The 57,671-nt window shown below is 37.1% G+C and carries 54 protein-coding genes and 1 riboswitch (1 of these 55 running past the window's edge); of the genes, 33 read left to right on the top strand and 21 right to left on the bottom strand.

From position 1 onward, the window contains the following. From EZ456_RS16925 to trxA, 5 genes are all read left to right on the top strand, one after another. Positions 1-2,135 carry the 3' portion of a putative LPS assembly protein LptD gene (locus EZ456_RS16925; RefSeq protein WP_225876561.1) on the top strand. Its footprint begins 433 nt before the window's first position, so only the last 2,135 of its 2,568 coding nucleotides appear in the window; its start codon lies off the left edge, out of view; its stop codon occupies positions 2,133-2,135. 4 nt (positions 2,136-2,139) lie between these two features. Continuing rightward, positions 2,140-3,384, top strand: a complete 1,245-nt coding sequence (locus EZ456_RS16920; RefSeq protein ID WP_131532149.1) for a competence/damage-inducible protein A — start codon at positions 2,140-2,142, stop codon at positions 3,382-3,384. Between the two features lie 56 nt (positions 3,385-3,440). Further along, positions 3,441-4,793: a dihydrolipoamide acetyltransferase family protein gene (locus EZ456_RS16915; RefSeq protein WP_131532147.1), complete on the top strand. Its 1,353-nt coding sequence runs from the start codon at positions 3,441-3,443 to the stop codon at positions 4,791-4,793. A 73-nt stretch (positions 4,794-4,866) separates the two neighbouring features. Further along, entirely contained in the window at positions 4,867-5,481 is a 615-nt protein-coding gene (locus tag EZ456_RS16910; protein ID WP_131532145.1) for a hypothetical protein, read from the top strand. A 173-nt stretch (positions 5,482-5,654) separates the two neighbouring features. Then, on the top strand, positions 5,655-5,951 hold the full coding sequence (gene trxA, locus EZ456_RS16905) for a thioredoxin (protein WP_131532143.1): 297 nt from the start codon (positions 5,655-5,657) through the stop codon (positions 5,949-5,951). On the opposite strand, the gene pdeM is transcribed toward trxA, so the two are convergent. The 4 genes from pdeM to EZ456_RS16885 form a co-directional block, all read right to left on the bottom strand. Then, positions 5,948-6,586: a ligase-associated DNA damage response endonuclease PdeM gene (gene pdeM / locus EZ456_RS16900; RefSeq protein WP_131532141.1), complete on the bottom strand. Its 639-nt coding sequence runs from the start codon at positions 6,584-6,586 to the stop codon at positions 5,948-5,950. The two genes, trxA and pdeM, sit on opposite strands and share 4 nt — an antisense overlap. Before the next feature lie 73 nt (positions 6,587-6,659). Beyond that, positions 6,660-9,137: a ligase-associated DNA damage response DEXH box helicase gene (locus tag EZ456_RS16895; protein WP_131532139.1), complete on the bottom strand. Its 2,478-nt coding sequence runs from the start codon at positions 9,135-9,137 to the stop codon at positions 6,660-6,662. 232 nt (positions 9,138-9,369) lie between these two features. Beyond that, positions 9,370-10,959, bottom strand: coding sequence for an ATP-dependent DNA ligase (locus EZ456_RS16890; protein WP_131532137.1), 1,590 nt, complete (start codon positions 10,957-10,959; stop codon positions 9,370-9,372). Between the two features lie 2 nt (positions 10,960-10,961). After that, positions 10,962-11,990, bottom strand: coding sequence for a ligase-associated DNA damage response exonuclease (locus tag EZ456_RS16885; protein WP_131532135.1), 1,029 nt, complete (start codon positions 11,988-11,990; stop codon positions 10,962-10,964). 155 nt (positions 11,991-12,145) lie between these two features. Here EZ456_RS16885 and EZ456_RS16880 point away from each other — a divergent pair, with 155 nt between their 5' ends. Together EZ456_RS16880 and EZ456_RS16875 are read left to right on the top strand one after the other, a co-directional pair. Further along, positions 12,146-12,757 carry a SatD family protein gene (locus EZ456_RS16880; RefSeq protein WP_131532133.1) on the top strand — a complete coding sequence of 204 codons (612 nt, stop codon included), beginning with the start codon at positions 12,146-12,148 and terminating at the stop codon, positions 12,755-12,757. Further along, positions 12,757-13,467, top strand: coding sequence for a DUF3307 domain-containing protein (locus EZ456_RS16875; RefSeq protein ID WP_131532131.1), 711 nt, complete (start codon positions 12,757-12,759; stop codon positions 13,465-13,467). The genes EZ456_RS16880 and EZ456_RS16875 overlap by 1 nt, the downstream gene beginning before the upstream one ends. A 32-nt stretch (positions 13,468-13,499) precedes the next feature. Here EZ456_RS16875 and EZ456_RS16870 read toward each other — a convergent pair whose 3' ends face one another. The 6 genes from EZ456_RS16870 to EZ456_RS16845 all read right to left on the bottom strand — a co-directional run bounded on the left by EZ456_RS16870 (position 13,500) and on the right by EZ456_RS16845 (position 21,818). Further along, positions 13,500-15,665: a S9 family peptidase gene (locus tag EZ456_RS16870; protein WP_131532129.1), complete on the bottom strand. Its 2,166-nt coding sequence runs from the start codon at positions 15,663-15,665 to the stop codon at positions 13,500-13,502. 98 nt (positions 15,666-15,763) lie between these two features. Continuing rightward, on the bottom strand, positions 15,764-16,411 hold the full coding sequence (locus EZ456_RS16865; protein WP_131532127.1) for a DUF4412 domain-containing protein: 648 nt from the start codon (positions 16,409-16,411) through the stop codon (positions 15,764-15,766). A 23-nt stretch (positions 16,412-16,434) separates the two neighbouring features. Continuing rightward, the gene (locus EZ456_RS16860; protein WP_131532125.1) at positions 16,435-17,211 is read right to left on the bottom strand and encodes an enoyl-CoA hydratase/isomerase family protein; all 777 of its coding nucleotides are present in this window, start codon (positions 17,209-17,211) and stop codon (positions 16,435-16,437) included. Between the two features lies 1 nt (position 17,212). Further along, a complete protein-coding gene (locus tag EZ456_RS16855; protein WP_131532123.1) occupies positions 17,213-19,300 on the bottom strand; it encodes a ComEC/Rec2 family competence protein in 2,088 nt (695 codons plus the stop codon). Positions 19,301-19,303: 3 nt separating this feature from the next. Continuing rightward, positions 19,304-21,328 carry a helix-hairpin-helix domain-containing protein gene (locus EZ456_RS16850; RefSeq protein WP_131532121.1) on the bottom strand — a complete coding sequence of 675 codons (2,025 nt, stop codon included), beginning with the start codon at positions 21,326-21,328 and terminating at the stop codon, positions 19,304-19,306. 154 nt (positions 21,329-21,482) lie between these two features. Next, entirely contained in the window at positions 21,483-21,818 is a 336-nt protein-coding gene (locus EZ456_RS16845; protein WP_029274329.1) for a MerR family transcriptional regulator, read from the bottom strand. A gap of 116 nt (positions 21,819-21,934) precedes the next feature. Between EZ456_RS16845 and alaS the strand changes: the two genes are divergently transcribed. Next, entirely contained in the window at positions 21,935-24,553 is a 2,619-nt protein-coding gene (gene alaS / locus EZ456_RS16840) for an alanine--tRNA ligase (protein ID WP_131532119.1), read from the top strand. 98 nt (positions 24,554-24,651) lie between these two features. On the opposite strand, the gene EZ456_RS16835 is transcribed toward alaS, so the two are convergent. From EZ456_RS16835 to EZ456_RS16825, 3 genes are all read right to left on the bottom strand, one after another. Continuing rightward, a complete protein-coding gene (locus EZ456_RS16835; RefSeq protein ID WP_131532118.1) occupies positions 24,652-25,152 on the bottom strand; it encodes a hypothetical protein in 501 nt (166 codons plus the stop codon). A gap of 116 nt (positions 25,153-25,268) precedes the next feature. Further along, positions 25,269-25,781, bottom strand: coding sequence for a hypothetical protein (locus EZ456_RS16830; protein WP_131532116.1), 513 nt, complete (start codon positions 25,779-25,781; stop codon positions 25,269-25,271). Between the two features lie 109 nt (positions 25,782-25,890). Continuing rightward, a complete protein-coding gene (locus EZ456_RS16825; protein ID WP_131532114.1) occupies positions 25,891-26,496 on the bottom strand; it encodes a hypothetical protein in 606 nt (201 codons plus the stop codon). Positions 26,497-26,855: 359 nt separating this feature from the next. On the opposite strand from EZ456_RS16825, the gene EZ456_RS16820 reads away from it, so the two are divergent. From EZ456_RS16820 to EZ456_RS16795, 6 genes are all read left to right on the top strand, one after another. Beyond that, on the top strand, positions 26,856-28,004 hold the full coding sequence (locus EZ456_RS16820) for an ATP-binding protein (RefSeq protein ID WP_225876560.1): 1,149 nt from the start codon (positions 26,856-26,858) through the stop codon (positions 28,002-28,004). A 200-nt stretch (positions 28,005-28,204) separates the two neighbouring features. Next, entirely contained in the window at positions 28,205-29,668 is a 1,464-nt protein-coding gene (gene gatB / locus EZ456_RS16815; protein ID WP_131532110.1) for an Asp-tRNA(Asn)/Glu-tRNA(Gln) amidotransferase subunit GatB, read from the top strand. Beyond that, positions 29,668-30,780 carry a TlpA disulfide reductase family protein gene (locus tag EZ456_RS16810; protein WP_131532109.1) on the top strand — a complete coding sequence of 371 codons (1,113 nt, stop codon included), beginning with the start codon at positions 29,668-29,670 and terminating at the stop codon, positions 30,778-30,780. Before gatB ends, EZ456_RS16810 begins: the two co-directional genes overlap by 1 nt. A 103-nt stretch (positions 30,781-30,883) precedes the next feature. Then, positions 30,884-31,573: a response regulator transcription factor gene (locus EZ456_RS16805; protein ID WP_131532107.1), complete on the top strand. Its 690-nt coding sequence runs from the start codon at positions 30,884-30,886 to the stop codon at positions 31,571-31,573. 338 nt (positions 31,574-31,911) lie between these two features. Beyond that, complete coding sequence (locus tag EZ456_RS16800) at positions 31,912-32,634, top strand: RluA family pseudouridine synthase (protein WP_029274339.1); 723 nt, start codon at positions 31,912-31,914, stop codon at positions 32,632-32,634. A gap of 74 nt (positions 32,635-32,708) precedes the next feature. After that, positions 32,709-34,499 (top strand): chloride channel protein, encoded by a 1,791-nt coding sequence (locus tag EZ456_RS16795; protein WP_131532105.1) that lies wholly within the window; start codon positions 32,709-32,711, stop codon positions 34,497-34,499. A 165-nt stretch (positions 34,500-34,664) separates the two neighbouring features. On the opposite strand, the gene EZ456_RS16790 is transcribed toward EZ456_RS16795, so the two are convergent. Continuing rightward, positions 34,665-36,068, bottom strand: a complete 1,404-nt coding sequence (locus EZ456_RS16790; RefSeq protein ID WP_131532103.1) for a sigma-54-dependent transcriptional regulator — start codon at positions 36,066-36,068, stop codon at positions 34,665-34,667. A 106-nt stretch (positions 36,069-36,174) separates the two neighbouring features. Continuing rightward, positions 36,175-37,422, bottom strand: coding sequence for a serine hydrolase (locus EZ456_RS16785; RefSeq protein WP_131532101.1), 1,248 nt, complete (start codon positions 37,420-37,422; stop codon positions 36,175-36,177). An 83-nt stretch (positions 37,423-37,505) separates the two neighbouring features. After that, positions 37,506-37,700, top strand: a riboswitch (cobalamin riboswitch). Positions 37,701-37,797: 97 nt separating this feature from the next. Between EZ456_RS16785 and EZ456_RS16780 the strand changes: the two genes are divergently transcribed. From EZ456_RS16780 to EZ456_RS16750, 7 genes are all read left to right on the top strand, one after another. Then, a complete protein-coding gene (locus tag EZ456_RS16780) occupies positions 37,798-39,666 on the top strand; it encodes a TonB-dependent receptor plug domain-containing protein (RefSeq protein WP_131532099.1) in 1,869 nt (622 codons plus the stop codon). Between the two features lie 39 nt (positions 39,667-39,705). After that, the gene (locus EZ456_RS16775) at positions 39,706-40,296 is read left to right on the top strand and encodes a DUF6580 family putative transport protein (RefSeq protein ID WP_131532097.1); all 591 of its coding nucleotides are present in this window, start codon (positions 39,706-39,708) and stop codon (positions 40,294-40,296) included. Between the two features lie 131 nt (positions 40,297-40,427). After that, on the top strand, positions 40,428-41,369 hold the full coding sequence (locus EZ456_RS16770; RefSeq protein ID WP_131532095.1) for an ABC transporter substrate-binding protein: 942 nt from the start codon (positions 40,428-40,430) through the stop codon (positions 41,367-41,369). A 27-nt stretch (positions 41,370-41,396) separates the two neighbouring features. Continuing rightward, positions 41,397-42,083 carry an SIR2 family NAD-dependent protein deacylase gene (locus EZ456_RS16765; RefSeq protein ID WP_131532093.1) on the top strand — a complete coding sequence of 229 codons (687 nt, stop codon included), beginning with the start codon at positions 41,397-41,399 and terminating at the stop codon, positions 42,081-42,083. Next, entirely contained in the window at positions 42,073-42,798 is a 726-nt protein-coding gene (locus tag EZ456_RS16760; RefSeq protein WP_131532091.1) for a Dph6-related ATP pyrophosphatase, read from the top strand. Before EZ456_RS16765 ends, EZ456_RS16760 begins: the two co-directional genes overlap by 11 nt. 131 nt (positions 42,799-42,929) lie before the next feature. Further along, the gene (locus EZ456_RS16755; protein WP_131532089.1) at positions 42,930-43,424 is read left to right on the top strand and encodes a YMGG-like glycine zipper-containing protein; all 495 of its coding nucleotides are present in this window, start codon (positions 42,930-42,932) and stop codon (positions 43,422-43,424) included. Between the two features lie 95 nt (positions 43,425-43,519). Next, complete coding sequence (locus EZ456_RS16750) at positions 43,520-43,858, top strand: Dabb family protein (protein WP_131532087.1); 339 nt, start codon at positions 43,520-43,522, stop codon at positions 43,856-43,858. Positions 43,859-44,484: 626 nt separating this feature from the next. Here the strand turns inward: EZ456_RS16750 and EZ456_RS16745 are convergent. Beyond that, positions 44,485-44,736 carry a hypothetical protein gene (locus EZ456_RS16745; protein WP_131532085.1) on the bottom strand — a complete coding sequence of 84 codons (252 nt, stop codon included), beginning with the start codon at positions 44,734-44,736 and terminating at the stop codon, positions 44,485-44,487. Positions 44,737-44,752: 16 nt separating this feature from the next. Next, positions 44,753-45,442 carry a DUF3291 domain-containing protein gene (locus EZ456_RS16740; RefSeq protein ID WP_131532083.1) on the bottom strand — a complete coding sequence of 230 codons (690 nt, stop codon included), beginning with the start codon at positions 45,440-45,442 and terminating at the stop codon, positions 44,753-44,755. A 131-nt stretch (positions 45,443-45,573) separates the two neighbouring features. Here EZ456_RS16740 and EZ456_RS16735 point away from each other — a divergent pair, with 131 nt between their 5' ends. The 8 genes from EZ456_RS16735 to EZ456_RS16700 all read left to right on the top strand — a co-directional run bounded on the left by EZ456_RS16735 (position 45,574) and on the right by EZ456_RS16700 (position 51,865). Then, on the top strand, positions 45,574-46,053 hold the full coding sequence (locus EZ456_RS16735) for a GAF domain-containing protein (RefSeq protein ID WP_131532081.1): 480 nt from the start codon (positions 45,574-45,576) through the stop codon (positions 46,051-46,053). A 14-nt stretch (positions 46,054-46,067) separates the two neighbouring features. Further along, a complete protein-coding gene (locus EZ456_RS16730) occupies positions 46,068-46,673 on the top strand; it encodes a DNA-3-methyladenine glycosylase (RefSeq protein WP_131532079.1) in 606 nt (201 codons plus the stop codon). A gap of 53 nt (positions 46,674-46,726) precedes the next feature. Continuing rightward, positions 46,727-47,215, top strand: a complete 489-nt coding sequence (locus EZ456_RS16725) for a pyridoxamine 5'-phosphate oxidase family protein (protein WP_131532077.1) — start codon at positions 46,727-46,729, stop codon at positions 47,213-47,215. Positions 47,216-47,280: 65 nt separating this feature from the next. Continuing rightward, positions 47,281-48,570 carry a kynureninase gene (gene kynU, locus EZ456_RS16720; protein WP_131532075.1) on the top strand — a complete coding sequence of 430 codons (1,290 nt, stop codon included), beginning with the start codon at positions 47,281-47,283 and terminating at the stop codon, positions 48,568-48,570. Between the two features lie 34 nt (positions 48,571-48,604). After that, on the top strand, positions 48,605-49,465 hold the full coding sequence (locus tag EZ456_RS16715; RefSeq protein ID WP_131532073.1) for a bestrophin family protein: 861 nt from the start codon (positions 48,605-48,607) through the stop codon (positions 49,463-49,465). Next, positions 49,465-50,367, top strand: coding sequence for a histone deacetylase family protein (locus EZ456_RS16710; protein ID WP_131532071.1), 903 nt, complete (start codon positions 49,465-49,467; stop codon positions 50,365-50,367). Before EZ456_RS16715 ends, EZ456_RS16710 begins: the two co-directional genes overlap by 1 nt. A 41-nt stretch (positions 50,368-50,408) precedes the next feature. Further along, entirely contained in the window at positions 50,409-51,092 is a 684-nt protein-coding gene (locus EZ456_RS16705) for a pseudouridine synthase (RefSeq protein WP_131532069.1), read from the top strand. Between the two features lie 38 nt (positions 51,093-51,130). After that, positions 51,131-51,865 (top strand): hypothetical protein, encoded by a 735-nt coding sequence (locus EZ456_RS16700; RefSeq protein ID WP_131532067.1) that lies wholly within the window; start codon positions 51,131-51,133, stop codon positions 51,863-51,865. 411 nt (positions 51,866-52,276) lie between these two features. Here the strand turns inward: EZ456_RS16700 and EZ456_RS16695 are convergent, their stop codons facing one another. From EZ456_RS16695 to EZ456_RS16685, 3 genes are all read right to left on the bottom strand, one after another. Beyond that, complete coding sequence (locus EZ456_RS16695) at positions 52,277-53,641, bottom strand: MATE family efflux transporter (RefSeq protein WP_131532065.1); 1,365 nt, start codon at positions 53,639-53,641, stop codon at positions 52,277-52,279. Between the two features lie 760 nt (positions 53,642-54,401). Then, on the bottom strand, positions 54,402-55,031 hold the full coding sequence (locus EZ456_RS16690) for an AlbA family DNA-binding domain-containing protein (RefSeq protein ID WP_131532063.1): 630 nt from the start codon (positions 55,029-55,031) through the stop codon (positions 54,402-54,404). Between the two features lie 11 nt (positions 55,032-55,042). Continuing rightward, positions 55,043-55,528: a DUF4442 domain-containing protein gene (locus EZ456_RS16685; RefSeq protein ID WP_131532061.1), complete on the bottom strand. Its 486-nt coding sequence runs from the start codon at positions 55,526-55,528 to the stop codon at positions 55,043-55,045. Between the two features lie 80 nt (positions 55,529-55,608). On the opposite strand from EZ456_RS16685, the gene EZ456_RS16680 reads away from it, so the two are divergent. From EZ456_RS16680 to EZ456_RS16665, 4 genes are all read left to right on the top strand, one after another. Next, positions 55,609-55,794 (top strand): hypothetical protein, encoded by a 186-nt coding sequence (locus tag EZ456_RS16680; RefSeq protein WP_225876559.1) that lies wholly within the window; start codon positions 55,609-55,611, stop codon positions 55,792-55,794. Positions 55,795-55,991: 197 nt separating this feature from the next. Then, on the top strand, positions 55,992-56,213 hold the full coding sequence (locus EZ456_RS16675) for a coproporphyrinogen III oxidase (RefSeq protein ID WP_131532059.1): 222 nt from the start codon (positions 55,992-55,994) through the stop codon (positions 56,211-56,213). A gap of 68 nt (positions 56,214-56,281) precedes the next feature. Further along, complete coding sequence (locus EZ456_RS16670) at positions 56,282-56,794, top strand: helix-turn-helix domain-containing protein (protein WP_131532057.1); 513 nt, start codon at positions 56,282-56,284, stop codon at positions 56,792-56,794. Positions 56,795-56,805: 11 nt separating this feature from the next. Further along, positions 56,806-57,378, top strand: a complete 573-nt coding sequence (locus EZ456_RS16665) for an IS3 family transposase (RefSeq protein ID WP_262712003.1) — start codon at positions 56,806-56,808, stop codon at positions 57,376-57,378. A 42-nt stretch (positions 57,379-57,420) separates the two neighbouring features. Here EZ456_RS16665 and EZ456_RS16660 read toward each other — a convergent pair. Continuing rightward, the coding region (locus tag EZ456_RS16660) for an integrase core domain-containing protein (RefSeq protein WP_131532053.1) at positions 57,421-57,671 on the bottom strand (251 nt) is incomplete at its 5' end.

The raw sequence follows: 57,671 nt of genomic DNA, 5'->3' as shown, positions 1-57,671 counted from the left end.
TTAAAAATGTAATGTACAGTACCTGTAATCTTCCACACCCGCATTTTGGATTAATGATTTCTAAAGGTGTGGTAACAGAGAAACAGATTATTACTGGTCCGGTTTATATGATTATCGAAGATATCCCCACTTTTCTGGGGCTGCCATTTGCATTTTTTCCAAAACCAAATAAACGAACATCAGGTGTAATCCTTCCTACACCAGGCGAAGATGCGACGAGAGGTTTTTTTCTGCAAAACGGTGGTTATTACCTCGGATTAAACGATTATTGGGATGCCAAATTAATGGGCTCGATCTACACCAATGGTTCATATGAAACTAGTGTTTTAAGCAATTATACCAAGCGATATAAATACAATGGCAACATTAACCTAGCTTACTCTAGTTTTAAAGACGGACTAGAGGGCACTGAAGCATTTGCAAACCCCACAAAAAACTTTAGCATCAATTGGAGCCATAGTCAAAATGCCAATGCCAATCCTGGTACCACATTTAGTGCCAGTGTAAGATTGGTATCAACAGGGAAAAGGGGATACTATAAAAATACTGCAGCAGGTACTACTTACGACATTAACACCATCGCAACCAACTCAACCAGTAGTAGTATCAGTTATGCGAAGGCTTATTCGAACGGTATGAACTTCTCTCTGGCTGCATCAAGTGATCAGACTTTAAGTACAAGAGCAATATCGTTAAGGTTGCCTGAAATGACATTCAACGTACCTACATTTAACCCCTTTAGTCCTAAAAATGCAGTTGGCGAACAAAAATGGTATCAAAAACTTACCGTAGGTTATAGCTTACAAGGAACAAACCGAATTGATACTTTTGATAGTTTGTTGTTTCAAAATGATGGTTTAAAGCGATTAAGAAGTGGATTTTCGCACAGTATTCCAGTAAATATGTCTTTCACAGCCTTAAAATATTTAAACTTTAGTTTGGGTGGTACCTATAATGAGGTTTGGAATTTCCAAAGCGTAAATAGAAGATATACACAGTTTGCAGATAACACTTATACTTTTAGAGAGGATACCCTCAGTGGTTTTAAAAGAGCGGGCAGTTACAGTTTATCAACTAGCATGTCTACTAAAATTTATGGCAGAAGAGATTTTAATCCAGCTGGCAAAATTCAGGCATTACGTCATGTAATGACACCAAATGTTTCCTTTTCTTATTCTCCTGATTTTACCAAAGCTGGAGCTGGACCTTTTGAACCAGCCACATACAAGGGTAACCCAATTTTAGTTAACGGAGTACCTTTAAAATATTCCATTTTTGACGGGATGGCACAGCCGGGCTCCTTTGGAGGCCCCAATGCATCCATTGGTTTCGGCTTGGATAATACCGTCGAACTGAAGGTCCGAAATAAAAACGATACAACCGGAACAGGCTCAAAGAAAATCCCAATTATTCAAGGTTTAAGTTTTAGCGGTTCTTATAATTTCTTAGCTCCATCCTACAAATTATCTACAATAGGTTTTAGTGGCCGATCGCAGTTTACCGATAAATTAGGCATAAACTACAACGGAACATTAGATCCATATGCGTTAAAAGACACAACAGTTAATGGTCAAACCATTAAAATAAGAGAGGACCGATTATTCTTCCAAAAGAATAAATTCCTACCACGTTTAACCAACTTTGGTTTCTCATTCGATTACAGTTTAAACCCAGAGGCGTTAAAACGTAAAAACGAAGCCAACGATAAATTAGGGGAGGCTGCCAATAAAAAAGGCATGACCGATATACAGTCGGAACAATTGGCGGCTATAAGCCGTGATCCTAATGCCTTCGTGGATTTCAACATTCCATGGAATTTCTCGTTCTCGTATAGTTTCCAATATTCGAATGACGGAAACAACAATACAATTTCGAATACACTAAACTTTAATGGCGATGTTAACTTAACGCCAAAATGGAAAGTTACATTTAACTCAGGTTACGATTTTAAGAACAATGGCTTAACCCCAATGAATTTAGCTATTTACCGCGATTTACATTGCTGGGATATGAGTGTAAACTGGGTTCCATACGGTGCTTACAAAAGTTATTCTGTTACCATAAAAGTTAAGGCATCGATATTGCAGGATTTGAAATTGAGCAAAAGACAAGGTTTTTACAGCACATACCAATAAATTTATGCTAGCCGAAATTATTACCATTGGTGATGAGATTCTCATTGGCCAAATCATTGATACCAATTCTGCCTGGATGGCTAAACAGTTAAATTTAATTGGTGTTTCCGTTAAGCAAATTACTTCCGTTTCTGATGATGAGCAACATATTATTGAAGCACTCGAACTTGCCGAAAAACGTGCAGATATTATTTTAATTACTGGTGGCTTAGGTCCGACCAAAGATGATATTACCAAGAAAACTTTGGCGAAGTATTTTAATATGGGCTTTCGTAATGATCCCGGTGCACTGGAGATGGTTCGTCAGATTTTCGAAAAATACAAACGCCCATTATTAGACATCAATATTCAGCAGGCCGATGTTCCCGATGGCTGCGAAGTAATTGTAAACAAAAACGGTACAGCTCCGTGTATGTGGTTTGAGCAGAATAATAAGATTTTTGTTTCTATGCCGGGGGTACCTTATGAGATGATGTACCTGATGGATGACGAAATTCTACCAAGGATTACAAGTAGATTTAAGCTGCCGTTTATTGTTCATAAAACCATTCTTACTGCAAATATAGGCGAATCATTTCTGGCCAAAGAGATTGAGGAAATAGAAGATAGCTTACCGGCGCATATCAAATTGGCTTACCTGCCAAAATTAGGACAAGTACGTTTGCGCTTGTCGGCTAAAGGTGATAATGAAACAGCATTAAACAAAGAGGTTGAGGTTTATGCCAAACAGATTATTTCAAAAGTAAATAAGTTTGTGGTAACTGATGAAGATATTCCATTGGAAAAAGCGATTCTGAACCTAATGAAAAGTAATGGCTTGACCTTATCAACGGCAGAAAGCTGTACTGGTGGTTACATTGCACACTTGATTACGCAGCATCCAGGTTCTTCTTCCGTTTATTGGGGCGGGGCAGTAGCATATGCCTACGAACTTAAAGAATCTATCCTTGGTGTAAAAGAAAGTACATTAAACACCTTTGGAGCTGTGAGCGAACAAACTGTAACAGAAATGGCCGAAGGCGCAATTAAACATTTTAAAACAGATTATGCTATTGCGGTTAGTGGCATAGCGGGTCCAGATGGTGGAACAGAAGACAAACCAGTTGGTACGGTATGGATTGCAATTTCTTCAAAACACAAAACTGTAGCTAAGGTGTTTAATTTCAGCAACAAACGCATTCAAAACATCGAACGTTCTGCAGCATCGGCACTAGCCATGCTATTAAATCTACTTAAAGAAACAGTTTAGAAAGAATAAAAACTGTATTTTTGTGGCGTTACCAATATAAAATACTGTAATTTAATATGGCTCAATACGAACTATTGTTACCAAAAATGGGTGAAAGTGTTGCGGAAGCAACGGTGATTAAATGGGTAAAACAACCAGGCGATTCTATTGATTTAGATGATACCATTCTGGAAATCGCTACTGATAAGGTAGATTCTGAAGTTCCTTCTCCGGTTGCCGGTAAATTGGTAAAACAGTTATTTGCGGCAGATGAAGTTGCCCAGGTTGGCGATGTAATTGCCATTATTGAAACTGAAGGTGGAGAGTCCCAAAAAACTGAAGCTCCGATTGTAGAAAAGCCAATAGCAGAAGAAAAAACTGAAACCATTCCTGGAATTGCACAACTACCATCAGAAAATACTGCCATAGCCACAGATTTTAGCTCATCTGAGCGCTTTTATTCCCCGCTGGTTAAAAGTATTGCTGCCCAGGAAAATATTTCATTGGCTGAGCTAGACGCAATTAAAGGCTCTGGTGCCGATGGGCGATTAAATAAAGATGATCTATTAAATTATATTGCCAATAAAACTGATGCAGCGCCAATTGCAACTAAAACAGTTATTATAACACCGCTTATTCCGCCAACAAGCCAACCGACTGAAAATAAAGCCACTTCATCGGCACCAGCTGTAAATAAAGCATCAACAACCAGTGTTAGTGGTGGAGATGAAATTATCGAAATGGATAGAATGCGTAAACTGATTGCCGACCATATGGTAATGAGTAAAACAACTTCACCGCATGTAACTTCGTTTGTTGAAGCCGATGTAACCAACATGGTTTTATGGCGCAATAAAGTAAAAAACAGTTTCGAAAAACGTGAAAATGAAAAAATAACGTTTACCCCAATATTCGTTGAAGCGGTTGCCAAAGCGATAAAAGATTTCCCGATGATCAATGTTTCAGTTAATGGCACGCAGATTATCAAAAAACGCGATATCAATATTGGCATGGCTGCCGCCTTGCCAAGTGGAAACCTAATTGTTCCTGTAATTAGAAATGCCGATCAATTAAATTTGGTTGGTTTAACAAAAGCAGTTAACGATTTAGCCACAAGAGCGAGAAATTCCAAATTAAAGCCTGATGAAACGCAAGGTGGAACTTTTACATTAACCAATGTAGGTAGTTTCGGAAATGTAATGGGTACGCCAATTATTAACCAACCTCAGGTGGCCATTTTAGCAGTTGGCGCCATTAAAAAGAAACCTGCAGTGCTGGAAACCGAACATGGTGATGTAATTGCGATCAGGCACATGATGTTTTTATCTTTATCGTACGACCACAGAGTTGTAGATGGCTCTTTAGGGGGAATGTTTGTACGCAGAGTTGCAGATTATTTAGAAAGCTGGGATCTGAACAGAGAAATTTAGTCAGTTTACAATTAACAGTTTTCAGTGGGCATAATGCCAGCAATTAAACAATTTATCAGTTTAAGAATTAAGAATGTTAGCTTCAAATTTAAAATCTATAGTTTCAGACAACGTATTGCATGCTAAATGGTTAAATACACTATCTTATATGGAGAATGCAGGTGCAAAGAAGATTTCAGCTTCCGAGCATAAAGAAAATGTAAACCTGATTATTCTTAAACACGCAGCAGAAGAACACCGTCATGCTTATTATTTAAAAAAGCAGATTTCGAAGATCGACGAAGCGCTTTGTAAAACTTATACAAATGCCGAATTGTTATCTCCAAACCATACAAAGTACTATTTGCATGCTTTAGATATCGCGGTTTGCCGTTATTTAAAAGCTGTATTTAATCTTTCTGGTTACGATTTAAAATTCGCTGCCTATTTATTTGTTACTTACGCTATCGAAGTTCGTGCAGATGAACTGTATCCAATTTATCAAGCCGTTTTAGATGAAGCAAAAAGCAAGGTAAACGTAAAATCGATTATTCTGGAAGAAGAAGGTCACCTGGAAGAAATGATGAATCAATTGGTCAGTTTTTCTGATGATTGGGAAAATCATGCTGCCGAAGTCATAAAAATCGAAAAAGCCTTATTTGAAGATTGGGTTACTGCCTTGGCTGCAGAGCTGCCGATAAGTGCTTAAACTCAGATATTCGTCATTGCGAGAAGGCTTTTTCAGCCGACGAAGCAATCTTATTAATAAAAGTTCTAACAACTGCTGTATGAAGATTGCTTCGTCGTTCCTCCTCGCAAATGACGAATTTTCATTTAAAAACCAATCCAGTTTACTTTTGTTTCTAAATAAAAACAAATATCATGGCTAAATTTTCAGAATTAATTAACGGCGATAAACCTGTTCTTGTAGATTTTTTTGCCGAGTGGTGTGGTCCCTGTAAAATGATGAAGCCAATTTTAGAACAATTAAAATCACAAGTTGGAGATTCGGTTTCAATTATCAAAGTAGATATCGATAAGAATCAACCAGCCGCTTCTTCGTTCAATGTTCAGAGCGTTCCCACCTTAATTCTTTTCAAAAACGGAAAACAGGTGTGGAGGCAAAGTGGTGTTTTACAGGCATCCCAACTGAAACAGATAATTGATACCCACGCTTAAACTTCTACCACACTTTTAGGTGTTACCGCAAAAATACGTTCACTTGCTTTGGGGTAAATGTTATAAAGCCCAGTAAATAAGCTAAAAGCTGGTAAAACGGCATATTCCTTCCCAAAATAAAAACATGGAAATTTTAAACGCTGCTTGGCTTTACCAACAATGGTAACTCCAGGATGGATATGTCCACTGATTGGGTATAGTTCTTCTTCGGTGCAATTTGGCGCGTCGTGGATAAAACAAAAAGGGCCTAAGCAATAACTGGGTTCATGTATTTCGATATTCATTGCAGCATAATTCGCATTCGAAAGCCTGTCGTGATTCCCTTTTACCAATAGAAAATTAAGCTCCTGGTATTGTTTTCTCCATGCAGAAAATTCATCAATATCGGTATTCAAACCATGATGAAACATGTCGCCATTGATCAATAATGTTTTAGGATTATACTGCTTAATTAATAAGCTTAAGCGTTGCAGATCTGTTTGAGCAATGGTAGCAGGTACTTGCAATCCCGCCTGACGGAAGTGTGCAGATTTACCCAAATGTAAATCGCTTATGGCCAAAAGCTGGTATTTGGGTAAAAATAAAGCCCTTTCTTTGTCTAAAATCAGTTCTTCACCTCGGCTCGTAATAGTCATTTATTTCGCTTTATTGTCATCCTGAACCTGTCGAAGGATCTTTTAAATTCCGACAGATCCAAGAAAGATTCATCTATTTAATTTTCTCTGATTCGGCCTTCATCCTGGCAATGCGCTGTTCCAATTCTTCCGAACTCATATTCTCGCGCAAGCTATCCACTTTAATAGGAAAAGAGAGCGGAGTAAAACTTTTAGGATTCGTTATAATAATTGCTCCATTTTGAATCCGCTCTAAAGCTGCTGCCAATCTTGGCTCTTCCAGTTGCTGGTAAAAAACCTCATCATATGCCTGGCGCAAAAGTAAATTATGTTTATCATAATCGCTAAAAACATTAAAAAACAAACCAGCAGATGACTGGAGGTGCTTATTGGCCACATATTTACCTGGGTAACCCTGAAAAACTAGTCCAGAAATGCAGGCAATATCTCTAAATTTCCGTCTTGCCATTTCAGTTGAATTGATGCTCAGCGTAATGTCTTCAGTTAAATTTACAGGCGAAAAAACCTCATAGGCAATCGATTCGTCCATAGGAATCTCCGTTTCACTCAAAAGTTCAAAACCATAATCGTTCATGGCAATAGAAAAACTGATTGGCAACAATTTACTTAAACGATAGGCTACCAGGGCGGCCAAAACCTCATGTACCAAACGCCCTTCAAATGGATAGGCAAAGAGATGAAAACCTTCTTTATTATTAATGAGTTCGATCAATAATTCGTCGTTTTTGGGTACATGAGAACGTTTTTCCTGAAGTAAAAACAAAGGATACACTGCATCTAATTCTTCATCCTGATGCGTTTTATCCAATGCTTCATTATATTTTTTTCGTAAAACTGATCCTAAATTGGACGATAAAGGTAATCGCCCACCGTTCCAACTAGGAGAGATTGCATTTTTCTGTTTACTAACCCTCACCACAACCGTCATGTCTTTTACCTGGATAAATTCTAAAACCCTTCCTGCTAAACGAAAATTATCGCCAGCTTTTAAACGGGTAACAAAATATTCTTCAACCATGCCAATGTAACCGCCAGAAATGAATTTAACTTTCAGCATCGCATCACTTACAATTGTTCCAATATGTAACCTGTGCCGCATGGCTAATTGCCTGCTCTTCACTTTCCAAAGCCCATCTTCATCTTTAATCACCTTTTTAAATTCAGTATAAGCACTTAAACTATCGCCTCCAGAGGTAATGAACTGCATTACCCAAGTCCATTCTTCGGGTAGGATAAGTTTAAAAGCATGGGTATTTTTAATTTCTTCGTAAATAATTTTATCATCAAATCCGTCGCCTATTGCCAGTGTAACCAAATACTGAACCAGGGTATCAAATACCATAATAAAAGGCTCACGGCTCTCTATATTGTTTGTTTTGGCAGCTTCTTTAATTGCTGCCGCTTCCACCAGTTCTAACGCATGGGTAGGTAAAAAATATATTTTAGAAGTTTCGTGAGGGGAGTGGCCAGAGCGCCCTGCCCTTTGTAAAAACCTGGCAACACCTTTTGGCGACCCTACCTGAACAACGGTGTCAACAGGTTTAAAATCTACGCCCAAATCTAACGATGAGGTGGCAATAACTGCTTTGAGTTGTCCGGTATGCAAGGCATCTTCAATCCAGTTACGGAGTTCGAAATCTATTGATCCATGGTGTATGGCAATCCGACCGGCCAGTTCGGGTTCGATATTCAACAAGTGCTGGTACCACATTTCCGATTGCCCACGGGTATTGATGAAGATTAAAGTAGTTTTACTTTTCTCGATGATCGGTAAAAGTTTATAGGCAAGTTTTAAGCCCAAATGGCCCGCCCAGGGCAATGTTTCGATATCATCAGGCAAAATTGATTTGATTATGATTTTCTTCTCTAGATCAGCCTTAACGATGATCCGTTTTGCTTCCAAATTTGGCTCTAATACATCTAAAGCCTCGTCAATATTTCCAATAGTAGCCGAAATTCCCCAAATTCTTAAAAACTGGTTTTTCTCTAACTTTTGCAACCCTTTAATCCGCGATACAGCCAGTTCCACCAAAACGCCACGTTTACTACCTAAAAGTTCATGCCATTCATCAGCAACAATACACTTAAGATTTCTGAATAAGGTTGAAGAGCCTTTTTGCGCCAGTAACAGGTGCAGGCTTTCTGGGGTAATCAATAAAATTTCGGGCATCGATTTTTTCTGCTGCAATTTCTCTGCCTGAGAAGTATCGCCATTACGTACACCAACGTGCCAATCCAATTCCAGCTCCAATAAAGTTTCGCGCATGGCTCTTGCAATATCCTTGGCTAAGGATCGGAGCGGAGTAATCCAGATTAACTGTAACCGGTCTTTCGCTTTTTTATTGTTGGTCTCGGTAGCATTTAAAGCCTCAATTACTACGGCTAGAAATAAAGAAAATGTTTTTCCGAAGCCTGTAGGTGCATTTACCAAACCGCTGTAACCATTCAAATAATACTGCCAGGCATCTTCCTGAAATTGAAAAGGCTTGCGTTTATTGGTCTTTAACCATGCTTTTATCCTTTTATAACCTCTGGTCTTGGTTTGGTCCATGCTTAAATATCCTTACTTTTTAATTTTTATAATTGTTTTTTGAAAAGCGAGAACAGTAATGCTTCGGTTAAAGCAGTCCCGCCATTCGCTTTACCTTTTTTGTAATCATTCTTGTAACAAGGATCCAACGCTAACAAAAAAGGGTATCGCTGCTGTCGGGTTTAAAATAGTAAGGCAAACCTAAGCAGGCTAAACCTCGCAGGTTTTGAAAACCTGCGAGGTTTGGGATAGCTTATAAAGTCGACTGCAACAATTGCCTCAAATCTTCTAAAGTATTAATTTCATCAGCTTTTTTATCTTTTCTCCAGCGCAATATACGTGGAAAACGCAAAGCTAAACCTGCTTTATGCCGTTTACTTTCAGCAATTCCTTCAAATGCAATTTCGAAAACCAGTTCGGGTTTTACCGTACGTACTGGCCCAAATTTCTCAATTGCATTTCGGGTTACAAAGCTATTTACTTCTTTAATTTCTTTATCTGTTAAACCCGAATAGGCTTTTGCAATTGTTACTAAGTTTTCTCCATCACGAACAGCAAAGGTGTAATCGGTAAAGAAATTAGCCCTTCTACCGCTTCCTTTTTGCGCATAGATCATTACCGCATCAACGGTATATGGATTAATTTTCCATTTCCACCAGTCGCCCCGTTTTCTTCCACTGTGATAATGAGAGCTTAACTTTTTAAGCATAATTCCTTCGCTGTTAATTGAACGCGAGGTTTGCCTCAACTCGGCTAATTCTTCCCACGAGCTGCAATTAATTACCGGAGATATCATCACCGGACTTTCAGCTAAACCACCAATCAACGCCTCGAGTATTTTTCGTCTTATACTTAAAGGTTCTTCCCTGAAATCTTTTGCCTCATATTCTAAAATATCATAAACAAAAAATCCAATAGGTGCATCTTCCAATTGTTTTTTATTAATTGTTTTGCGGTTTAAACGTTGTTGCAACGTACTAAATGATAAAACCTGCTTATTCTGTACTGCCAAGATCTCGCCATCTAAAACCACACCATCAGGTAAAACATCGATCATAAAGTGCAGTTCGGGGAACTGTTCTGTAACCAGTTCTTCGCCACGGCTCCAGATAAAGAGTTCTCCATTCCGTTTTACAATCTGCCCGCGAATGCCGTCCCATTTCCATTCGGCCTGCCATTCAGAAATATTACCTAATTTCTCTGGTTCTTGCTCTAAGGCATAGGCAAGACAAAAGGGGTAAGGCCAGGAGTTATCGGTATTCACATGTATACCATTTATCAGTTCGTGAAAGGTAATTTCATAAGGATTCCATTTCCCCATAATGCTATGCATAATCTGGGCACTATCTAAACTGCTCTGTTTAGCCAGCGCATTCACCAGCATTTTATTGGAAACACCAATCCTAAAATTTCCAGAGATCAATTTGTTAAAAATAAAACGTTCCTGTGTTTCAAGTTTATTCCATGCGCTCAGAATAAATTCTTTTTTGGTTTCGTCATCTTTACCTTCCAGATCATGCAAATCTTCAACCCATTTATGCAATTGAAAATCTGAGGTGTTTTCGGCAGGCGGCAATAACAGGGCGATGGTTTCGCTTAAATCGCCAACATTGGCATAACTTTCGGCAAATAACCATTCTGGTGTTTCGGTAATGTTTATAGCCCAGTATTTAAGCAGGGCTGATTTAATTGGCCTTTTAGGTTTTTTACCTGTAAACAATGCGATAACCCACACCTTATCTTTATCATCAGCATGGTTAAAATAATTAACCAAGGCCGCAATTTTATCGTTGGTTTTATTGCTCAGTTCGAGCTGTTGGATTAATTGAGCAAAACGTTTCATCGTTATTTATTTTCGTTTTGATCAACTAAATCTACCTTGTTTTCTTCATCATCTTCTTGCCCAAATTTGGTTAGCACTTCAGCAGCTTCTATGCCTTCATCATTTAAAAACCGACTAAAAGCTGCCGTAAAACCATGGGTAACATAAACTTTTTCTGCACCGGTTGCGGTAATGGCCTCCATTAAACCGGGCCAATCGGCATGGTCACTAAGTGCAAAGCCAGCATCGGCACTTTGCCACCGTCGGTGTGCCCGCACCTGCATCCAACCAGAACAAATACCTGTTACAGGGTGAGCTAAATTTTTGATCCAGCGACTATCCCTCATGGCAGGCGGCACAATTACAATACCTTTCTGTAGTTCATCTTTAGTGGTTTCAGGAGTAATTCTAATGGTTTTGGGAAGCTTTACACCTGCGTCAATAATCACTTCATTCAGGTTAGCAATACTGTTATGTACATAAATAGGAATATCACCAGCCAAATTTTTAATTAAACGTTGTGCTTTGCCCAAGCTATAGGCAATTAATACACTTGTTTTTTGCTGCATAATATTATCGCTTACCCAACTCTTGATGCCATTAAAAACAACTTCCTGCTTTTGCCATTTGTAAACTGGCAAGCCAAAAGTACTTTCAGAAACAAAAGAATGACACTTTACAGGCTCAAAGGGTGCAGTAATGCCATCGTCTTCAATTTTATAATCACCAGAGATAACACAAATTTCACCTTTATAAGCTAAACGTACCTGGGCAGATCCGATAATATGTCCGGCAGGAAAAAATGAAATATTCACTCCATTACGGATGATGCTTTCTCCATATTCTAATGTTTCTACGTTCAAATCTTCGCTGATCCTGCGTTTTATGATAGGTTTGGTTAAGGTATGGCAGAGATAGTATTTATTTCCAAAACGCACATGATCGCTATGCCCATGTGTTGTAACTGCATAATCTACAGGCCACCAAGGGTCTATATAAAAATCGCCCTGCTTACAGTAAATTCCTCTTTTGGTAAATTCTATTAGTGCCATAGCTACTAAACAATAAATTTATTGATTAGTTTTAGATCAATATCGGCTAAATACCCGATAATTTAAAATATCGGCTAAATACCCGATAAATAGAAATATCGGCTAATTACCCGATATTAGTTTTGAAATATGAATAATAAGTTCGATATTGTAGTATGATTTGCATTATAACAGGTGATATTGTAGGCTCAAGGAAGATTAAAGATAGCTGGTTATTAAGCTTAAAAACCGCTTTAAAAATAGTTTCCGATCAGAATAGTAAGTGGGAGATTTATCGTGGGGATAGTTTTCAGGTAGAAGTTGAGCCAGAAAAAGCCATCAGGGCTGCTGCTTATTTAAAAGCATGTATCAGGGTAAATAAACCTGCAGATGTAAGGATGGGCATTGGAATTGGAGATATCAAGAACAAACGGAAAAAACTTTCAGAATCCAGTGGAGATGCTTTTGTAAATTCAGGAGCAGCTTTTGACAGTTTAAAGCAGGCTAAGGTTAATTTAGCCATTAAAACTGATTCCGCTGATTTTGATGAGGAAATTAATGTCTTAATAAAGCTTTCGCTAATATCAATGGATAGCTGGGGAGTTGTAGCTGCCGAAATGGTAAAGCTTGCCTTAGAGAACAATAACCTGTTGCAAAGCGAACTGGCTGCTATTTCAGGCCGAACGCAATCATCTGTAAGCGAAGCATTGAAGCGTGCACATTATACCGAAATTATGGAAATGGACAGGCTTTACCGTAAAAAATTGAACCAACTGATTTTAAAATAATGGATATTTATTTAATCAAGCTTATTCTTGTCCATTTAATTGGAGATTTCTTTTTACAACCAAACGCTTGGGTAAAAGATAAAGAAAGGAAGAAATTAAGATCAATAAAGCTCTATTTTCATGTGGCCATCCATATAGCTTTAATATTCCTTATTTTCTTGAATTTTGGCGTTTGGAAGGCAGCACTATCAATAGGAGTGCTTCATTTTGTTATTGATGCTTTAAAATCGATTTTTCAGACCAAAAAAAATACACGGATACTATTTTTTGTTGATCAGGTTTTACATTTCACTTCGATAGTAGTAGTATGGCACTTTTTTTACAAAGGAAGTTTAAATATCAGTTTTTTTAATGAAACCAAAACCTGGATTTTAATAGCAGGGGCTTTATTTCTAACCATGCCTACATCAATTGTGATGCGGGTAATTATTGCCAAATGGCTTCCTGATAACCAACCAGACAGCCCACAGTCGCTACAAAATGCAGGCAAGTATATCGGGATACTGGAAAGAGTACTAATTTTCTTGTTTATCTTAACCAATCATTTCGAAGCGGTTGGCTTTTTACTTGCAGCCAAATCCATATTTCGGTTCGGCGATTTAAAAGAAGCACACGATCTTAAATTAACTGAATATGTCCTGATCGGAACTTTGTTAAGCTTTGGAATAGCCATTGTAACCGCTATGCTTATTCAAATGCTTATTGCATAAAAAAGCAGCCCGAAAGCTGCTTTTAAATTTTTCTATCTTGCTCCGGGAGGGCAGTTTTCTTTTAAAAACTTAGTATAAGTTAAAGATAAATGTTTGCCAGTTCCTTCGCCCTCAGAGATACTGTGGGTACGATTTGGATAACTCATCAATTGAAAAACCTTCCCGTTTTTGATTAACTCATTAATCAGCATTTCGGCATTTTGATAATGCACATTATCGTCGCCAGTACCGTGAATATACAATAAATTACCTTTTAAGTTTTTGGCGTAAGTAATTGGAGAGCCTTTAATATAAGCCTCTTTACTTGGAAAAGGAGTGCCCATATAACGTTCCTGATAAATATTATCGTAGGTTAATTGATTACCAACCGCTGCAATTGCGATACCCGTTTTATAAATTTCAGGATATTGGAACATCAGGTTTAAGGTAGAAGAACCGCCTCCGCTCCAGCCCCAAACAGCCACACGGTCTTTATCCATATAAGCATAGGTAGCCAGTAGTTTTTTAGCGGCCATAGCTTGATCGCGGATATTGATCACACCAATATTTTTATAAATGCTTTTGCGCCATGCGCTCCCTTTTGGTACAGGTGCACCTCTATTATCCATTGAAATATAGATATAACCATCTTTAGCCATATCGGTATATAAGAAATTTCTTCCAGCACCATATGTATCTGATGCAGTAGCCGAAGCAGGCTCACCATAAACATAAAATACTACCGGGTATTTCTTATCTGGATTAAAGTTATCAGGCTTTTTCATCCAGCCATCCATTTCAATTCCATCTTCAGTAGTTACTTTAAAAAACTCAACTTTGTTTTTAGTTAACGCCTGCTTAGCTAATTGTGTAGTAATACTTCCGTCCATTGTAAATGGATTCCCTGTAGTAAAGTTCATCCACTCTGTAATTGCCATAACAAGCGAACTGTTATACGAATGGCGTGCAAAAGCAGCATTCGGAGAAATATCGTAATTATGTGTTCCTGGTAAAACAGAAGGCGTAACCTGTTCTAATTTACCTTTGCCATCTAACTTGGTTTTAAAAAGATATTTTTGAGTAGCATTGGTTGGTGATGCCAGAAAATAAACCATGTTATTTTTTACATCGATCAATTTTACATCAATCACATCATAGCTGCCTTTTGTAACCAATGTTTCTTTTTTTCCATCCAAACTGATTCTATACAGGTGATTCCAGCCATCTTTATCAGATACGATTGTAAACTCTTTATTATCATTTAACCATTTCCACTCATCCTGTGCATCAATCCAGGCCTTAGCTTTTTCGGTATAAACTGCTTTTGCCGATCCAGTACCTGCATTACAGATAAATACTTTACTTTCATTTTGCTCACGGTTAAGTTGTTGTAAAATAATATCATTACTGTTAGGTACCCACTGCATCCTTGGGATATAATGTTGGATATTATCGCCAGGAACAGCTAACCAGTTTGTTTTAGCTGTTGCAATATCAACCACGCCAACTTTACAGGCAGATGGATTTTCGCCAACCTTTGGATATTCTACAGGAATGGTATATGGATAAATAGAATCGGTATTGTTGATCATCAAAAAGTTTTTGATCTTCGTAGCATCAATTTGCCAATAAGCAATAGATTTACCATCCGGACTCCATCTAAAACCATCACGGCAATCAAATTCTTCCTCATAAACCCAATCGAAAGTACCGTTAATCATTCGTTCTGTACCATCAGTGGTTAAGGCCTTTGCCGCAGTTCCATCAATATTTTCTACATATAAATTGTGTTTGCTTACATAAGCAACCTTGTTGCCATCGGGCGATAATTTAGCGAACATTAAAGATGAAGCTGGTCTATCTCTTCCAATTTGAGTAATCTTATTGGAAGCTAAATCTGCTAACCAATAATCTCCACGTGTTTCGTAACGCCAAACTTTTTTACTGTTTGTATAAATCAATGCCTTAGTACCATCGTCGGATAACTGAAAACTTTTAACTGCAATTGCATCATCTTTGCCTGCAGGTGTTAATAATCCCCTTGATATAACGGTTTTACGATCGTTTTTAGGAAGTGTTATGGAAACGATTTCTCCACCAACAATCTGATAATAGGAGTTACCGTCTTTTGCCCAATTGATACTTTGAGCTTTTGCATCAATTAGCGCACATAATGCTATGCAAGCAATTGATAATCTTAATAATAATCTTTTAATCATATATAGTTTTTGGACATAAAAAAAGCTTTTCAACTTTCGGGCTAATTTAAATAAAAAGCCTGCAGTTAAAAAGCTGTAAATTATCTGGAATTGGTTAATTATTCACCACCACCTTGCATTGCTTTCAATTCATCCATCGTTACTATTTCGTAACCCGTAGGAATTTCAGTGTTAATGGCACCTACTTTGGCTTCAGATAGAGATTTTAGAACTAGATCTGAATTTACGCCATTAATTACTGCAGAATATTTCACAGGAAGCGCACCCAAACCTTTAAAGAAACCACCATTAGTGATTGCAGCAATATCAACATCTTTTGTTGCCCATAATTCATGCGCTCCACCTTTGTCATCTTTATAGGTATATTTTTCAGCACTAAATCCAGCAATTGTCTGTTTTTCTCCGGTTGCTTTATAGTCAGAATATTTTGGCAATAAAGCTTCTTGTGCTTCTGTTTCTGCTTTACTCACCTTTACCGCAAACTGTTTTTGAGCTACTGGAACATCAATTAATAATAATCCGGTTTTATCTGCCGTGTTCGAAATGATGTTAACCATGGCAGGGCCATTTTCAATTTCTATTTTGGTTAAGCTACCATTAAATTTAGTTTTAATGTCGGTTGTTGTACCATTAGCAGTTACTGCAAATACCAAAGTACCTTCAGCAATTTTCTTTTGTGCATGGGCAATTATAGCAGTACTTACTAAGATTAAAGCTACAACACTAGTTTTGATTGATTTGAACATGTTTTTATTTCAGTTTTAGTTATTTACCAATTAATTTTTTCTTTTTTCAAAAACGAAGAAATCCCTTTTTTAAAATCTTCACTTTCTCTTACTCGGGCATTGATCTGAACTGCAATCTCCAAACTCTTTTCTAAGTGTGGATTAACAGTTTGAGTAATCAACTGTTTAGTAATCATTAATGAATTACCCGAACTCTCCGTACACAAACTTAATGCAAATTCTCTTACTTTTTGATGAATATCGGATGAATTTGTTACAAAATTTATCAAATTATATTTCAATGCCTGCTCAGCAGAAAAGATTTTTCCAGTTAGTAAAATTTCCTTGGCGATGGATTCGCTGACCTTTTGTTTTAAAAAACAAGAAACAATAGCAGGTACAAAACCAATTTTTACTTCGGTATAACCAAAATTACTTTCAGGGGTAGCAAAAACAATATCACATATCGTTGCCAAACCACAGCCACCAGCAATGGCATGACCTTCTACCTGTGCAATAACCACTTTTGGCAAATAATAAACGGTTGTAAAGAGTTTTTTTAAATGATTAGAATCAGCCACATTTTCTTCAAATGTATTGTACTGTAATTGCTGAAGATATGCTAAGTCGGCACCAGCACTAAAAGTATTGCCATTTGCATTCAATATTACCACTTTTACCAGGTCATCTTCTGATGCTTTTATAAATGCATAAGTTAATTCAGCGATAAGTTGAGGGTTTAGCGCATTTCTTTTTTCGGGCCTATTGATAGTTATTGTTGCTATTCTTTCAGCAACCTGATATAAAACCAGATTTTCCATATTATTGGGTTAGTTGCACCAAATATGCTTTATTTTTCTTTAAAATATGTACATCAATATTATTATTCTCCATATGCTTCTTTAAGATCTGAATTTTATAATCCTTATTAGAAGCATCGATTATTGCATTTTTATATTTTATATCAACGCCTATTTCGGCTAAATTAAATTTAGTATTTCCACTAAACCAGATACTAAAAAAAGTGGCATTTCCATTTATTTTTTTATAATTCAGATTTTCATCAATCAACAGTATCTTATAATAAAAAAAGGCAATTTGGTTGTTCTTTAATACGAACTGCCCTAAAACGGTATCTTTCTTAAAATTGATAAAATATATCTTGTCTACCTGTAATTGGGTTAATGCCGGCTCAATAGAAAAGTTATAGTTTTTATCTTCAACACTTAAATCCGAAACCAAAACAGCTTCCTTTCCATGAATGAAAGCAGCCGCATAGTTTTTTCTTAGGGAAAAGAAAATGATTTTCCTTTGGTGGAAGGTTCTTAGATCATCATGCACAACTAAAAGTTGATAACAAACAAATAGAAATAAAGAAGAGAACAGAAGTGGTTTATTAAATTTTGCCAATGCATAAATAAACAATCCCAGCGACAGACTCAATAACACAAATTCGGGCAAATTAATCCATACTGATGAAAAGCTAGCATACGGCAAACTGGCAATCCATTTTAATACAGCATTTGTGAAATTTATTATCCATTCGAAAACAGGTGCTAAAAACCCGAATGATGGAACTAGCACCGCAATCCCTAAATACATCATGAGTATTAATGGGATAGTGATGAAAAGATTCGCAAAAAGGAAGTAAAGTGGGAATTGATGAAAATAATAAATACTTAGAGGAAAGGTGACTACTTGTGCAGCTAAAGACATAGCTGTGAAACGCCATAACTTATCTATCCAATTATTTTCAGTGTAAAGGAGATTGTAAATTTTGGGCTGAAGATAAATTAGTCCAAATACAGCCAGGTAGGAGAGTTGAAAACCAACATCCCAAATTAAAAATGGATTGTAAATTAGCTGACAAAATGCTGAAAAGGCCAGAACATTATAACTGTTGGTTTTCTTCGATAAAACTTTAGCTGTTATTAAAATGGTGATCATTATTGCCGAACGAACGACAGAAGGGGATAATCCTGTTAACAAAGCATATCCCCAAATTAAAGTACAGATTAACAACAGTTTCACAATCCTTAGCGCCCGATTCTTGTTCAAAAAGAAGAACAGAAAATCTAAAACAACATAAATAATGACCACATGTGCTCCTGATACAGATAAAGCATGAATGGTTCCGGTTTTGGAATACGCCGATAAAGTTTCTTTACTTAAATCAGCGCGGTAACCTAAAATAAGGGTAGAGGCCACAGCAAAAGCCTCGTCATTTTTAATCAAGCTTCGGTATTTTGCTACTTGTTGTTCTCTTAAGTTTAACGCCATCTTTATAACGGGATTACCAACGTTATTTTTGTTTTTAACGATATGATCCTGATCTATAAAAGCCTGATGATAAATATTCTGACTACCCAGCCAGGCTTTAAAATCAAATTCCGCAGGATTATATGGAGGCTCTACTTCGGTATATCTAACCGAGATTATAATTTCGTCACCATACTTTAGTTTGATTGGTTTTATGCTATCTAATTTTACGGCAAGAAGCATCTGCCCCGATAAACTGATCTGCTTATCTTTTTGATATCCAGACACTACCTGTACTTTAAAACGCATTACGTTGCTACTTTGCTGAGGTTCATTATTCACCCAAACTTTTAAATAGTTACACCCCGTTTTTGCAAAGTAATTTTGGTTTAAACTTTCGTTATGGAGCAAGCAAAGCAAACCACCAAGGCTGAAAAAAAGTATAAAAATTAAAATACCAACAGCTCCTTTGTAACGATATACATTTAATCTTTTATAAGTAATATTTAGGAATAAAATGCTCAGTAAAATAACGAATAGCACTACAGTCAACAATTGAATATATCCTCTTGTTGGAAAGAAATAAAGAACACAGATGCCTAAAAGAAAAGGAAACAGGATCCTGACGAAAACATATTCGGCCTTAAACATTGTTTAAAATTGATAGCGTACCTGAACTTTAACTTCCGATTTTTTATTGCCCTTAATTTCATCCAGGTAAGTACCTACTGTTTCTACATCCTTGTAAATAAACAACCCATATCGAACCCAAACATTTAATTTTTTGACTACATTGTATTTCAGATTGAAATAAGTCCTAAAACCTCTTCCATTATACATTCCAAAAGCAAAACTGTATAAAACATCATCTTCATAAGCATAAATCCTACTGTTATAACTCGGGGTATTGAAATAGGCAAATCTTACATTTCCAGTTAGCTTTGCGAACATTGGCGAATAGTCTACATCCTGATAAACGAGATAACCAAATTCCCTATTAGCACCGCCTTTTTTATATTGAGAAATCTCTAGGCGGTTTTGGAAACGCCAATTTTTATTCAGTTGCCAGCTTGCCTCTGCCCGATAACCCTCTCTCTTTACATTATCTAAAAACTTTATAGGCACATTCAAATCGGTGTTTTGTTGTTTATGTTCAGTTTTAAATCGAACTAAAACTTTAAAGGTTTTGCTTGGTGTATAAACGGCCTGAGCTAAAACCTCGTAACCTTTTGATGGCTCATCAACACGGTATTTTAACCACGGGAACCGAAAATAATCGCCATAGAAAGAAAAGGCCCAGTGTTTATTTGGGTTAACATTTAAACCAGCATACAATCCTTTTTCATTTACGGCTTCGCTCGATTCGGATACTGCTTGATTAAAGAAACTATGATAATCTTTAGCATAATCACGATAGGTTAAAGCTGCAGAAACTGTTGGCGACAAACTAATGAGGACACCGTTAATATAGGCAATGCCACCACCTAAACCTTTGGCAACCTCGCCATAGACGTACATATTTTTATATGTATAATTATAAAATAAACCCAAATTGGTTAACGCTGTGCCTGTGAAACTATATCGATCGTAAGCTGCAGTTTGTGTAATAAAACGGTTCTTATAATTAGTATGATAAGCAATTGCACCAACAGCAAATTCGTTTTTAGTATATTGAACTGTAGCACCAAACACGCTTTGCGCTAAAACACCTCGATTCTTAATCTCAGTAGGCGTTCTATGCAATCCGGTTTGATTAATGGTGGACTGAATTAAATTTCCTTCTGAATCTAACTTTTGGCTAGCATCTAGATTGCGGAACGAAACAAAAGGAGTGATGTCTATATTTTTAAACAAATTAATTGTTGCAGCGCCTCCTCTAAAAAAAGAATATTCGTTAGTGGAATTATAAGGCCTTAAACCTAAATCTTTTTTAGCTACGCTGGTTACATCAGGGCCTTTGCCAAAAGAAAAACCCGACCATAATGTTAAGCCCTGCCCAAACTGTAGTGTATAATCACCAGCTACCAACTTTTTTAGCTTACCCAATTTGAATAGCGCGATATTGCCTGAATAAAAATCGAAAGGCTTGCCTATAAATTTTTCACCAGCATCTTTATCTAAAGTTATGGCTGCAGATAGAATTGAGCTATATTGATATCGGTAACGCATCTGAAATCTTTCCGGCGAACCTAAATACCGGCTCCCAGGCAAATCGGTATAACCTTTTTGTTTTTCTAAAGTTTGCGCAAAACGCATCATCAAATCATTTTCACCAGCATAAATGATGTTTTTAAAACTCAGCTGTTGATATTCAGCGATATTGGTCAACGTTACAAATGGGAGGAGGCTTTGGATAGTTTTAATATCAAAACCATCAATGCTTTGTAATTCCAGTACATCCGCAAGCTGACCATTTTCCTTTATATGTGTAAAGAAATTACCAATCTGTAGAGGGGATAGGAAAACCAAAGTCTTTAATTCTTCAACCGAAGTACGATTCAGATTAATTGGATGTTTACGGTATTTCTCTAATACATCAACCAACTCGGTCATATCGTAATCATCAGGGAGGTTTTCAGCCATGCTCTCCAAAATATCGCGGATATCTGCCTCTTGTGTATTTTGGGCAAGTAAAGAATAGGGGAAAAAGACAAGCAACAATGCATACCATATTTTCATAAGCAGGGGGTTAAACCGTTAATAAAAAATAGGGTGATTGTTGTTTTTGTGATACTAATATAGAAAAATAATTAAAAACCTACAAAAAATGCACTTTTTTAATTACAAACTAGTAATGAGATGAAAATAGACAGTTATAAAGGAAATAAAATACTTAGAGTTCTTCTGCCAGATTTACCAAAAAACCTTTTAGCTTTTCTAATGAATCTATAATCTTTTGATTTTCTCTAACACCTGTTTTATTATTCTTCAAATAGTCTTTAGCACCTTTTAATGTAAATCCTTTTTCATCAACAAGATTGAAGATAATCTTTAGGTTTTCGATGTCTTCGGGTGTGAAAAGACGGTTGCCTTTTTTATTTTTCTTGGGCTGCAGGATATCGAATTCTTTCTCGTAAAATCGGATCTGTGATGCGTTAACATTAAACATTTCAGTCACTTCGCCCATGGTATAATACATTTTATTAATGTCTCTTTCTTTATACGGCATATTTTGTGCTTGATTATGAGTGTCTTATATCGATTAATTAAAGTATTCAAATGTAGCTCGATTTTTCCTTAATAACGCAATAAAATTTTAATTTTGTTCCCTCCAATAATATTGAAATGACAGCAAAAGAGATTAGACAGGCATTCCTTAGTTTTTTTGAATCGAAACAACATCATGTTGTTCCTTCCGCACCGATTGTGGTTAAAAACGACCCCACTTTAATGTTTACCAATGCGGGTATGAACCAATTTAAAGATTTGTTTTTAGGAGAAGCGGCCATAAAATATTCTCGTGTTGCTGATACACAACGTTGTTTACGTGTTTCGGGCAAACATAACGACCTGGAAGAAGTAGGTATTGATACCTACCACCATACCATGTTTGAAATGTTGGGTAATTGGAGTTTTGGCGATTATTTCAAAAAAGAAGCTATTGCCTGGAGTTGGGAATTATTGACTGAAGTTTACAAAATCCCAAAAGAAAAATTATACGTTACCTATTTCGAAGGTGATGAGAAAGAAGGCTTAGAAAAAGATCAGGAAGCTTATGATCTTTGGAAACAATATGTAGATGAAAGCCATATTTTACCTGGAAATAAAAAAGATAATTTCTGGGAAATGGGCGATACAGGGCCATGCGGACCATGTTCTGAAATCCATGTAGATTGCCGTACAGATGAAGAAAAAGCTTTAGTTGATGGCGCTACCTTGGTAAATGCCGACCATCCTCAGGTGATCGAGATCTGGAACAATGTATTTATGCAGTTTAACCGTTTAAAAGACGGTTCATTGCAAAGTTTACCAGCTAAACACGTTGATACCGGAATGGGCTTTGAGCGTTTGGTACGTGTTTTACAGGAAAAAACCTCTAACTACGATACCGATGTTTTCCAACCAATGATTCAGTTTATTGCGGAGAAATCCGGCATTCAATATGGTGCTGATGAAAAAACAGACATTGCTATGCGGGTAATGGCTGATCATATTCGCGCCATTTCGTTTGTAATTGCCGATGGTCAATTGCCATCAAACAACAAAGCAGGCTACGTGATCCGCAGGATTTTACGCCGGGCTGTACGTTATGCTTATACTTTTCTAAACTTCAAAGAGCCATTTTTAAACCAATTGGTTCCTTTATTGGCTGAGCAATTTAAAGGTGTATTTGATGAACTGATTTCGCAACAGGATTTCGTTCAGAAAGTGGTGCTGGAAGAAGAAGTTTCTTTCCTGAGGACTTTATCAACAGGAATCCAACGTTTCGAAAAATATCAGGCTTCAAATAATGTTGTAGAAGGTGGTTTCGCCTTCGAATTATCTGATACATTTGGTTTCCCGATCGATTTAACGGAATTAATGGCCCGAGAAAAAGGTTGGAGCGTTGACCTGGTTGGATACGAGCAGTCTTTGAAAAAACAAAAAGACGATAGTCGTGCCGCAACAGCAATTGACACAAGCGATTGGATTGTAGTAAATACAGAAGAGCAGAGCGAATTTGTAGGTTACGATGATCTTGAAATCGAAACAGAAATTTTAAAATACCGTAAAGTAAAAGCGAAAGGTAAAGAACAGTACCAGATTGTTTTACGTCAAACACCTTTTTATGCCGAAAGTGGTGGTCAGGTAGGAGATACCGGTCGTTTAGAAGACCACAGCCGCCAGTTTTGGGTAGACATTACCGATACTAAAAAAGAAAATGGCTTAACCGTTCATTTTACCGATATCTTACCAGATAATTTAGAAGGTAAATTTTGGGGCGTTGTAGATGAAGATAAACGTGTTTTAACTGAAGATAACCACTCTGCCACACACTTACTGCATGCGGCATTAAAACAAGTTTTAGGCAAACATGTTAACCAGAAAGGCTCGTTGGTGAATGCAGACTACTTACGTTTCGATTTTTCTCACTTTGCTAAAGTAACCGATGAAGAATTAGCGCAGATTGAGGTAATTGTGAACCAGAAAATCCGCCAGAACATTAAGTTAAAGGAACAACGTAACGTTCCTTATCAAGATGCCATTGAAAGTGGGGTAACAGCTTTATTTGGCGAAAAATATGGCGATTTTGTCCGGATGATAACTTTTGATGATCATTTCTCTAAAGAACTTTGTGGGGGTACACACGTAAAAGCTACTGGGCAGATCGGTTCTTTCAAAATCGTTTCTGAAAGTGCTGTTGCCGCTGGTGTTCGCCGTATCGAGGCCATTACTGCTGATAAAGCTGAGCAATATTTCTTAGACCAAAGAAAAGAGCTTGGTCATTTAAAAGCATTACTAAACGGAAGTAAAGACCTATCGTCGTCTGTTCAGGCCTTATTGGATGAAAATGCAAAACTGAAAAAGGAAATCGAGAAGTCGACAATAGAACGTGTGAACACCTTAAAACATGAAATTGTTCACCATGTAAGAGGAATCAACGGCATTAACCTAATTGCTAAACACATCGATCTGCAAAGTGCCGATGCGGTTAAAAACCTAGCATTCTCTTTGAAAGATATGGTTGATAACCTGTTTCTAGTTTTTACTACAGAAATTGATGGTAAACCAGGAATAACCGTAATGCTTTCTGATCACCTGGTGAAAAAGGGATTGAATGCTTCTAACATTGTTCGCGAGCTGGGTAAAGAAATCCAAGGCGGTGGTGGTGGACAACCTTTTTATGCTACGGCAGGTGGTAAAAACCCATCAGGCTTAAAAGTGGTTCTTGAAAAAGCGGAAAGTTTTATTCCTCATCACTAATTAAAATAATAAAATAGAACCTGAATAAATCCGATATCTATCGGATAAAGATGACGCTATGTAAAACAAAAAAGAGGCCTTAAAGCCTCTTTTTTGTTTTAATGTCTACTATGTTTTTCTCTATGTCCTCTAGAGAATAAACTCGAATTTACGCTTCTATCGTGGTGCCTATTATCTACGCGGTAAGACCTATAATTGTTTCTAGGTGAGCTGTATCTAACTCTGTTACCACCATAAGATGAGCGGTAATAATTATTATGACGTGAATAACTTACCCTGTGGGAATTATGATTACGGTATGGACTATTTCCATAAACTACCACTTTTCTTCCATGATGCAAATCGTAACCTCTATATCGTGCTGGTAAGTACCTCGATCTTGTCCACCTGTTTCCATTTAAATAAACAAACTGCCTTTGAGGAACATAATAATAAGATTGAACTTCTGGGAGATAGTAATAATTAACGTTTTGGTAACCTGCCGGAACCCAAGCTGGTTGAGCACCAATATTTACATTAATACTTACCTGAGCGTTAGATTGATTAGATGTTAAAGCCACGATACCTAAAATCGCGGAGATGATAAATAACTTTTTCATAATAATCTATTATTTGTGTGTACTTCAACAATTCAAACGCTGTGCCAAAACTTCTATTGTAACAGATATATAAAAAAAGGAGCTTCGAAGCTCCTTTTAAAATTCGTTAGTATATTTTAATGCTTCCCTTTACCATTTCCATGGTCTTTTCCTTTATTCTGTTTTTCATTATTCTGTTTTCCATAAATCTTTTTAGCCTGTCCTGGAGGCATACCATGCGGATGACCTTTTACTACATAATATTTACGATCACGGCTATCTCTAATTACGAACTGACCTTTATTGCCTTTATATTTGGCATATTTTACCTTATCGTTTTTGAAATTCAAATAAGGTTTGGGCGAATTAATTACCACTTTGTAGCCATTATATAAATTGTAATTGCCGTATCTTGAAGGTAACGAATTGGCAAAAACCCATTCATTTCCATTTAAATAAACAAACTGTTTCTGTGGAACAGAATAATAACTTTCTACGTCAGGAAGATAATAATAATCAACATGATCATAACCTGTTGGTCCCCAAAGTGGTTGCGAACCGATATTGATATTCACATTTAACTGTGCTTTCGCGGGGATACTGAACAATGAAACCATCACCATTACAGCCATTAAAAATAATCTTTTCATAATCAATTCATTTAGTGTTTACGCTTTATAGCCAAACCATGTGCCAGAATTAAGCAAACAATAAAGGAGCCTCTTTCAAAACTCCTTTATTTATAGCTAAATATTAATATTAATGGCGCTCGTTACCACGGCCTTGACTGTTATTTCTTTCCGGACGGTTATTGCCGCCTCTATTATCATTTTCGCGGACATTGTTGCGGGCAGTTCTTGAATTTTGATTTACCCTTACAACCGTTTTTTCTTTATGTACAGGACGGTTATTATTATTAATCACTACAGTTTTGTTTCCATTATAGTTTGGATGTCCTTTTACAACATAGTATTTGGTATCACGACTATCTCTAATAATGGTTTGTCGGCCACCGTAATTTTTATATTTACTGTATCTGGTTACATAGATATTGTCTCTTAAATACGGTCTTGGCTCATTAATTACCACTTTATAGGCGCGGTATAAATCAAAGTTCCTGTATTGGGCAGGCAAACTGTTTACCCAAACCCAACGTCCGCCATTCGAGTAAATATATTGTGCAGAAGGCACATGATAATAGGCATCTATATCAGGAAAATAGTAATAATCTACATGATTGTATCCTGTTGGACCCCAAACTGGCTGTGAACCAATATTGATGTTTAAGCTAACCTGTGCTTTTGCATTGTTTATGCTGAATAATGAAACCATCAGAACTGCAGCAAATAAAATTAACTTTTTCATAATGTTTTTTAATTAAAGGTTTCTTGTGTGTGTTTGCTGAGATAGACAAACCCAACGAGCTCTGGTTTAATCAGAGTCATCCCATTTAACATTCTTTAACGATTGCATAGGCTATTGAGTAATTTTACTCATTTTATTGAGTAAATTATAAAATACTACGTAATTAACTTATTTACAACATGTTATTTAATAATTTTTAATGTTAAAATCATTAAATAATACTATAATAATTATAATTATTAGTTAGAATTTTGGCAATCATTTTGAATTACTAAGAGTATTGATTAATTTTACTCAATTTATTGAGTAAATTGTAAAACATGTTCCAAAGATCTTACTTACAGAAACTTGTACAGGTTATGAATGAACCAAAAAGGTTTATTCAGGTGCTTGTTGGCCCTAGACAAATAGGTAAAACTACATTGATCAGTCAATTGGTCAAAGAAATTGATATACCTTATACATTCGAATCTGCAGATGCTGTTGCTGCCTCTGATAGAACATGGATAGAGCTAATATGGTATAATACCAGAGAGCTATTAAAAGAACCCGGGGTTGATGAATATCTTCTTGTGATTGATGAAATTCAGAAAATTGATAACTGGAGTGAAATTGTGAAGCGCCTCTGGGATGAGGACATTAGAAATGGGGTAAACTTAAAAGTAGTTTTGCTGGGCTCATCAAGACTGTTAATTCAACAGGGGCTAACAGAGTCATTGGCTGGAAGATTCGAATTAACTTATTTAGGGCATTGGAGCTTTGCTGAAATGGAAAGTGCTTTTGGCTTTACTGCCGAACAATACGTTTGGTTTGGCGGATACCCTGGCTCTGCAGATCTAATCAAGGATGAAGAACGGTGGAAAAACTATGTTTCAAATGCCTTAATCGAAACCAGTATTTCGAAAGATATTTTAATGCTAACCCGTGTTGATAAACCTGCCTTAATGAAACGCCTGTTTGAATTGGGCTGCTTATATTCCAGTCAAATCTTATCTTTCACCAAAATATTAGGTCAACTCTCTGATGCAGGCAATACCACAACATTGTCGCATTATTTACAATTATTAGATACAGCTGGTTTACTTGGTGGTATTGAAAAGTTTGCGGCTGATGTGATCCGTAAACGTTCATCAAGTCCAAAGTTTCAGGTACATAACAATGCACTGGTAAGCGCTCAAAGAAACGAGTTTTTTGAAGAAATAAAAAAACAACCAGCAGAATGGGGGAGAATGGTCGAATCATCAATAGGTGCACACTTATTAAATTCTTCATTTGTTGAGGGTTACAAAGTATTTTATTGGCGGCACAGAAACGACGAAATAGATTTCATTTTAGAGAAACGAGGCAAAATAATAGGGATAGAAGTTAAAAGTACCGGACAGATTACAGGCACTTCGGGAATGGATGCTTTTAGCAAAATGTATAAGCCCGATAAAATACTTTTAGTTGGAGCAGGAGGATTGCCTTGGCAAGAGTTTCTAAAAATTTCTCCATCAAGCCTTTTTTAAAAATATATAATCAGCTACGGAAACACAGATTTATATGGAATTAAATAATCTTCCATGATTTTAGTGTTTCTGTAGCAAAAAATCACACCAAGATTGTAGTAATAAAGTTTAGTTAATAACTATATTTGAACATTAAATTTAATAATAGATAAACTTAAATCCGTGTTTATCTGTATTCATCTGTGGTTAATAAAAAATAAATGCCTTTACAAGAAACAAGCCCCAAAACTGCTTTCGAACTCGTTTCAGGACTAGAAATTCACGTTCAGTTAAATACAAACACTAAAATATTTTCTGCTGATAGTGCATCTTTCGGGGCTTTACCCAATCAAAATATATCTACGGTTTCGTTGGCATTGCCTGGAGCTTTACCGAAGTTAAACAAAGAAGTTGTAGCAAAAGCTATCCGGATTGGCTTGGCTTTAAACTGTACCATTAACCAGATCAACCATTTCGACCGCAAAAACTATTTCTACGCAGACTTGCCAAAAGGATACCAGATTACGCAGGATAACCAACCGATCTGTGTAAATGGTTTTCTGGAACTTCAACTGGCTGATGGCTCTACGAAGAAAATCGGAATCAATCGTATTCACCTGGAAGAAGACGCTGGAAAAAGCATCCATGATCAGGACGACAACTATTCGTTAGTTGATTTGAACCGTGCAGGTGTGCCTTTAATCGAGATTGTGACTGAACCCGATATCCGCAGTTCGGAAGAAGCTTCTGTTTTATTAAGTGAAATCAGGAAGCTGGTGAGGCATTTAAATGTAAGCGATGGCAATATGGAAGAGGGTAGCTTGCGTTGCGATGCCAATATTTCTATTCGCCCACAGGGCACTACCGAATTCGGAACACGTTGCGAGGTAAAGAACCTAAACTCCATGCGTAACGTACGTAGAGCAATGGAGTTCGAATTTGGCCGCCAGGTAGAAGTGATTAATAATGGAGGAAGAATTATCCAGAGCACATTAAATTTTGATGCCGATAAAGGTACTACTTCACCGATGCGTACCAAAGAAGAGGCTAATGATTACCGTTATTTTTCAGATCCTGATTTACAACCAATTCATATTTCTGATGCATGGCTAGCAGAGATCAAATCGTTAATGCCTGCACTTCCTAATGAAATATCAAAGCAAATGATTTCAGAATTTGGGATCAGCAAAGCAGATGCAACGCTTTTTGCCGAAGATTTAGACCTGTTAAACTACTTTAACCAGGCTCAATCAGCTGTTCACAACAAAAAAAGCTTAATTAATTGGTTAATTGGTCCGATCAGAGCTGTTTTAAATGAAAAAGGGATCGCGATCAACGATTTCAAAGTTAAACCGGCGCAACTGGCAGAAGCTATTAACCTGGTTGATGATAAAAAAATCACACAACAAATTGCTATTCAACAATTACTACCAGCTGTTGAACTAGAAGAAAATGCAAAAGTTACTGATTTGGCACAATCATTAAACTTACTGATCTCTGAAAACGGAGACGAATTAAGTAGTTTTATTGATGAAGTGTTAAATAAATATCCGCAACAGGTAGAAGCGTACAAGAAAGGCAAAAAAGGCGTTTTGGGTTTGTTTGTTGGCGAAGTAATGAAACTAGCCAAAGGAAAAGCCGATGCCAAAAAATTAAATGAATTAATACTTGAAAAACTGAAATAATGAGACTAAAACAATTGAGCCTGATCATACTGATCGCGATTGCCTTCACAGCATGTAAACCCAAAGATAGCTTTACGATTGACGGAACTTTCAAAAATCCAGGAACGGAGAAGAAAGTATTTTTATATGGTATGCAAAATAGCAATATGGTTGCAATCGATTCAACTAACCTATCGGAAAAAGGTGAATTTAAATTCATCCGTAAAACGCCATCGGTTGATTTCTTTAGGGTATCAGCAGGTAACCATGAGTTTATGTTAATTGCAAAAAATGGCGATGACATTAAATTAGAAGCTGATTTGGCCGATAAAACAATGGCTTATAAAATTTCAGGTGCAAATGAAGTAGAAAAATTATCAGAGCTGAATACCATTAGAAACAATTTCGCCAAGCAGGTAGAAAAACTACAGGCCGATTTCGAAGCGAAAGTAGCAACACAACCTCAAAATAGGGCAGCTGTGTTAGAATCGATGAAGCCCCAGTACGAATCGTACATTAATCAATTAAATACGCAGATCATAAAATTTGCTAAAGACAATAAAGGTACGCTCGCCAGTTTCTATGCCATGAATACTTTAAGTCCACAGGAATTTGAAGCAGAACTGGTACAATTTGCTGATGAAGTTAAAGAAGAAATTAAAGGCAATGCTACGGTTGATACTTTTGTAAAACAAATGGCACTTTTAAAAGCGGTTCAGGTGGGGCAGATTGCGCCAGCATTTACCATCAATACAGCTGATGACAAACCTGTAAGTTTATCAGACTATAAAGGAAAATACGTACTGATCGATTTTTGGGCATCGTGGTGCCAGCCTTGCCGCCAGGAGAATCCGAACGTTGTTAAGGTGTACAATAAATATAAAAATAAGAACTTCGATATCATCGGCATTTCGCTAGATACCGACAAAGCAGCATGGTTAGGTGCAGTGAAAGCAGACGGATTAACCTGGACACACGTTTCGGAATTAAAAGACTTTAACGGTGCAACGGTAAAAAAATACCAGGTGCAGGCTATCCCAACTTCTTACCTGGTTGACCCTTCTGGAAAAATAGTGGCTAAAAACCTGCGTGGCAACGAATTAGAGGCATTTTTAGCCAAAACGTTACTTTAAAACAAATTCCATGTTAAACTAATTTAAGTAATTAACAATTTCTTAACTTAGGCTTAACTAAATATTGCATCATAGACACTACTTTCGTAACAAATATTTAACTATGAACAACGCAGGTCAGAAAATATTAATTGTTGATGATGAACCAGATATTCTGGAACTTATTGAATATAACCTTAAGAAAGAGGGTTATCAAGTTTTCACAGCTACTAATGGCCAAGAAGGAATTACTGTTGCGAAAAAGGTGCATCCAGATTTGATTATCCTGGATATTATGATGCCTAAAATGGATGGAATTGAGGCTTGCCGTTTAATGCGTGCAATACCTGAATTCAAGAATACATTTATGGTTTTCTTAACCGCCAGAAGTGAAGAATATTCTGAAATTGCAGGTTTTAATGTAGGCGCTGATGATTATATCGCAAAACCGATTAAACCACGTGCTTTAGTTAGCCGCATTAATGCTATTTTAAGGCGAAATACAGGAACAGAAGAAGTATCTGAAAACAAATTAGAAATTGGCGATTTAGTAATCGACCGGGAAGCTTATTTAGTTTTTCAAAGTGGCAACAAAGTAGTATTGGCGAAAAAAGAATTTGAGCTTTTATACTTACTGGCTTCAAAACCTGGAAAGGTATATACCCGCGAATCGATCCTTAAAAATATATGGGAAGATTCTGTGGTAGTAACCAATAGAACAATTGATGTTCACATCCGTAAACTGAGAGAAAAATTAGGTGAAACTTATGTATCAACCGTAAAAGGAGTGGGTTATAAGTTTGAACTATCGTAAAAAACTGCAAGTCGCCATGGTTCGTGTCTCCACGAACCAACGTTGATTTAGTACTTTGGTCCGTGAGGGCACGGGCCAAGGCACATGAATTATTTTTAACACAGATACACACAGATTTTTTTCTGATGATTAATCTGTGTTTTTTTATGCATCGTAAATTAGATCCTGAAAAAACCCGATAGCTATCGGGTTCAGGAGGACGGCACTCAAGGTAAAACCGTCATGCTATCGCCGATCTTCCTATTTCCATATCTGTGGTTATCCTTTTTATCTGTGGTTAATATCTAAACCAATAAAAATAAAATCGTATTTTTGCGATTCATTAATTACAGCACAGTTTGAAGTTTCCAAATTTTAAAGACCTTATTCTTTTCGAAGACAACGATTTTATTGTTATCAATAAACCTCCATTTTTAGCCTCGCTCGATGAACGTGGTGGATCTGGAGAAACCAATGTGTTACGCTTGGCTAAACAGTATAGCGATGATGCACAGGTTTGTCACCGTTTGGATAAAGAAACTTCTGGTGCTTTAATTATCGCCAAAAACCCCGAAGGTTATCGCCATGCTTCCATGCAGTTCGAAAGAAGAAAAGTGAATAAAACCTACCATGCGGTAGTAGATGGGCACGTCATTTTCGACCAATTAACGGTTGATCTGCCAATTTTAAACGACGGCAATAAAAATGTAACCATTGACAGGGCAGAGGGAAAAAGGGCAGAAACCATTTTCGATTCGTTAAAATACTACAAACACTACACTTTGGTTGAGTGCAAGCCCATTACTGGCCGTATGCACCAGATCCGTATACACCTGGCTACGCAAAGAGCAGCCATTGTTGGTGATGATATGTACAAAGGGAAACCTGTTTTTCTTTCGTCAATAAAGAGAGGTTACAAATTAACCAAAGGCGAAGAGGAGCAACCCATAATGAAACGTTTTGCATTACATGCCAGACATTTGGTTTTTAAAGGACTAGATGACAAAGATATTGTGATCGATGCACCTTATCCAAAAGATTTTGCAACCTTAATTAAGTTATTAGATAAATTTGATGCATAAAACTGCCCTTTAAATTGGCTCGTTTCGTTGTTTTTGTTACTTTTGGGCTATTCCCATCTATTAAAAACAATAGAATGTACATCAGATTTGTAAATTACCTTGATAGGATTAACCAGTACCGAAAATCTAAAATATCAAACCGTAATTTCTTAATTATCCTTGCTGTAATTGTCGGAATTTTAGCAGGACTTGCAGCTGCCGCTTTAAAAAGTTTAACCCACCATATCGAAGAATTTCTTCAATCAGACTGGCACTGGAAATATAAATACTACCTGTACTTTATATTTCCGATGATTGGTATTTTTCTAACGGTTTTGTACATTAAATACTTTATCCGTAAAACAAAATTCGAAACGGGTTTAACCCCTTTGCTTTATGCAATTTCAAAAAAATCGAGTAAGGTAGAAGCACACAATATTTATTCGCAGATTATTACCGCAGCAGTAACGGTTGGGTTCGGTGGCTCAACAGGTTTGGAAGCACCAATTGTTACCAGTGGATCAGCAATAGGCTCAAACCTTGGACGTTTACTGGGTTTATCTTATCGTGAAATTACCATGTTGGTGGCATGTGGCGCAGCAGCCGGTATTGCAGGAGCATTTAACAGTCCGGTGGCTGGGATTGTTTTCGCTATCGAAATTTTATTGCCTGAGTTTACCATTCCTGCATTTATCCCGCTTTTATTATCAGCTGCAACAGCAGCAGTAGTAGCAAGATTATTTTACACACAACAACTTTTCTTTTTAGTTACAGAAGGATGGAAGGTAAACGCACTGTTTTATTATGTGATACTGGCATGTTTTATTGGCTTATTTTCGATCTATTTTACTAAAGCCAATTATGCTGTAAAAGGGTTATTCTATAAAATCAAGCATCCTTATACCAAAGTAATTGTAGGAGGTTTAATGCTTGGCGCCTTGGTGTTTCTATTTCCAACATTATATGGTGAGGGTTATATCACCATAAAAGGCTTATTAAAAGGCGATTATCAAGCGGTTATTAACAATAGTATTTTCGCCGGTTACAATACCATTCCGGCTTTAGTAGTACTGTTTACAGTGGTGACCATTTTCATGAAGTCAATAGCTACCTTGGTTACCTTAGGTGCCGGTGGTAATGGTGGAACATTTGCACCGAGTTTAATTATGGGTGGTTTAATTGGGTTTATATTTGCTTACGTAGTGAATTTATCGGGAATAGCACAATTAAACGTATCTAATTTTATTGTAGCAGGAATGGCCGCTGCTTTAGGCTCCATTATGCATGCCCCTTTAACGGGTATTTTTCTGATTGCCGAAATTACGGGGGGATATATTTTAATGGTTCCATTGATGATTACCACTGCGATTTCTTACGCCATTAACCGCAGCTCGCAAAAACATTCTATTTATACCAAAGCACTTGCCGATAAGGGAGAGTTATTATCTCATGAGGATAAGGATACAACCGTTTTAAACCAGATGAAACTGAAATACCTGATCGAAAAAACTTATCCCCAGTTACAGATGAATGATTTGATTTCCGTTAAGATGAATGAAATTTTGCAGTCGCATAAAAATATCTGTGCGGTTACTAACGAATTAGGCGATTTTAAGGGCATCATTTACATAGAAGAACTATTTAATGAAATGATTAATCACCCCGATAAGGAAAACTTGCAGGCTTCTCATTTGGTTAAGCCTGCACCGAACGCTATTACCGAAAATGATGATCTGAAAATGGTATTAGAGAAAATGGAGCAAGACAATGTATGGATTTTACCCGTATTAACCGCACAAAACCAATATCTAGGTTTCGTTTCTAAAACTGCGATTTTTAATAAGTACAGAGCATTGCTGATGAGACAGAATGATTATATGGGGTAGCCTTATATCACCGTCAGTCGTCATTTAGAGCGAAGAGTAGCGAAGCCGAGAAATCTTTTAGCTACGCTTTAAGTGCAAAGATTTCTCCACTGCGGTCGAAATGACGAATAGCCTATTTTAAACGAAAGAAGTCAAGTTTTAAAAACTTGACTTCTTATTATGATCTTATTCCGCTCTTTTTAGACCGAATTTCTCAATTTTACTATACAAATGGCTTCTTTGAATATCAATTTCATCTGCTGTTTTTGATACGTTCCAGTTGTTCTTCTCTAATTTGAATTTGATAAACTCGCGTTCTGCGTGATCTTTATAATCCTGAAAATTGTTGAACGAATCGAAAGAAGATGCAAGGCTCGAACCTCCGGCACCAGCAATCTGTGCACTGGTTGCAGCACCAATATTTGTTCCACCACCAGGATTGGCGAATGCACGTACATCATTTTCAGTAATTACCTTATCACTCAAAATAATCAAACGCTCAATCATGTTGTGTAGCTCACGCACATTACCTGTCCAAGGCAAAGCTTTTAAAGCAGACATACCGCCATCATTTATTTTCTTAACCGGCATCCCATAATCGCTGCATATATTCTCTAAAAAGTTCTGCGCAATAACAGGAATATCATCGGTACGCTCTGTTAAATGCGGAACATGGATATTGATTACATTTAACCGGTGGTACAAATCCATACGGAAGTTACCATCTTCGATTTCTTTTAGTAAGTCTTTATTGGTAGCTGCTAAAACGCGAACGTTAACCTCAATTTCCTTTTCGCCACCTACGCGTGAAATTTTATGTTCTTGTAGGGCACGCAAAACCTTTGCCTGTGCAGAAAGGCTCATATCGCCAATCTCATCCAAAAATAAAGTTCCGCCATTAGCCAGTTCAAATTTACCGATACGTTGTTTAACAGCAGAGGTAAACGAACCTTTTTCGTGACCAAACAATTCACTTTCAATTAGTTCTGATGGAATAGCAGCACAATTTACCTCAATTAAAGGACTATCAGCACGGTTTGATTTCTCATGTAACCAACGGGCTACCAATTCTTTACCGCTACCATTTGCACCGGTAATTAATACACGTGCTTCGGTAGGCGCAACACGCTCTATAGTTTCTTTAATTTTAGAAATGCTTTCCGATTCACCTAAAATCTCACGGGTTTTACTTGCTTTACGTTTTAAAACCTTGGTTTCGGTAACCAAATTTCCACGGTCTAAACCATTACGAACCGTAATTAATAAACGGTTTAAATCAGGTGGTTTAGAAATAAAATCGAAAGCTCCTTTTTTACTGGCTTCAATGGCAGTTTCAACTGTTCCATGACCCGATATCATAATGAATGGCAAATCGGGTTTAATGATTTGTGCCTGTTCGAGCACTTCTATACCATCCATTTTATTCATCTTGATATCGCAAAGTACCAGGTCGAAATTCCCTTTTTTGATCATTTCGAGGCCATCAATACCGTTATCGATATCTTCAACATCATAATTCTCGTACTCCAGAATTTCGCGTAAGGTACTCCTTATCGCACGCTCATCGTCAATTATTAATAATTTAGCCATTAGAGATGTATTCTTTAATTTTGAAATGCGAATATATTATTTTTTAATTAATGTATAGTTTTTTATACAATTTATACGCTACAAACCTTAAAAGAAGGGAAAGGTTTTAATAAACATAATCTATCTTAAACTTACTTAAATCGGGCTTGTGCTTTTTAACCCTTTTTAATTCAAGTTCATAAATAGTTTTGCCCAAGTTTTTCATAAAGGGGAAACAAACCGTTTCGTATTCGTACTTATTATCGTTAAATATGCCATCCTCGTTGCTCTGTATTACTGCGGTAAGGAAATATTCAATTCCATTCTTAAAATCAACAAAATAGGAGTTATCGATGATGTAGCCATAACTATCACCATATTTATTAAAGATCCGGATGTTTGCATCTGGAGTTACACGTTCTCGACCATAATACAACATTTTAGCATAAGTAGGCCAAAACGCTTTAGGGTCGTATTTAGGAAAATCACTTTCAGTAGGATATTTGCTCATGTAAGTATAAATCAGCTTATAATCTTCTGGACTAAGGTTAAACCGTTCTTTCGCCTGAAAAGACTCAGGAAAAATCAATTTCTGCATGAGTTTTTGTTGATCGTTAATGGCGAAGGCATTTTTCCCTGCTAAACTGAAAGGTTTGTTCACCAACTTGTCGGTGCTATCCATATATCCAGTACCCACTACCAGATTACTTAATTTCAATTCATATTCTTTTGGGTCGTACTGGGCAGCCTGATCATAAACCAATTGCTCTCCATTGTAGAACTTGATTGGATTGGTATGTTTGGCCGATTCACCTGCATCACCAATGGCCAAGCGGTTTAAAATACGGCTATCGTTTAAGCCATTTGCCTTTAGTTTTTCATTAATTTCTGCCCGGCCAATAAATTCGAACAAACGGTTAAAGGCATCATTATCACTGGTAAGCAAAATCTTTTTGACGTAGTGTTCTATTGATGGAAGCCCATTTTTAGCGCTTGTATCTTTTAATACTTTTGTTTGCCCTTTATAGGCACTATCGGTAATCATAGCGCTCTTAGCCGTTAAGCCTGTACTTTTTAAGCGGTTTACTTTTTCTAATGCAAAAATTACCGCGGCAAGTTTAACCGTACTGGCAGGATAAAAATAATGGTGTGGATCTAAATTATAACTAAATGTTTTAAAAGTGGGTTTATGCTTCGCATCGCGATTAACCTGGGTATATAACACCTGAACCTGGTTTTTATCTGGATGGTTAAGTACCGATGAAAAAAGTTCGGGCTTGGACTCCATTAATTTCTTCAGAAAAACAGTATCGGTTTTTTGTGCCATAACAGATAGGCTTATTAATGAAAATGCAACAATTAATATTCTTCTCATGGGTAAAATTTGATTCCTAATTTAGCTTTTTCTATTAAAACCACCATTTTCCATCATCCATTTTACATCTAGTTTAATTTTGCTACTTTTGCAGCGCTTTTGGTTTCCGGCTTTACACCCGGAATTAAAAGGGAATACAGTGTAAATCTGTAACTGTCCCGCAGCTGTAAGCTCCTTAACGGATTTCCAATCAATCTGCCACTGTTCCGACTAGTCGGGATGGGAAGGCCGGAAACCCGGGAGTAAGTCAGAAGACCTGCCTTTAGCGTTTAATTTCATAGCTTTCGGGGATTGAAGCTAGGACTGAAATATTAACGTTGTTCATATTTTCATTTCCTTTCCTAATCTGTTGGCTGTGGGCAAAACCACAATCAAATGAACAAAAAAAGAATGCTAACTGTAGCAGGGCTAGGGCTTGCACAGTTAATGATTAGCCAGGTGGCTAATGCTCAAAATCAAGACAGTTTACAACTTAAAGACGTTGTAATTTCTGCGACTAAAAACGATCAGAAACAATCGCAAACAGGCAAAGTAGTCAGTATTATCAGCCGTGAAGTACTCGAACGCAGCAATGGTAAATCGTTGCCAGATTTATTAAACGAACAGGCAGGCATCATTATCAGCGGTGGAAACAGTAATCAGGGGAAAGATAAAAGTATTTTTTTCAGGGGATCAGGCAGTGGTTATACTTTAGTGTTGATTGATGGAATTATTCAGAACGATCCTTCAAGTATCAGCGGTACATTCGATCTGCGTCTGTTCTCCGTTGATCAGATTGATCATATCGAGATTTTAAGAGGCGGTCAGTCTACCATTTACGGATCTGATGCCGTTGCAGGTGTAATCAACATTGTAACTAAAAAAGGCGGACCTAAAGGAAATACCATTTACGGTGTTGCCAGTGCAGGGAGTTTCGAAACCTACAAAGGAACCATTGGTTTAAATGGTGGTGTAGAAGGTTTTTCTTACAATATTAACTACACTCATTTAAAAACCGACGGAATTTCTGAAGCCGCACCACAAGTAGGTAGTGCATCAATATTTGATAAAGATGGGTTTAAAACCGATGGTTTAAACGCTAATTTTGGGATCAAACTCGACAAAAATTTCTCTGTTAATCCGTTTTTACGTTATTTCTATGGCGATTATAAAATTGATGAAGGAGCATTTAGCGATGGCTTACCTACCAACAATTCTATTTTAAAACAGTTTAGTGCGGGTTTCAACTCAGAATATAAATTCAATACTGGTAAAATAACGCTTAATTATAGCCACGAGAGTAACTCAAACAATGTAAACTCTAGTTATTCAGGTTTCGAAAGTAAATTTTTAAACTTCGGTAAACTTAATGTGGTTGATTTATTCTACAACCAGAAACTGGGCAATAAATTAGATTTACTTGTAGGTATCGACAATAGAAAAATGAAATTGGTTACCGATACCAAAAACCCTACAACCAATATCTTCGCTGCTTATGGATCATTGTTTTTACACGATTTAAGCATTTTTAACCTCGAAGTAGGCGGACGTTACAATAAACATGATCAATATGGCGAAAACTATACCTATTCTGTTACCCCAAGCATCAACATCATTAAAGAAGTAAAATTATTTGGAACAGTATCTACTGCATTCAAAATTCCTACGCTGAATATGTTGTTTGGTCAATATGGTGCCAATCTCGATCTGAAACCTGAAAAATCTCAAAATTATGAGGCTGGTGTAAACTTAAATCTCGCTGATGAGAAATTTACTTTACGTATTGCAGGTTTCAAACGTGATTTAACTGATGCCATTGTATACACTACGAGTTATATCAACCAGGCTAGCCAAAAATTTAAAGGTTTTGAAGTAGAGCCTGCAGCAAAGTTTAGTGTATTTAACATTAATGGTTATTATGCTTATGTTGAAGGAAATACCGGAACCACCAATTATTTAATCCGCAGACCAAAGCACACATTCGGCCTAAATGCTGGCGCCCAGGCTACCAGCAATTTATATGTTAGCGCTAATTTCCGTTATTTCGGAAACCGCTACGATACTTACTTCACCACTAAATCTATTGATGAGCTTTTGCCATCATATAAACTGTTAAGTGCATATGCAGAATATGCATTGGCTAAAAAACGCATAAAGATATTTTTTGATGCCAAAAACATACTGAACGAAAAATACAGTGAAATTATTGGTTACAATACGCCTGGCTTCAACTTTAATACGGGTGTAAGTTTTAATATCCGCTAATAAAAATTTAACTTTGCTTAAATATTAACCAGAAATAGCATGTCTCATTTAAAATTTAATCCACGTACTTTAATTTTGTTGTTAATGATATTGGCAATAACGGCTTTCCGTTTACTGGTAACATTTAACTCAGATGAATTAAAGTTTGCCAATTTCTCATCAATAGGAGCGGTAGCTTTATTTGGAGGAGCATATTTTAAAGATCATCTTAAAGCATTTGCATTCCCGTTATTGAGTTTGTTTTTAAGTGATATCATTTTGTCGACTACCATATTCAGCAAATACAGCAGCGGTTTCTTATATCAAGGTTGGTATTGGACCTATATTGCTTTTGCATTAATGGTATTAGCAGGAAGGCTATTGCTAAAAAAAGTGAATGTAGTGAATTTATTGGCCTCAACGTTAACCATTGTTTTAATCCACTGGCTTGTAAGCGATATTGGTGTTTGGTATCAGAATCCGGCATATACGCAAGATTTAGCAGGCTTTTGGGCATGTTTAGTAAAAGCTATTCCATTCGAAATTAGATTCTTAGAAGGGACAGTGATTTATGGTGCTTTACTTTTCGGAGCTTTCGAAGTTTTAAAAGCTAAATACCCGGTATTAAAACTGCAGACTCAAGAGTTATAGAAATATCCACTTGGTTGGTGTTGCACCAAACAAGTGAAAAATAGCATAGAAATCCTCTTTTGATTCGATTCAAAAGGGGATTTTTTATAACTTAGAACATCCATTACATTTCACCTTTTACATCTTCCATCATGAAAGTTGTTTCCTTTTTACCTGCCGCTACAAAAATGATTTACGATATGGGCCTGCAGGAATACCTGCATGGGGTAACATTCGAATGTCCTAAAGAGGCGGTAAACCAGCCAAAGGTTGTTCGCTGTATACTTGAAGGCAAAAATTATTCAAGCATTGAAATCGATCGCATATTTTCAGCGTCCAAAGCACAAGGTAAAAGTTTGTATTGGGTAGATGACAATCTTTTAGAAAGCATATTGCCCGATGTGGTTTTCACACAAGATATCTGCGAGGTTTGCAACATTGATACCGTTTGTACCGAAACCGCAGTAATGAAGCTGAGCAAACAGCCAACGCTAGTTCCTTTATCGCCAAATAACCTACAGGATGTTTTCGAATGCGCCATTACCATTGCCAAAGCTTTGGGAAAGGAAGAAGTAGCACTAAATTATCTGGCAGGCTTGCAAAAGAAAACAGATCATATTTTAGATCAGCTTAGGGCAAACCGTGCACCACTAAAAAGGATTATGCTCATGGAGTGGATCGAACCAATCTACAACTGCGGACATTGGATTCCCTTTCAGATTGCAGCCGCTGGTGGTGTAGATATGTTGTCTAATCCTGGTGGAGACTCTATTGTAACTCAATGGGATAAAATCCTGAAATATAACCCAGAGGTTTTGGTTATTGCACCATGTGGTTTTGATATGAAAAGAAGTATGGAAGAAATGGAATTGTTAACCTCAAAACCAGACTGGACCGACCTAGAGGCTGTAAAAAACAATCAGGTTTATATTGCCGATTTTGATATGTTTACCCAACCGAGTGTAGGTACTTTGGTTGAAGGTATCGAAGCTTTAGCCTGTATGTTTCACCCAGAGATTTTTAAACCAAGTGAAAGCATAGCGAAGAAATTCATTAACCACAGTAAAACCGTGAAATCACTAAGATCAGTGTAATCATTTAAATCTGTGCAATCACATCTTATGAAATTAGTTATTTTAACAGGAGCAGGGATCAGTGCCGAAAGTGGGTTAAAAACATTTAGGGATTCTGATGGATTGTGGGAAGGCTATAATGTTTATGACGTGGCTACTACTGAAGCCTGGGAAAGAAACCCCGAATTGGTACAAGAGTTTTATAACGAAAGAAGACGTCAGGTTTTAGCTGCAGATCCGAATCTGGCTCACCAATTACTGGCTGAGTTGGAAAAAGACTTCGACGTTGAAATTATTACCCAAAACATTGATGATCTGCACGAAAGGGCAGGTTCTACTAAAGTTACGCATCTTCATGGCATAATTACCAAATCTCAATCCGATAGAAAAGCGGAATTAACCTATCCCATAGTAGGTTCAGAAATCAAAATGGGCGAGCTTTGCGAGTTGGGTTCTCAACTTCGTCCACATGTAGTTTGGTTTGGCGAAGCGGTACCTATGATAGAAGTAGCAGCTAAACTCTGCAAACAGGCCGACTTATTTGTATTGATCGGAACTTCACTAGCCGTTTATCCTGCGGCAGGTTTAATAGATTTTGTTCCATCATTTGTTGACAAATATATTATCGATCCCAAAACACCTGATGTAAAACGTTATAAAAACGTAATCAGTATTGAAAAGAATGCTGTAGAAGGCGTTGCAGAATTAAAAGAAATCCTAGCTAATGCCAGATAAAAAGATTTGCATTTTTAATTGGAGTGGTGGTAAAGACAGTACATTGGCATTACACTATGCTTTACAAGATCCTACCATCGAAATCCGTTACCTGATTACTACAGTTACCGAAAAATACAATCGTGTTTCGATGCATGGCGTTAGAGAAGCCTTATTAATTAAACAGGCCGAAAGTATTGGTATTCCGTTATATCAGATCCGCTTAGGCGAAATGCCTGATATGGAAACCTACGATGGTACCATGAAGAAACATCTTTCTAAATTTAAGGAGGAGGGCATTACCCATTCTATTTTCGGTGATATCTTTTTAGAGGACTTACGCACTTATCGGGAAAACAAATTAGCTGAAATTGGGCTTAAGGCTATTTTCCCCCTCTGGAAGAAAAATACTAAAGATTTGATCAATGAATTTTTGAACCTGAACTATAAAACCATCATTGTTTGCACACAGCAAAACCTCGAAAATTTCTGTGGAAAAGTAATCAGTCTCGATTTAATTAGCCAACTTCCTCCAGATATCGATCCCTGTGGCGAGAATGGAGAGTTTCATACTTTCGCATTCGAAGGACCAATTTTTAGGAATAAAATCACTTTCGCCATCGGAGAGAAGGTATTCAGAACCTATAATACCCCAAACAAAACGACAACAGATGAGCATTCACCTTGCTCAACCACAGCACTTTCGGGCTTCTGGTATATGGATTTATTGGAATAATTTTTTCAATCATAAAATTTTGGCATCATTTTTTCTTAAGTATCGGTAATTAACTAAATCACACAATCCATTGAAACCTGTTTAGCGAGGTTAGGTAACTAAACAAGCGTCATATTAAAAAATTAAGAGTTATGAAAAAGATATTGGTAGTAATCGCATTAAGTTCTTCAGTTTTATTTGCTTGTAATAACAAGGCAAAAGAAGAAGCAGCGTTAAAACAACAACAGGCCGAAAAACAACTGGCTATTAAAGCCGTTAAAGATAGTTTAAGGTTAGATAGCTTTAGAAAGGCCGAAGTTGCAAAAGTAGAGCAGGAAAAAGAAGCTAAACACCAGGCAGAATTAGCTGCAGCAAGAAGAACAAGCTCATCTAGATCTTATGCAAGCTCTGGCGGTGGTTCTAGCAGTGCTTATGGTGGTACACAACCAACAGCTAAGAAAAAAGGTTGGAGCGATGCAGCTAAAGGCGCAGTTATTGGTGGTGCAGCAGGAGCAGTTGGTGGTGCTTTAATTGATAAGAAAAAAGGTAGGGGTGCTATAATTGGCGGATTAGTTGGAGCTGGTGGCGGCTATTTAATCGGTAGAGGTGAAGACAGAAAATCTGGTCGAGTGCAGCCTAAAAACTAAAAAAAGGTTTTTAAAGATATCTAAAGTCCCGATTTACATCGGGACTTTTTTTGTGCCCTATAAAATGATTTATATATTTAACAAAAAAAGAAACGATGACAGAAATTAATATTACAGCAGATAAAGGACAGATCCAACACTTCGTAATGTTCTGGTTAAAACCTCAACTGACCAAAACAGAGATCGCAGATTTCGCCAACTTCTTCGAAAGCTTAAAGCCTATAAAATATATTAAAACATTAAGTTATGGCTTAGCCGCTAATACGCCAGTACGCCCTGTTACCGATAACTCCTTTACCTATTCGCTAACCATTACATTTGCCAACATCGCAGACCATAATGCTTATCAGGAAGATAAAGTGCATTTAGATGCCGTAGAAAAATTCTCTAAGAACTGGTATAGGGTGGTGGTGCATGACACTGTAATTTCTTAATAAGTTTGGCCACGGAAATACGGAGTACACGGAACTCCCTCGTGGTCATTCTGAGGGATAATTTATTGGTATAAAAACCAATATTTATGATAATAGGGTTTTAAGAGATGATAATCCGCGGGGAATCGTCATTCCCAACTTGATTGGGAACCACGAAGTGCTCATCGAAGATAATCGTAATGCCATAAGCTTTAAGATTCCCGCCTGCGTGAGAATGACGACCGTTCTTGGAATCTGCCAATGGCAGCGAAGGACCTTAAAGAACGAAAATAGAATATATAAATGCGCTCAGATGAATACAGATTCATTAATGCGCATTTTTATTTGTCAGCCTGAGCGCAGCGAAGAATCTTTCAGTTAAGTTCAAAGATTTCTCCATTCCGCTACGCTACAGTCGAAATGACGATTTGACTCAAACCTCCCATTTATTTGGCAAAATAAGCACAAAGAATAATATTTTGTTAATGTATTTAAAAATCAATATATCAACAAGATAGAATAGTTCACTTAAACAAAAAGTGATATTCAGTTTGATATTTAGGGCTAAAAATATCCTAAAATTCAGAATATAATTCTAAGAACCGAATAAACAAACTAATAATCAGCAACTTACGCAAGTTAAATCATTAATATTGATGTCTGTTATATGCAGCTGTAAAATCAGAACGCATTACCTTAAATCGTGCAATAACCGTTTGGATAAATTCCTCATCAATAATTTCGAACACATCATTCACGCCACCTCCACTCAGATCAAGTTCTGCCAGTTTATAACTCTGCTCAAAGGTTCCCTGCTCGAACTTTACGATATACTTTTGGTTCATCGAAAAAATGCTAATCTTACATTCCGGATGTGGAAGTTCTGCTACTACTCTCATTTATTTATATTTTTATTTACAATTCAATAGATACACCATTAAGCGTACCCCAGCTACCTACAATCGAGAAACGGGCAAATAGCTCTTCTCTATACCATTCGCGCTCCCTGGTGAGCTTAATCACATCAGAATGATCAACAGATTTGTAAGCATAGTTTTTCATGCTATCCGCATCAGTCCAGATCGAAAAGGTAGCTTGATCGAAAAATGGATTTTCCCCAATACCAGCAGACAAGATAAAACCCGGGGCAATGCGCATGGCATCAGCCGCCTTTTTAATATTTCGTCTAAACTCCTTTAACCTGTTAAACTTAATTGCTGCCCTGGTAATCACAGCAATTTTACCAGTATGACCACTACTTATCTTTTCACCTTTAAATGGCTCTATTTCTGACCACGAACCGTGACTATATAAAGGGTTTAATAAGATTGTAAAACTTTCAATTCCAAAGAAACTGAACCATTTCATCACAAAAGAATTACGATAAAAATCATCACAATCCTTCCGGTTATCCCAGGTAGTAAGTACTGCCCAATGTTTGTAATCTGGAGCTAAATCTACCTGAGCATCTTTTCCGCTCCCCATTAATTTCCAGAACTTACATTTTTTGTTTAACCATAACGGCAACCTTAAAATAGCCATCCCCATAAAAGCAAAAGGAACGGTAAGGGCACGGAATTTGGTAATGGTTAAGGCTACGATCATAAACTCACTATTGATTAGGCCAAAACTAAGAATTTTAAGAATAGGTTATCATTCAAATTTTCGTCATTAAAAACTATGGTTAGCCTACATCTCACAAATCATAATTAACTTTGATTATAGAAACAATTAAAATGGCAGAAGATTTAACCATCACCAGAAATACATCAAAGGAAGAACAATACCAATCGATCATCCCGCAGATAGATGCTTTGCTTTACGGCGAAACAGATTTTATTGCAAACCTTGCAAATGTAGCAGCAGCACTTAAAGAACAGTTTAATTGGTTCTGGGTAGGGTTTTACCTGGTTAAAAACGATGAATTGGTTTTAGGTCCCTTTCAAGGCCCGGTAGCTTGTACACGGATTAAAAAAGGAAAAGGAGTATGCGGGGCATCCTGGCAACAAGCAGAAACCATTATTGTTCCTGATGTTGAAGAATTCCCTGGCCACATTGCCTGTGCATCTGCCTCCAGATCAGAAATTGTTTTACCATTGATTGTGAAGGGTGAAGTGATAGGCGTTTTAGATGTAGATAGCGAAGTTTTAGATAAATTTAATGAAACAGATAAAACTTATTTAGAGCAAGTTATATCAATCATATTAAATAGATAGTTAATATAAATATATTGAAGTTAAAAGAAGATTATTACCTGAATGAAGATGTGGTTAGCCTGGCAAAAGATCTATTAGGCAAGATACTATACACCAGAATCAATAACGAAATCACCGCAGGAATCATCGTCGAAACCGAAGGTTATTTTGGCATAAAGGATAAAGCTTCACATGCTTATGGTGGCCGCAGAACCAACCGCACAGAAACCATGTACGGTAGTGGAGGAATCGCTTATGTATACCTCTGCTACGGAATGCACAACCTCTTTAACATAGTAAGTTCGAAAGAAAACGATCCACACGCTGTTTTAATTAGAGGCATCGAGCCTTTGATCGGAATCGATATTATCGAGCAAAGAAGAAATATGCCACATACAAAGGGAGCCATATCAGCTGGTCCAGGCTCTGCAGCAAAAGCGCTGGGGATAGACAAAACTTTTAACGCTAAAAATCTAACTGGAGATGAAATCTGGATAGAAGACCATGCTATCCGTTACCAGGACGAAGATATTGCCGCCACACCACGCGTAGGCATTGCTTACGCCAAAGAACATGCTTTATTACCATGGCGCTTCTTTTTAAAAGGCAATAAATATGTCAGCAAACCAAATAAGGTTTAATTAACAGAAACCTTTTGACGTACTTCTTGTTTTTCTTTCATATATCAAAAATTATGAAAAACGAGAAAAACATAGCAATCCTAAAAGAAATGGCAGAAAGTGTACGAACCTGTATATTTACTACATTTTCTTCTGGAGATGAATTTGGAAGCAGACCAATGGGCACAGCAAAGATTGAAGATGATGGCAGCTTATGGTTTTACACCAACGAATATTCATTAAAATCTAAAGAAATTTCAAAAGAGAACAATGTATTGCTTGCTTATAGCGATCCATCTAAAAACACCTATCTAACCGTAAAGGGTAAAGCTGAACTGATAGATGATAAAGTACGTAAAGAAGCTTATTTCTCTCCATTTATCAAGGCATGGTTTCCAGATGGAATTGAAGACCCCAGATTAATCTTAATAAAGGTAACACCAGAAGAAGCGGAATACTGGGATGCTTCAGCATCTAAAATAGTGGTACTATTCAGCATATTAAAAGCAGTAGTAACCGGCAGCACACCCGATTTAGGCAAACACGATACCATAAAATTTTAATTTCTTTGCATAAATTGAAAAGCAGGTTTGGAAACAATACCTGCTTTTTTTGTAATATTGAGGCAATGAATTTTGAAAACAACTTATTATTCGCACAAACACAAGACGGAGCTGATCAGCTTCGTCATTTCAGGTCTCAGTTCTTATTTCCAAACCACAATGGAATAGATTTTATTTACCTGTGCGGCAACTCATTAGGACTTCAACCTAAAGTAGCTAGTGAAGTTTTAAAGAACCAGCTTAATAACTGGGCCAACTATGCAGTAGAGGGTTGGTTTGATGGAAATGAACCTTGGATGTTCTATCACAAAGCGCTCAAAAAGCTAATGGCACCAATTGTCGGAGCATTACCATCAGAGGTATGCCCAATGAATACCTTAACCGTAAACCTCCATTTGTTAATGGTTAGCTTTTATCAGCCCAAAGGCAAACGCTTTAAAATCATTATGGAAGGTGGTGCATTTCCATCTGACCAATACGCAATAGAGAGCCAGGTAAGATTTCATGGTTTCGACCCTAAAGAGGCGATTATAGAGGTTTTTCCTAAAGAAGGCGAAGAAATACTTCACACAGAAGATATTATAGCTAAGATCAAAGAAAACACTGATGAAATCGCCTTGGTATTGTTCAGCGGAATCAATTATTATACCGGGCAATGGTACGATATGGAAACCATTACAAAAGCAGGACATGAAATTGGGGCAATTGTAGGATGGGATCTGGCACATGCCGCAGGTAATGTTCCTGTAAAGCTTCACGATTGGGATGTTGACTTTGCTTGTTGGTGCTCATACAAATACCAAAATTCAGGTCCGGGGGGAATAAGCGGAATCTTTGTTCACGAAAAACATTTCAACAACACTGAATTAAACCGCTTTGCAGGATGGTGGGGCTACCAGGAAAGTAAACGTTTTAAAATGGAAAAAGGCTTTATTCCAGAAGCTGGGGCAGACGGTTGGCAGGTAAGCTGTACACAGGTAATGCCTATGGCTTTATACCATGCATCTCTTCAGATATTCGAACAGGCGGGCTTTATAGAGCCTTTAAGAAATAAAAGTATTAGTTTAACTGCATACCTTGAATTTATTATAAATGAAGTAAATATAGAGTTAGGAGTAGAGCAGTATAAAATTATCACACCTAAAGTAGCCAAAGATAGAGGGGCCCAATTATCCATCATCGCGCAACGTAAGGGCAAACAGATTTTTGATGGCTTAATGGCCAACCACATACTTGGCGATTGGCGCGAACCTGATGTGATCCGCTTGAGTGCTATTCCGCTTTATAACTCTTTCGAAGATGTTTATTTGGCCGGACAAGCGCTTTTAAAAGTAAGTAAGGATGTCTTACTATAACGAAGAACAAATACGCATCAAATAAAATTAAGAAATGATTAATTACAACCCTAAAAATTGGAGTACCTTCATTTTTCACATCCATAAAAGCGATACCTTCAGAAAGCTGTGGCCGTTAATGCTTGCAGTAGCTATTTTTTCGGGTTTGGTAGCCTTTGTAGAACTCAATTTTCTTCAACTTTCTAAAAGTGACTACGTTACCAACATAGGAATGATGCATAGCTTATTGGGCTTTGTATTGTCCATGTTATTGGTTTTCAGAACTAATACGGCATACGACAGGTGGTGGGAAGGAAGAAAGTTACTGGGATCATTAACTAATGTGAGCCGCAACCTGGCCATGAAAATAAAGGCACTTAAATTGACGGAAGAAGATGTCCGCTTTTTCGAATACGGCATTCCAAAATATGCTTTTGCCTTAAAGGAACATTTACGCGAAAGAATGTATTTTGGTAAAAACAGTCTTTTAATAGAGGTTGAAGAAGGTAAACATATTCCAAACCAAATTGCGGGAAGCTTAATTAACAGATTATATGAATTACTAGAAAAGGGCGCTATATCGCAGGAACAATTTATTGTACTTTCAAGCGATTTTAATCAATTTACCGATATCTGTGGCGCTTGCGAACGCATCAAAAACACACCAATCCCATATTCTTATAGTGCCTTTATCAAGAAGTTCATCTTTATCTACGTAATCACTTTACCTTTCGGATGGGTGTTTAGCTTAGGTTATTTTGTCATCCCGATTGTCCCCTTTATCCTCTATGTATTAGCGAGTTTGGAGCTGATAGCTGAAGAAATAGAAAATCCATTTGGAGAAGATGCAAACGACCTGCCTGTAGATCAGATCTGCACGAACATCGAAAAACATGTAGAAGAGATTTTAGGCTAATGATTAAAATTGCATGGCATCCGCTTTACGCACACCCCTTACCCGAAGGGCACCGTTTTCCGATGCTGAAATATGAGTTGATACCCGAACAACTTTTACATGAAGGAACTATAGCACAGCAGAATTTATTTAGTCCTGAACCAGTTTCAGAAGATATTATACTCTCGACTCATGAAAAAGCATATTGGGAACAGCTTAGGGATTTAACACTTTCAGCCAAAGACCAGAGACGGATAGGCTTCCCCTTAAACGCACAGCTGTTGGAACGTGAGTTAAGGATTACCCAGGGTACAATTGATGCAGCACACTTTGCAATAAGTAACGGAATTGCCTTTAATGTTGCAGGAGGTACACATCATGCCGGCAGCAATTGGGGCGAAGGCTTTTGTTTATTAAATGATCAATCTATTACCGCCAACTATTTATTAAATAGAAACTTAACTAAACGCATCTTAATCATAGATTTAGATGTTCACCAGGGAAATGGCACTGCAGAAATCTTTCAAAATGAGCCAAAGGTGTTCACTTTTTCGATGCATGGTGAAAAGAATTTCCCTTTCAGAAAAGAAATTTCAAGCCTGGATGTCCCTTTAGATGATGATGTACAGGATGAAGAATACCTGTCATCCTTAAACATCAATTTAAAAAAGGCATTTGACAGGGCTAAGCCTGATTTTGTATTTTATCTATCTGGAGTAGATGTGCTTTCTACAGATAAACTGGGTAAACTGGCATTAAGTAAGGCCGCATGTAAAGAACGTGACAAAATTGTTCTGCAAGCTTGTAAAGATAAAAATTTACCAGTGCAGGTGAGTATGGGTGGTGGCTACTCCATAGACATCAAAGATATTGTAGATGCACACTGCAATACTTACCGCCTGGCTTTTGATTTATTTGGATAAGCCCACACACAAAACTATAATATCCTTATCTTCGCGGCGATATGTTGGAGATTATTTATCAGGATGAAAATCTAATTGCAATTAACAAACCTCATGGACTATTGGTGCATCAATCTTCTATTGCAAGAGACGCCACGGAGTTCGCACTTCAATTACTAAGAGATCAGGTTGGCAAGCATGTTAGCCCGGTACACAGGCTAGATAGGAAGACAAGCGGAATCTTATTATTTGCTTTTGACAAACCATCTGAAATTGCTATGCATCAGCAGTTTATGAATACTGAAACCAATAAAAAATACCTGGCTATTCTTCGTGGTTTTGCACCCGATGCAATGGATATTGATTATCCTTTAGCTAAAGAAAATGGAACGATGCAGGATGCTTTCACCTCTTTTAGAACACTTCAAAGAGCAGAGGTAGCTGTAGCTTTCGGTAAACACCCAACTTCACGGTATTCATTGGTAGAGGCCACACCCAAAACCGGGAGGATGCATCAATTAAGAAGACATTTTAGCCATATTCTACATCCAATTATTGGCGATAGGACACATGGCTGCAACAAACAAAACAAATTTTTTAAAGAGCAATGGGATATGACAACCATGTTACTCCATGCCTCTGAGTTAGCATTCGACCATCCCATTACAAAAGAAAGAATCCATTTAAAAGCCGGTTTACACGATGAGTTTAAAAGAGTAATAGATTTCATGAAAATGGAACGCTAGCACAATTTTTGCCATCAAAATCTGTTTATATAACATCTATGATTAAATACTTACGTTTTACACTCCCAGTTTTAGCTCTTTTCGCAGCCAGTTGTTCTTCAGTTTATATGCCAAACGTTCCAAATACCCCTATGTTAAGCAAACAGGGCGAATTTAGTGGCGGTGCACACATCTCTTTAAAAGGTAATACCAGTGTTAATGGAGCTTATGCCGTTTCTGATCATATCGGTGTGCTTTTTAGCGGATCGAGAATGAATAGCGAAAGAAAAAGCAAGGATTTTGGACACAAACTTATTGAAATTGGCGGAGGATATTTTGATACTTTTGGTCCAGATAACAACCGGATTATTGAAGTTTATGCAGGTGTAGGAAAGGGGTGGAGCGATATCACTTTCCGTGATTATAAAGACGACCTCCTCATCAGCTCTGAATTACAGGAAGTAGATTATCGAAAAACATTTTTACAGGTTAACTACAGCTCGAAAAAGAAAAACAATCTGCGTTTATTTGGAACTGATTTCCCGATCAATTACGGCACTGCATTAAGGATTAGCCATATTAAGATGGACAGGTTCTTTTTAAATGGCGTTGTCCAACCAAAGGAAGATAACATTTTCTTTGAGCCGGTATTCTTTACACGTATGGCGCTTAGCAAAACTTTTCAGCTGCAATATACCACCAGCAGTAATATCGGCTTAAAGAACCGCAAATACATGTCAGCAGGCAATTCTATCTTCACCATCGGTGTTGTGGTGAATGTTGGGGGCAAATAACGGATACTGTCATTTTGAATGCAGCGAAGAATCTATCTCGACTTAGTAACTTAATTGAAGCATAGCACAGTGGAGAAATCTTTGGACTATCTTAAAAGATTTCTCCACTGCGGTCGAAATGACGCACTTACTTAAATAGGTAAAATCAATCCACTACATAAATACCAATTATATTGATTTATAAAATAAAATAACCATAAGAATGGCTCGGATGTATATTACTGGCACAAACCTCTCATTATAAACCCGATAGCAGTGGATGCCGATTCTTCATCGGCTGGAACGAATAGCGGGACTACTGCATCCAATGGAACACCGGAATTCATTTCCAAAACCTAAAAGCGCTGAAAAGGTAATTAATGTTGATTTTCGCAAAGTAAATTAACCACTAGAATAACAGCCGTTTAAAGATTATAACACACCAACCTTCAGCGCCCTCGTTTTATTCTGAAAACGCATAAACAATAGGATAGAGGCTGTTAATAAACCTAACGTTAATCCATACCAAATACCATTAACACCTAAGTTAAAATGAAATCCCAACACATAACCAATTGGAATACCAACTACCCAGTAGGCTAGGAAGGTGATAAAAGTTGGGATATTAACATCGCCAACACCCCGTAAAACACCTAAACCAACAACTTGCGTACCATCAAAGAGCTGAAAAAAGCCAGCAATGATCAACAATTGGGCGGCAATGGGAATAACAGCAGCATCTTCCGTATAAATAAAAGGCATGATGTTATTGGCTAAAACAAAAATCACTGCAGTAACAGACATAAACAGCAAAATAACATGGTAGCTGGCTATTGCAGAATTACGTAAATCGTCGAAATTTTTCTTACCAAAGTTATTTCCAGTTTTAATTGTAGCTGCCGAAGCTACACCACTGGCAATCATATAGGTCATTGCGGCTAAACTAATGGCAATTTGATGCGCAGCTTGTTCTACCGCGCCGATAGTACCGATAAGCACTGCAGCACCACTAAAAGCACTGATTTCGAAAGAATATTGCATAGCAACAGGCATTCCAATCTTTGTGATTTTAATCGCCCTAACTTTATCAAAAAATGTTGCTTTAAAATTGATCAGGTATTTTTTAAAATGCTGTGATCGTAGTACGTAAAAGCACATTACTGTTGCCATTAAAATCCTATCAATCAAAGTACTTAAACCCACGCCACTAACCCCCATCGATTTAATGCCGAACATTCCTTTCACGAAAATGATTCCTAAAATAATATTAATGGCATTTCCCCAAATGGAAACAAACATGGCTTGTTTGGTAAACCCTAAACCTTCAGCAAACTGTTTAAATGTCTGAAAAATCAATAAGGGGATAATCGAAACCGATAACAGGTTTAAATAAGGTTTTGCGTAACGTACCACCTCTGGTGTTTGCTCCAGGTTATCGATCACAAAAAATATCCCCAATTGAACAAGTACATATAAAAATATGCCCACACAGATATTGATGATCAAACTGTTTGATAAAAGCTTCCCGCATTCATCATAATTCTGGCGACCATTTTCTTGTGCAATAAGTGGCGTTAAACCATAGGAGATACCTAATCCAATTACCAGAATAAGCATAAATATACTGTTTACCAATGAAACAGCAGCTAATTGAATGGTATCAGTGAAATGACCAACAATAATACTATCGGCCATATGAACCAACGTATGACCAACCTGAGAACCTACAATTGGCAATGCCAAATGAAGATTTTCTTTATAATACGGTTTATACTTGGTGTAAATTTTAGAAAACATAGGGTTACAAAGGTCGGCTTTTTAAAGCTCAAAAAATAGAAGTATCGAAAAGTTAATGTTTTGTTTTAATCAAGCGCGGTCGTAGTGTGGAATAATTAGTGGCGATGACAGGGTGCGAGGTATCGTCATTCCCAACTCGATTGGGAATCTTAATGCAATAAGCTTTAAGATTCCCGCCTGCGCCTATCGTGTGGACACAAATATTTAATTATTTTTCTGCTCCTATGCCGCAGGGCATCAAACTTTTGAGGCATCAAAAGTATGCAAAACCGGAGCTTTAGCGGAGCTCATTCATGCCTATAAAACAATAAATAATCATGAATAAATGCTTTGTCAATCCAGCAATGTGGCCTCACGCAGCCCAGGCTCATCAAAAAAACAGCGGCACTTTGTTTTGTTCGTTTCTACAAAATGAAAGTTTGAGGGCTATTTTCACAAAACCACTGCGTTTTAGGTTTGGCAGTACAACTTGTTCTTTTTTGCACCCGTTTTTTTGATTTCCTGCCACTTGGGATTGACGGACGTTCTTCGGTAAAACCTGTGTATTATTAAAGTAGGCTAGCATAACGCCCAAAAACCCAACACTCAAAAGATGTGTCCACACGATAGGCCTGCGCGGGAATGACGACTGCCCTAATGGAATTTGTTATTTATAATATAGTGCAATGCTATTGAGAAAACTATTATAGATCTCTCCATTTCTTTGCGCTTCAGTCGAGATGATAACTTTTCTAATGAGATTTATTATAGTTATATTAAACTATCTCACCGCCGTAAAGTATTCTTCTTTTTCAGAAGTATGCGATTTGATTACATTGGTCAAAATTAAATTAACCAATACTTTCTGGGCTTTACGATAAGAACTGCGCAACAGCTTACTAAATTCTTTTAAGGTAATCTTTTCGTTCTGTTCCAGGTATTCAAGCAGTTTTTTTTCGTTATCAGAATAAGAGATGAGTACGCCATTGTTTTTATATTCCTGTTTAAGTACTTCAAGAATAATCCGACTAGCCAAAACACTTTTATCATCAATACGGATATATGCCCACCATTTTTTCTGGTCATCAAGTGCGTAATGTGGCTTGGTGTCACTTTCTGGAATATTAGCTACTAAAACCAATTTATCATCTACATAAATTTCCTCGAAATATGGCTCAATGGCGGGTTTGCAGAACTGATGCGCAGAAGTTAAAATCATATACTTTTCTTCTTCTTCCGATTTTACACCCTTGATCGTTCCATCATCAGCCACGCCAATTAATAACTTACCACCTTTATTATTGGCAAAAGCAACCAAACTCTTGGCAATTTTCTCGGTACTGGTAATGGTTTTCTTAAAATCGAGCATAACGCCCTCACCCTGCAAAATTAAACTCTTAATACTCGGCATAATCTAAAAAATTAGTAAGCAACTCTAGGGGTTTCGCCCTGATGCAGGTTTCGGATATACACTTCATTCATCACAGTAGCACACAGCTCACCATCTTTATTGGTAATTTCCATCGGGTAAGCTTTCACAAACTTCCCAACGGTTTTTAATGCTTGCTCTGCCTCATTAAGCATTTCATCAGTTACGGTTATGGTAAAATATAATGTAGAACGTCCGGGTTTTAAATATTGTATAGAGGCGCTCTTTAACCAAACACGGACTTTAAAACCACGGCGCTGCATCAACTGATCAAATAACAAGGCATAAAACGGATCTGTAGCGGCATAAATAGTACCGCCAAAAATAGAACCGTTATAATTTTTATTTAGAAAACTCTTACTTAGCTTAACCGTACAGCTTTTAAATTCATTTTCAAATTTCTGAACCCAAATGCGTTGAAAAAATAGGGGTGGGTAAAAACGCATTACCCATTTAAGGGTGTTTTGAGAAATAATCATACTTACTAATATCAGAAAGTTTTATCACCTTTTAAAGTTTTGGAGATCTTGTTTTAGTAATATTTCCGTAAATTAGAACTATGCATGTTTATGATACGATCACCGACTCTTTAACAGATTTAGATAGTCGTGGCTATAATTTAGATTTCAATTTAACAGCTGATGGGCTGGAATGTAAATCAATCGATTTGTACTTAATGCCTGAAGAATTTGAAATTGAAGAAGTATACCGGTTTGAAGGAATGACCGACCCGGCAGATAGGTAGATAGTTATGGTGTATATGCTGAAAATGTATCACCCGAATTATTGAATAAGTTAAAAATTCACCACGAATAATGCCTTTATTTCATTTGCAATACACTAATAATCAGCATGATTGAAAAAAAATAAGCAATCTAAAGTAAAAAAAAATAAAACCAAATGATTAGAAGGTTGTTAGGTTTATAGATAAAAATAAAAACTATGAAAAAAATAATCTTAAGTCTTGCTTTTGCGGGTTCTCTTATGATAGCCACATCAGCATGCAATTCGTCTAAAAATATGGCTGGTTCTTCAGACAGTACCGCGACGGATTCTACAAAAATGATGGACACTACCAAAACGATGCCAGACACAACATCTAAAAAAATGCCTGACACCACCAAAATGCCACCTGATACTACGAAAAAAAATCCTCCAATGTAGGAAGGTAAAAGCCACTCTAAAACAATGCACTGCCCCCAAAAAGTTAGACACTATTTGGGGGCATTTTTATGCGAAGAAAGTACACAGCAGAATTTAGGCTGAAGCTAGTCAATGAATATTTAGCAGGACAATCCAAGAAAGGATTAGCAGAACTTCATGGAGTTCCACGAACATTACTGAGAAGGTGGATAAGCTATTATGAATCATTTGGTAACCTCGGATTGGTTTCAAAGAAAACCAGCAATTATCCAATTGAGCTAAAGGTTTTAGCCATTGAATGTTATCGAGACAAAACTCTATCTTTGAAAGAATGTTGTATTCGTTTTAACATTGCAAGTGATGGCACGCTATTAGGCTGGCTACGGAAGTATGAGCAGTTCGGCATAGGCGGATTAGATGCAAAACCAAAAGGACGCAAACCCATGCAAGAAGACAAGAAGCCATTATCGAAGAAAGAGAAACCGTTAACCAGACTCGAGGAGCTTGAAAGGGAAAACTTATATCTACGTGCTGAAAATGAAGTGCTAAAAAAGCTCGAGGCCTTAACCCTGAAGAAACAAGCGCAAAAGAGAAAGCGTTAGTCATTGAGGAGTTGAGGCTAAAATATCCATTGGAACATTTGCTGCATATTGTAAAAATGGCCCGGAGCAGTTATTATAATCATGTAAAAACAAAGTCCTACCTGCAGAAACACAGTGCCACAGAGGCGCAGATAAAAGCCATTTATAACCAGCATCGCGGGAGGTATGGATACCGAAGAATAACTTTGGAATTGAAGAACCAGGGATACACTGTTAATCATAAAACCGTTTCGAAACTGATGGGTTCATTAGGACTGAAATCTCTTATCAGAAGAAAAAAATATCGGTCATATAAAGGTGAGGTGGGTAAAATAGCCCCAAATCTTCTAAAAAGAAAGTTTTTAGCAGAGAAACCAAATCAGAAATGGGCTACGGATATTACAGAGTTTAAAGTCAATGATAAAAAGATATATCTGTCGCCAATAATTGAAATGTTCAATGGGGAGATAGTTAGTTATAATATTTCTGAATCACCGAATTTCCAACAGATAAAAGAAATGTTGAATGGTGCTATTGAAAAAATTAATAAAAAGAATAAATTGATATTGCACTCCGATCAAGGATGGCAGTATCAAATGATGTAAGCTCCCCTGTTTTTCAGACCACTCAAAAGTATAATTTTGTCCTCAAATTTCCTTCAATAAATCGATGGGAGATTTGAAGTTCAACGCTTGATGTGGTCGATGGTAATTATAGTCCATCATCCATTCCTCCACTTTCTCCCTCACATCATCCAGGGAGTGAAATATGTAGGCATTTAACAATTCTCTTCTGATGCTTCCATTGCATCTTTCTATATATGCGTTCTGTGTTGGTTCTCCAGGCTCGATAAAAAGCAGTTCAACATTGTTTTCCTTTGCCCATTCATCCAGCTTAT

It is taken from the genome of Pedobacter psychrodurus, assembly GCF_004331735.1.
In the GTDB taxonomy this organism is placed as follows: Bacteria; Bacteroidota; Bacteroidia; order Sphingobacteriales; family Sphingobacteriaceae; genus Pedobacter; species Pedobacter psychrodurus.
Note: the sequence above shows the minus strand (reverse complement) of the source record. Positions and strands in the feature narration are given on the sequence as shown.

Excerpts from the sequence above, each read along its gene's own strand:
- EZ456_RS16920 (WP_131532149.1), top strand. The coding sequence starts at position 2,140 with ATGCTAGCCGAAATTATTACCATTGGTGATGAGATTCTCATTGGCCAA.
- EZ456_RS16915 (WP_131532147.1), top strand. The coding sequence starts at position 3,441 with ATGGCTCAATACGAACTATTGTTACCAAAAATGGGTGAAAGTGTTGCG.
- EZ456_RS16910 (WP_131532145.1), top strand. The coding sequence starts at position 4,867 with ATGTTAGCTTCAAATTTAAAATCTATAGTTTCAGACAACGTATTGCAT.
- trxA (WP_131532143.1), top strand. The coding sequence starts at position 5,655 with ATGGCTAAATTTTCAGAATTAATTAACGGCGATAAACCTGTTCTTGTA.
- pdeM (WP_131532141.1), bottom strand. The coding sequence starts at position 6,586 with ATGACTATTACGAGCCGAGGTGAAGAACTGATTTTAGACAAAGAAAGG.
- EZ456_RS16895 (WP_131532139.1), bottom strand. The coding sequence starts at position 9,137 with ATGGACCAAACCAAGACCAGAGGTTATAAAAGGATAAAAGCATGGTTA.
- EZ456_RS16890 (WP_131532137.1), bottom strand. The coding sequence starts at position 10,959 with ATGAAACGTTTTGCTCAATTAATCCAACAGCTCGAACTGAGCAATAAA.
- EZ456_RS16885 (WP_131532135.1), bottom strand. The coding sequence starts at position 11,990 with ATGGCACTAATAGAATTTACCAAAAGAGGAATTTACTGTAAGCAGGGC.
- EZ456_RS16880 (WP_131532133.1), top strand. The coding sequence starts at position 12,146 with ATGATTTGCATTATAACAGGTGATATTGTAGGCTCAAGGAAGATTAAA.
- EZ456_RS16875 (WP_131532131.1), top strand. The coding sequence starts at position 12,757 with ATGGATATTTATTTAATCAAGCTTATTCTTGTCCATTTAATTGGAGAT.
- EZ456_RS16870 (WP_131532129.1), bottom strand. The coding sequence starts at position 15,665 with ATGATTAAAAGATTATTATTAAGATTATCAATTGCTTGCATAGCATTA.
- EZ456_RS16865 (WP_131532127.1), bottom strand. The coding sequence starts at position 16,411 with ATGTTCAAATCAATCAAAACTAGTGTTGTAGCTTTAATCTTAGTAAGT.
- EZ456_RS16860 (WP_131532125.1), bottom strand. The coding sequence starts at position 17,211 with ATGGAAAATCTGGTTTTATATCAGGTTGCTGAAAGAATAGCAACAATA.
- EZ456_RS16855 (WP_131532123.1), bottom strand. The coding sequence starts at position 19,300 with ATGTTTAAGGCCGAATATGTTTTCGTCAGGATCCTGTTTCCTTTTCTT.
- EZ456_RS16850 (WP_131532121.1), bottom strand. The coding sequence starts at position 21,328 with ATGAAAATATGGTATGCATTGTTGCTTGTCTTTTTCCCCTATTCTTTA.
- EZ456_RS16845 (WP_029274329.1), bottom strand. The coding sequence starts at position 21,818 with ATGCCGTATAAAGAAAGAGACATTAATAAAATGTATTATACCATGGGC.
- alaS (WP_131532119.1), top strand. The coding sequence starts at position 21,935 with ATGACAGCAAAAGAGATTAGACAGGCATTCCTTAGTTTTTTTGAATCG.
- EZ456_RS16835 (WP_131532118.1), bottom strand. The coding sequence starts at position 25,152 with ATGAAAAAGTTATTTATCATCTCCGCGATTTTAGGTATCGTGGCTTTA.
- EZ456_RS16830 (WP_131532116.1), bottom strand. The coding sequence starts at position 25,781 with ATGAAAAGATTATTTTTAATGGCTGTAATGGTGATGGTTTCATTGTTC.
- EZ456_RS16825 (WP_131532114.1), bottom strand. The coding sequence starts at position 26,496 with ATGAAAAAGTTAATTTTATTTGCTGCAGTTCTGATGGTTTCATTATTC.
- EZ456_RS16820 (WP_225876560.1), top strand. The coding sequence starts at position 26,856 with ATGAATGAACCAAAAAGGTTTATTCAGGTGCTTGTTGGCCCTAGACAA.
- gatB (WP_131532110.1), top strand. The coding sequence starts at position 28,205 with ATGCCTTTACAAGAAACAAGCCCCAAAACTGCTTTCGAACTCGTTTCA.
- EZ456_RS16810 (WP_131532109.1), top strand. The coding sequence starts at position 29,668 with ATGAGACTAAAACAATTGAGCCTGATCATACTGATCGCGATTGCCTTC.
- EZ456_RS16805 (WP_131532107.1), top strand. The coding sequence starts at position 30,884 with ATGAACAACGCAGGTCAGAAAATATTAATTGTTGATGATGAACCAGAT.
- EZ456_RS16795 (WP_131532105.1), top strand. The coding sequence starts at position 32,709 with ATGTACATCAGATTTGTAAATTACCTTGATAGGATTAACCAGTACCGA.
- EZ456_RS16790 (WP_131532103.1), bottom strand. The coding sequence starts at position 36,068 with ATGGCTAAATTATTAATAATTGACGATGAGCGTGCGATAAGGAGTACC.
- EZ456_RS16785 (WP_131532101.1), bottom strand. The coding sequence starts at position 37,422 with ATGAGAAGAATATTAATTGTTGCATTTTCATTAATAAGCCTATCTGTT.
- EZ456_RS16780 (WP_131532099.1), top strand. The coding sequence starts at position 37,798 with ATGAACAAAAAAAGAATGCTAACTGTAGCAGGGCTAGGGCTTGCACAG.
- EZ456_RS16775 (WP_131532097.1), top strand. The coding sequence starts at position 39,706 with ATGTCTCATTTAAAATTTAATCCACGTACTTTAATTTTGTTGTTAATG.
- EZ456_RS16770 (WP_131532095.1), top strand. The coding sequence starts at position 40,428 with ATGAAAGTTGTTTCCTTTTTACCTGCCGCTACAAAAATGATTTACGAT.
- EZ456_RS16765 (WP_131532093.1), top strand. The coding sequence starts at position 41,397 with ATGAAATTAGTTATTTTAACAGGAGCAGGGATCAGTGCCGAAAGTGGG.
- EZ456_RS16760 (WP_131532091.1), top strand. The coding sequence starts at position 42,073 with ATGCCAGATAAAAAGATTTGCATTTTTAATTGGAGTGGTGGTAAAGAC.
- EZ456_RS16755 (WP_131532089.1), top strand. The coding sequence starts at position 42,930 with ATGAAAAAGATATTGGTAGTAATCGCATTAAGTTCTTCAGTTTTATTT.
- EZ456_RS16750 (WP_131532087.1), top strand. The coding sequence starts at position 43,520 with ATGACAGAAATTAATATTACAGCAGATAAAGGACAGATCCAACACTTC.
- EZ456_RS16745 (WP_131532085.1), bottom strand. The coding sequence starts at position 44,736 with ATGAGAGTAGTAGCAGAACTTCCACATCCGGAATGTAAGATTAGCATT.
- EZ456_RS16740 (WP_131532083.1), bottom strand. The coding sequence starts at position 45,442 with ATGATCGTAGCCTTAACCATTACCAAATTCCGTGCCCTTACCGTTCCT.
- EZ456_RS16735 (WP_131532081.1), top strand. The coding sequence starts at position 45,574 with ATGGCAGAAGATTTAACCATCACCAGAAATACATCAAAGGAAGAACAA.
- EZ456_RS16725 (WP_131532077.1), top strand. The coding sequence starts at position 46,727 with ATGAAAAACGAGAAAAACATAGCAATCCTAAAAGAAATGGCAGAAAGT.
- kynU (WP_131532075.1), top strand. The coding sequence starts at position 47,281 with ATGAATTTTGAAAACAACTTATTATTCGCACAAACACAAGACGGAGCT.
- EZ456_RS16715 (WP_131532073.1), top strand. The coding sequence starts at position 48,605 with ATGATTAATTACAACCCTAAAAATTGGAGTACCTTCATTTTTCACATC.
- EZ456_RS16710 (WP_131532071.1), top strand. The coding sequence starts at position 49,465 with ATGATTAAAATTGCATGGCATCCGCTTTACGCACACCCCTTACCCGAA.
- EZ456_RS16705 (WP_131532069.1), top strand. The coding sequence starts at position 50,409 with ATGTTGGAGATTATTTATCAGGATGAAAATCTAATTGCAATTAACAAA.
- EZ456_RS16700 (WP_131532067.1), top strand. The coding sequence starts at position 51,131 with ATGATTAAATACTTACGTTTTACACTCCCAGTTTTAGCTCTTTTCGCA.
- EZ456_RS16695 (WP_131532065.1), bottom strand. The coding sequence starts at position 53,641 with ATGTTTTCTAAAATTTACACCAAGTATAAACCGTATTATAAAGAAAAT.
- EZ456_RS16690 (WP_131532063.1), bottom strand. The coding sequence starts at position 55,031 with ATGCCGAGTATTAAGAGTTTAATTTTGCAGGGTGAGGGCGTTATGCTC.
- EZ456_RS16685 (WP_131532061.1), bottom strand. The coding sequence starts at position 55,528 with ATGATTATTTCTCAAAACACCCTTAAATGGGTAATGCGTTTTTACCCA.
- EZ456_RS16680 (WP_225876559.1), top strand. The coding sequence starts at position 55,609 with ATGCATGTTTATGATACGATCACCGACTCTTTAACAGATTTAGATAGT.
- EZ456_RS16675 (WP_131532059.1), top strand. The coding sequence starts at position 55,992 with ATGAAAAAAATAATCTTAAGTCTTGCTTTTGCGGGTTCTCTTATGATA.
- EZ456_RS16670 (WP_131532057.1), top strand. The coding sequence starts at position 56,282 with ATGCGAAGAAAGTACACAGCAGAATTTAGGCTGAAGCTAGTCAATGAA.